We start from the raw sequence: 41,128 nt of genomic DNA on the forward strand, positions 1-41,128 counted from the left end.
TGGAGCTGCCGGTTACCTACGATGAGGCCACGTCTTTCATCAAGACGCTGGCCCTCACCCAACCGCGCATCCTCGCCATGTTCATCGCCCTGCCGCTGTTCAACGCCCAACTCATTCCCGGAATGCTGCGCTATGCCGTGGCGGGCGCGCTGGGCCTGGTGATGGTGCCCGCGCTCGCGCCCATGGTCTCGGCCGCGGCCGCCACGCTCGACCCGGCAATGCTGGTGCTGCTGATGCTCAAGGAGGCCTTCATCGGCTTCGTCATCGGCTACCTCGCGGCGATTCCCTTCTGGATCTTCGAGGCCGTCGGCTTTCTCGTCGACAACCAGCGCGGCGCCAGCATTTCCGCCACGCTCAACCCGCTGACCGGCAATGACTCCTCGCCCCTGGGGATCCTGTTCAACCAGGCCTTCATCGTCTTCTTCCTGATCAGCGGCGGTTTCACGCTGCTGCTCGGAACGCTCTACGACAGCTTCGCGCTGTGGGGTGCCTTGCAGTGGACGCCCGAGCTGCGCCCGGAGTCCGTGCCGGTGATGCTAGAGCAGCTCGGCCGGCTGGTACGCATGGCCTTGCTGCTCGCCGCACCCGCCATGGTGGCGATGTTTCTCGCGGAATTCGGCCTGGCCCTGGTCAGCCGCTTCGCGCCGCAACTGCAGGTGTTCTTCATGGCCATGCCCATCAAGAGCGCGCTGGCCATGCTGGTGCTGATGCTCTACGCATCGTCGCTGTTCGAGTACGCCACCGACCACGTGCTGGCCATCGGCCAGATACTGCCGTGGCTGCGCGGCCAATGGGGCCCGGGCGGCTGAGCGCCGGCAGCAGCGATGAGCGAAAAAACCGAGCAACCGACGTCCAAGCGCCTGCGCGATTCGCGCAAGAAAGGCGATGTCGCGTACAGCAAGGACTTCACCCAAACGCTGCTGATCCTGTCGATCTTCGGCTACCTGCTGAGCAACAGCGCGCACATCGTCGAAACGCTGGGCGAGATGATCCTGCTGCCCGGCACGCTGCTGCGCCTGAATTTCCAGGACGCGGCCAACACCCTGGTGATCGAACTGCTGACCAGCGCCGCCTGGGTGGTGCTGCCGTTCCTCGGCATCGTGCTGGGCGTGGGCATCTTCGCCGATGCCATGCAGGTGGGCATCATCTTCGCGTTCGAGAAGCTCAAGCCTTCGGGCAAGAAGCTCAACATCCTGAGCAACGCCAAGAACATCTTCTCCAAGAAGAACCTGGTCGAGTTCCTCAAGTCCGCGCTGAAGATCACCATTCTCTCGGGCCTGCTGGCCACGCTGATCCGCGATGCCATACCGATACTGAGCAGCATTCCGCAGGCCGGCCTGCCGGGCCTGGGCCAGGTCATGGCGACGCTGCTCAAGACCATGCTGGTGCACATCGGGCTGGCCTACAGCGTGATCGCGCTGGCCGATTTCGTCTGGCAGCGCATGCAATACCGCAAGGGTCTGATGATGTCCAAGGACGAGGTCAAGCAGGAGTACAAGCAAATGGAAGGCGACCCGCACATCAAGCACCAGCGCAAGCAGATGCACCAGGAAATGCAGCAAAAGAGCGCGGTGCAAAGCGCACGCGAAGCCACCGTGCTGGTGACCAACCCGACCCACCTGGCGGTCGCGCTGCGCTACGACGAGAACGAAACGCCGCTGCCGCTGATCCTGGCCAAGGGCGAGGGTGCGCTGGCCCAGGCAATGATGGATGCGGCGCGCGAGGCCGGCGTGCCCGTGATGCAGAACATCCCGCTGGCCCGGGCGCTGACCGCCCAGGGCGAAGCCGGTCAATACATTCCCTCCGAGCTGGTCGAGCCCGTCGCCGAAGTGCTTCGGCTGCTGCAGCAGCTCGGCCAGCAGCCCCCGCCCTGAAGGCCTGCGCTCCTCCGTCCATGTCCACTTCCTCCCCCCCTGATGCGGCCGCCGTCGCCCTGCTCCACAGCTATGCCGCGCACCATGGCATTGCCCTCGCGCCCGATGCGAGCACGCTGCAGCTGCTCATCGATGGCCGCTATGCGCTGCGACTTCAGGCCCTGCGCGGCGAAGGCCTGATGGTCAGCGCCCACCTCAGGCCCCTGCCGGAGCCGGGCCTGGCACGCGACGAACTGCTGCTGGCCTTTGCACGGCTGGCCTGCGGCACCATGAAGGAGCAGGCAACCACCTGCAGCGTGGACGCCCGCGAACGGGCCCTCTGGCTGCAGTTGCCGGCGCGCGCGCAGTCGCTGCAGCACATCGACGAGGCCATAGGCACTTTTGTCAATTCGCTCGCTTTCTGGTCCAAAGCCAGTTCTTCCCTCTGACGCGGCCCTTGCGGAGTTTCCTGTTCATGACGCTGTCCCCCTTTCCCTCGCACTCCATGCCCGCGCACTCCGCACTGCCGACACCCTCCATCTTCCCGGCCTGGCCCCGCCGCACGCTGCGCGCGCTGGCCTGCGCCGGTGTTTTCGCCGCCTCCTGGACCACAGCGCAGGCCGGCCCGCCGCCCTGGACCGAGGCCGCTTACAGCTACTATGCGAACAACGCCAGCATGGCCCAGGTCCTGGGCGATTTCGCGAGCAGCTTCAGCCTGTCGCTGGATCTGTCGCCCCAGGCCACGGGCAAGGTCCACGGCAAATTCAACAGCGCCAGCCCCACGGAATTCATCGACCGGCTGGCCAGCGTCTACGGCCTGACCTGGTTCACCCATGCGGGCACGCTGTACGTGGGCCGCACCACCGAAGTCGCGACGCGCAGCATCAGCGCGGGCGGCGGCAACATCGCCACCGTGCGCCAGGCGCTGCTGAGCCTGGGTGTGCTCGATGCGCGCTTCGGCTGGGGAGAATTGCCCGAGCAGGGCATTGCGCTGGTCTCGGGCCCGGCCGCCTATGTCGCGCTGATCGAGCGCACCATGGCCCAGTTGCCGGTGATGGCCGGCGGCCAGCAGGTCGCGGTGTTCCGCCTCAAGCATGCGTCGGTCGACGACCGCACCATTCTTTACCGCGACCGGCAGATCACCACGCCGGGCCTGGCCCAGGTGCTGCGCAACCTGATCGGCGGCCAGTCGGGCGGCTCGGGTGTCAACAATGCGCTGATTTCCTCGGTCGCCCCGGGCCAGGGCCTGCCCGGCCTGCCCGGCATGGCCAGCGCGGCCAACACGGTCGGCCTGGCGTTCGACCCCTACAGCTCCGGCCTGCCCAACGGCCCGTTCGCCTCGGCCAACGGCACGGCGAATGCCACCGGCGCCCAGACCGGCGCCGCCGCGGGCCAGATGATGGCCGGCGGCGCAGGCGCGGGCATGCGCCGGCCCGCGCCATCCATCCAGGCCGATTCACGGCTCAATGCAATCATCGTGCAGGACACGGCCGAGCGCATGCCGCTCTACAGGAGCCTGATCGAGCAGCTCGACATCCCTTCGCCGCTGATCGAGATCGAGGCGATGATCATCGACATCAACTCCTCGCGCCTGGACGAACTGGGCATTGCCTGGAACGCGCGCCGGGGCGGCACGGTCGCGGGCTTCGGCTCGATGGCGACCAAGGGCGACGGCAACGACCTGGTGCTGGGCTCCATCGCGCGCGGCGCCAGCGTCGACCCCACGAGCCTGGTCGTGAGTTCGGGCAACTTCCTGATCAACCGCATCCGCGCGCTCGAAGGCACGGGCGAGGCGCATATCCAGTCGCGTCCCTCGATTCTCACCATAGACAACATCGGCGCGCTGCTCGATCTGTCGGAGACCTTCTACATCCGCAGCATAGGCGAGCGCGTGGCCACCATCACGCCGATCACCGCCGGCACGACCTTGCGCGTCACGCCGCACTATGTGGAGCGCGCCGAAGGGCCGGTGATCCAGCTCGACGTGGACATAGAGGACGGCCAGATCCAGAACACCGAGATCGATTCCCTGCCCACCGTGCGCCGCAGCGTGGTCAGCACCCAGGCCATCGTCGGCGAGGGCCAGACGCTGCTGATCGGCGGCTACAAGAGCACGCAGTCGACGCGCGACGTCAACAAGGTGCCGGGACTGGGCTCGATACCGGTGTTCGGCCTGCTGTTCTCCAACAAGATCCAGAACGAGGCATCGCGCGAGCGGCTGTTCATGATCAAGCCCCGGCTGGTGACGCTGCCCACGGGCGTGGCGGCGGACGTCAACGCGCTGCGTGAGCCGGTCCCCATGCTGCCCATGCCGGCACCGGTGCAGGCCGAACCTCTGGCGCCCATGGCAATGGAACAGCCCTCGCCATGACGGGGTCCAGGCATGCAACCGGGGTGATCGAGTTCAGGGACAGCAAGCCAGGGCCGCAACGAGAGTGTCGTCCCGCGCTCGCCAAGCGAGAGGTGCCCGGCAGCGACAGCCGCTCAGAGGGGGCGTAAAGTCAAAAATCCAGCTCGACCCCGCGCGCCTGCAGCTTGGCGCGCAATGCAGCGCGCGCGCGCGAGAGCCGGCTGCGTACCGTGCCCACGGGCACCGTCAGCAGGGCCGCAGCCGCTTCATAGGACATCTCGTCGACCGCGACCATCAGCAGGATGGAGCGCATGCTCTCGGGCAAGTCCTCGAGCGCGAGTTGCAGGTGGCGCATGCGCTCGGTCTGCTCGGCTTCCTGATCCGGCGCCAGCGCGTCACAAGCCATGTCGGCCAGCACCGATTCATCGGTGAACTCGTAGCGTCGATGCGGAGCGCGTGACAGGTGATTGCGCACCAGATTCATGGCAATGCCGTACAGCCAGGTGGACAGCTCGGACTGCCCTTTGAAGGAGCTATACGAGCGGACGGCCTCCAGGAAAGCCTGCTGGGCCAGATCCTGGGCATCGCTGGGATTGCCGATATTCTTGATGATGAAGCGATAAAGACGCGTGCCGTGCGCCTGTACCAGGCCCTGAAACAGCTCATCGCGCTGCGCCATGGATTGCTCGTCCATTGGCGTCGATGGCTCATTTTCTGCAAGCGCACCGGAGCCCAAGGGACTGGCTTCCCACGTTTGCACCGTTGACTCGTCGATCATATTGGCTACCGCCCATGATGAATTAAGAATGCGGTTTTACCCGCGTAACTAATTCTTACATGCAACGGAGAATTTGTATACACAAGGGAAAACCCACTATTGCATACAACTATTCACGCCAACCTGTATGACCGCCTTTCACACGGGCAGTACATACTCGTAAAGATAATGCGCAGATGGCGCGTCATCCGTGTCCTGGATGTGTCCCGGACACAAAAACCTTGTCTTCCACATGGCTATGCATGCATGCGCATGCGCCACGGGGGCCTGCACCAAACAGGGGATGATTGCGCTGCGCCCGGCGCAAGAGCCGCGGCCTTGGTCTCAGCGCGTCTCGGGCGTTTGCATCTTCAAGGCCGTCAGCTCGGCATGCAGCCACTGCTGCGCCAGTGCGGGAGCGACCGGAAATTGCCCCTGGAGCGCAGCCTGGGCAAAGCGCTCCTGCATGCACGCGTCCACCGCCGCCCGCTGCTGCGGACTGACCGCCTCCGGCGGCAGGCCCAGCGCCCGGCAAGCGTCGAGAAACCCCGCGCTGCGGGCCGCGGCGCTGAACATCAGCTGCGTCATGAAATCGACGCCTTGCAGGGCCTGCTGGCTGGCCTCGGCCATGGTGATCGCCTGCAGCACAAGACGCGACTCCAGGGGCTGGCCGGGCCTGGGGCCAAGACCGAGCTCGCGCACCACGGCATCCTGAATGCCACGGGAAAACGCCCGCCCCAAGGCATCGGCAAAAATCGCCGTGGTATCCACATCGAACTCGGAGCGGGCACCGAAGCGCTCGCTCATGGTGGTTCCGGCCACCCAGACTTTCCACGCAGAGCCGTCGTGCACGACCTGCAACATCTCGCCCTTGCTTGCTGAATCACGGAATGAATTCAGCGAAAGCTGAGCAGTATTTACAGGCAGCAAAAGCGTTGTAATAGTCACAATAATGGAAACCTATTTGATTATTAGTAGATTCTTATTTTTAGTAACCGGAGTCTACAGGTGGTTCCTAATCAAAAACAGCCAAACTGCCAATCACGGGAAATAACTACTGAATATCCGTGATGGTTCCCGTATTATGAAAAAATAAAAGAGTCCTGGCAAGCCTGCGACTTTCTTGCAGGCGGGTTATCCACCACCTTGCGCTGCGGTGAGTTGTTGTGCCGAAGCCGTCGATGCCGCAACCTGTTCCTTGAGCCAGTCGCGAAACACTTCGACCTTGCGCGACTGGCGCTGCAGTTGCGGGCTCACGAGGTAGTAGGACGCACCGGTGCGCACCGGCAGGTGAAACGGCGCGACCAGCTTGCCGCTCGTCAGGTCATCGACCAGCAGCGCGGTCTGCCCGATCGCGATGCCCAGGCCATCGGCCGCGGCCTGCCAGGTCAGGACCGAACTGCTGAACTGCATGCTTTCGACCTCCTGGATTTCGCTCTCGTAGCGGCACAGCCGCGCCCATGTCTGCCAGTCCTTCTGGCGATAGTGCGACACCAGCAGACGCTTGCGCAGCAAGGCCTGCGGATAGGCGGCCTCGGGCGCATTGGCCCGCAGGAATGCCGGACTGCAGATCGGCTCGATCACATCCTCAAACAGGAAGTCCGTATCCATGCCCTGCCAGGCGCCGCGCCCCATCTGGATCGCGAGATCGACCGGGTCGCGGTCGAAATCGACGTCCTTCACGGAGTTGGTGATGACCACCGCGATCTCGCTGTAGCGCGCGTGGAAATCGCTGAGCCGGGGAATCAGCCATTTGGCCGCAAACGTGGTGTAGGTCTGGATGCGCAGCGTGCTGTCCGATCCGCTGCGCATGATCTCGCCCGTGGCCTTGGCGATGCTCTCGAACGCGGGCGCGATGGCTTCGCCGTAGCGCAGTCCGGCCTGGGTCAGGCTGATGCCATGGCGCTCGCGCCGGAACAATTCCGCACCCAGATAGGACTGCAGGACGTTGAGCTGCTTGCTCACCGCCGACTGGCTGATGTGCAGCTCCTTGGCCGCCTGCGTCAGATTGCGCGTTCGCACCACCGCATCAAAGACTTTGAGGGGATTGAGCGGGGGAATCTTCTTGACCATGGCGCGATTCTAGAAGCCCTTGGGCCGCGCCGCCCGGCAGGCCCGGCGCAGATTGTCCACACAGGGGATTGCCGCCGTCCACCCGCAGTTGTCCCGCCTGCAACATCCGGGCAACCCGGCGCCACGCAGAAATGGCATGCGCCACCCCGAGGTCGGCAATAATCGCCGGTGGAGGTGTTAGTGGTGACCATTTCTCTCGCAACCGGCCTGGACTTTGAAGACATGTTCGACCTGGCTCCTGTGTCCCTGTGGATGGAGGATTACAGTGGGCTCAAGCTATTGTTCGACCAATGGCGGGCCGAAGGCGTCACCGACCTGCTCGCCTTTTTGCACGAGGATCCGCAGCGCCTGCAGCGCTGCAGCCATTCGTACAAGGTGCTGCGCGTCAACCAATACACCCTCGACCTGTTCAAGGCGCCGGACCAGCAGACGCTGCAAGACCGCCTGCACGAGGTCTTCCGCGGCGACATGCTCGACAGCATCGTGCCCGAGTTGCTCGCGCTGTGGCAGGGAAAGCAGGACTTCGAAACCCGTTCGGTGAACTACGCGCTCGACGGGCGCCGGCTCGACGTCCAGATCCGCGCGCGGGTGCTGCCGGGCTACGAGGACAACTGGAGCCGGGTGCTGGTCTCGCTCGAGGACGTGACCGCCGAAGTGCAGGGCACGCAACAGTTGCGGCGCAGCGAGCAATATGCGCGTGACCTGTTCGAGCACTCCCCGGTATCGCTGTGGGTCGAAGACTTCAGCGCAGTCAAGCAACTGCTCGACGAAGTGCGTGCACGCGGCATCAGCGACTTCAGGACCTTCCTGAAAGTGCACCCGGAATTCGTCACGCGCTGCATGCGGGAAATCCGCGTGATCGACGTCAACCGGCAGACGCTGGAGATGTTCGGCGCGGCCAGCAAGCCCGAGCTGCTGCACAACCTGTCGCGCGTCTTTCGCGGGGAAATGTACGACTCCTTTGCCGAGCAGCTGCAGGACCTGTGGAACGGCAAGCTGGTTCAGCAGCGCGAAGTGGTGAACTACGCCCTCAACGGCGAGACCCTGCACATCCACCTTGAGCTGTCCATCATGGCCAGCCATGCGAAGAACTGGGAGCTGGTGCTGCTGTCCCTGGTCGACATCACCGCCCGCAAGAAGGCCGAAGCCTATCTCGAGTACCTGGGCAAGCACGATGTGCTGACCCAGCTGCGCAACCGCGCGTTCTACATGGAAGAGCTCAACCGTCTGTCGCGCAAGGGCCCGTGGCCGCTGTCTATGGTCGCCATCGACATGAACGGTCTCAAGGCCGTCAATGACGAGCATGGCCATGCCGCAGGGGACGCCATGCTGCGCCGCCTCGGCGAGGTGCTTGCCAAGGCCGTGGATGACCCGGCGTGCGTCGCGCGCATCGGCGGCGACGAGTTCATGGTGCTGTTGCCGGCCACCGACGAACGCGGCGCGCTGGCCATGCAGGAGCGCATTCTGTCGCTGCTGGACTTGAACAACCAGTTCTACCCCGGGCATACCATCCATCTGGCCATGGGGCACGCCTGCGGCCACGAAGGCGCGTCGATGGAGGCCGTGGGCCACCGCGCGGACCAGGCGATGTATGCCGACAAGGCGCGTTTCTACGCGTCGAAAGAGCTGGATCGGCGGTCCGGGGCAGCGTGAAGGCCTGGACGCGGATTCACACTGCGCTGTCGGTCTGACCTGACGTCTTCACGGCACGCCTGCCTGCCTGATGGCCCAGGCGCAGTGCCTAGAGTGGGGTGTTCGCGTCATCCGACCGGCACTTCACAGGAGAGAAACATGTCCACAGACAAACAGGAACCAGGCAGGGGCAAGGTCGAAAACGACCACAACCAGCAAGGCGGCAAGGCGCCCACCCAGAAGAACGAAGCCCAGCGCACGCCGCAAAGCCGCAGTGACCGCGAATCGCAGATCGGCAGCGGCAACCAGAACCAATCACGGCAGAACAAGGACGGCGGCGGCAGCCAGGGCGCGGGTTAGCGCATGCACGCTCCACCAAATCAAGGGCGCCTATGGGCGTCCTTTCGCATGGAGGCGCGCATCAGCGCTTATTTTCACGATCGCTCGGACCGTTGGTATCGGAAAGCACTTCGGCGGGAGGCTTGAGGTCGCCGCTATCGCCGCCCTCGGCCTGCCAGGTGCCGCCTTCGCGCGCCGTGTTGCCACGCGGATGGCCCATGTCGGTGCCGTCTTCGAAGTTCAGCGGTCCGTCCTGCGGCATGTCGTCGAAGCGGTGCGCGGACGCATCGTCGAGCGAGTCGGCGACGTCCACCTCGGCACTCAGGTGGTCGTTGATATCCTCGCCTTCCGGCAGTTCGGCGTTTGCATCTTCGCTGCGGTCTATTCCAGGCTGATCGGGGTCCTGCGGGGTAGTGTTCGGTATGCGCATGGCGGTCTCCGGTTCCGGCATGGCCTGCATTGGCCAGCTCAGCCACAAGCGTGACCGCGCAGGCGTGCGACAGAGGTCGGTGCAGCACCTTCCTGGAGGTAGGAGCAGGCCGACCGCATTGCACACCCTGCGGCTACTTCTCGCGGTACTTCTCGACGCGTCTGGCCTGGATGCTGTAGCCGCTCACGCCCAGCTCCGAGTTCGCGCGCACCAGCCCCATGGTACCGCTGACCCAGACCGCGCTCATCGACTGGAATCCTTTGACGGGCGCCGCGGATCTCACATGGATGATCTGGTTGGCAGGCGGCGGCGGCGTGTGGATGCAGGCGCCGAAGTACGGCACCAGCAGAAACTCCCGCAGCCCCTTGTCGGCGCTGTCCAGCGGCACGATGAAGCCCGGGATCTTGACTTGGCGCCCATCGAACGACGCCACGGTGGGCGCGTCGTCCCAGACCTTGCGCATGCGCTCGTACAACTCCTGCACGCGCGGATCGGAGTCGGGCAGCGCGCTGAGCTTTTGCAGGTCCTCGAAGGACTTCATCGGGTCCCAGTTGCGCGGCACCAGCGCGTCCCAGCTGATTTCCGTGAACGGCGCGGCCTGCAGCCAGGGCGTCGCGCCCAGGCACAGGCCAGCGGCCAGGCCTTGCAGCAGGCGGCGGCGGCGGGGAAAGGAAGGAGCGCAAAAAGGTGTGAACATCGCGTCAGATTTTCGGAGACAGACCATCGGCCAGCGACAGGCGGTAGGCGCGCCAGCCCGGCAGCAGGCTTGCCAGCCAGCCGGCGACCAGCAGCCCCGCGAGCAGCAGCCACTGCAGGGGCGTAGTTTGCCCCAGATGCAGCGTCAGGCCAAAGCTCGCCTGCAACCAGGGGTTGAGCGCGAGCACGCACACGACCAGCGCGGCGATGCCCGTGACGATGCCCGCCACGGTCAGCACAATGCCTTCGAGCGCGAGCAGCGCCAGCACATGGCGCAGGCCCGCGCCCACGGTGCGCAGCACCGCGAGTTCACGCCGGCGTTCATTGAGGCCCGCAAGAATCACCGACATCAGGCCCGCCATGCTGACCAGGGCCACCAGCCCCGACATCAGCAGCAGCGCCTGCTCGCCCGCGCCCACCACGTCCCACAGTTCATCGAGCGCCACGCCGGGAAGAATCGACATCAGCGGCTCGGCGCCAAAGCCGTTGACCTGGCGCTGCACCGAGAACACGGCCGCGCGGTTGTGCAGGCCCACCAGCGCTGCGGTCACGCTCCTGGGCGTCAAATCCATCGCGCGCGCCGCTTCGGCGCCTATGCGCCGCCCGGGCAGCGGTGCGCCCACGACCCAGTCGACATGGATTGCTTGCAGCGCTTCGAGGCTGATGTGCGCCGTGCGGTCGACGGGCGTTCCTGTGCGCGCCAGAATGCCGGTGATGGTGAAAGGCTTGTCCGCATGGTCGCCGCCGATCTGCACTTCGCCCATGCCATGCGCCAGCGTGATGCGCTGGCCCAGGCTATAGCCCAGGCGCTCGGCGAGTTCGGCGCCGATCACCACATCGTAGAGATCGTGAAAACGCTGGCCTTCGCGCAGTTGCAGCGGCTGCTGCTCACCGTAGCGGAAGTGTTCGAAATAGGCCGGTGTGGTGCCCAGCACGGGAAAGCCCCGGTGCGAGTCGCCCAGCGACAGCGGCACCACCCAGGCGACGCCGCGCAGCTTCTCGAGCGCTTCGACGCTGCTCCAGCGGATGTTGTTGGTCGCCGCGCCGACGTGGAACACCGCGTACAGCAGCAGTTGCGTAGAGCCCGTGCGCGCGCCGACGATCAGGTCGGTGCCCGACACCGCCGAACTGAAGCTGCTGCGCAGATCGGTGCGCACGCGCTCCACGCCCAGCAGCATGAAGGTCGACAGCGCGATCGAGCAGACCGTCAGCGCCAGCGTGAAGCGCCGGTTCCAGGCGCTGCGCCAGGCCAGGCCCAGAAGAAAGCCGCCCTTCATGCGTCCCCCTCGGCGGCACGCGCGGCGCGATTGATCTGCGCCAGCGCCACCTCGCGCCCGAAGCGCTGGGCGATGCGCCGGTCATGGCTCACCAGCACCAGCGCGCTGCCGGCCGCGGCGCAGGCCGACAGCAGCAGGTCCAGAAAAACGTCGCGCCGGTCTTCGTCGAGCGCAGAAGTCGGCTCGTCGGCAATCACCAGGCCCGGCTGGCCCACGAGCGCGCGTGCCGCGGCGACGCGCTGCTGCTGGCCCACCGACAGCGTATGCGCGGGTCTGTCCCAGACCGATGCGTCCAGCCCCATGCCCGCCAGCCAGTGCCGGCCCTCGGCGCGCAGCGAGCGCGCGCTGCGCGCCGCGGCGTCGCGCCGGCGCGTGGAAAAGCGGCAAGGCAGCAGCACGTTGTCCAATGCGGTGAGATAGGGCAGCAGATTGAACTGCTGGAAGATATAGCCCACATGGTCGACGCGGTGGCGGTCGCGCGCGGTCGCGCGCAGGTCCGCCCAGTCCACACCGTCCAGGGCCACGCGGCCCGACCGGGGCAGCAGCACGCCGGCGAGCAGCGACAGCAGCGTGCTCTTGCCGCAGCCGCTGGGGCCGTGGAGAAAAACGGTTTCACCGGCCGCGACCTGCAGCGCAGCAATGTCCAGACAGTCGTGCGCACTGCCCGGCCAGGCAAAGCGCAGGTCCTGCAATTCGAGCAAGCAGCCTGACATGGCGGTGGTCAGCGCGTCAGCCCCAGCCGCGCGGCGCCAGGCCGCAGGCTGCGCTTGAACTGGCCCTGGGGCGCGGCCACCTGGGCATCGATGCTGCGCAGGCGCGGGTAGGCGTCGAACAGCTTGACGTCGATGAAGCGCGCCTGTGCAGCCCTGGTGCAGGTGAACACGATGTCCACGGCGATATCGGCGTGCTCCGCTTTCCCGCCATGGCTGTGGCCCTGGGCGGCACCCAGGCCCAGGGCTTCGGACGCGAGATCGACTCTCGAAAGCCGGCAGGCAGCCGCTGCATCGGGCTCGAACAGCTGATCGGCAGCGTTCAGCCGCGCGACCATGTCCGCGACCCGCTTGCGCTCGGCATCGGTGCGCGGCGCACGCTCGAAGCCGAGGAAACTGTCAAGCGGCGAGGCGATCGCCAGCGTAATGGTCTGCGCGTCGACGGCAACGTCCAGCGTCATATGACCGTGCGTATGCGCGTGCTGGTGCGCGGCTGCGGGCAGGGACGCCGCCAGGGCACTGGCGGCCAGGGCCAGCGCCCGGGCAATGGCACGCATGGGAACCAGGGAAAGTTTGAACATCGGCAACTCCGGGATCACGAAAGAAGACGGGCGCGGCGGAAAAGCCCGCGCCCGGACCGGCAACCAATGTTATACCATCACATCCATTCAGCGCACCGACGTGTCGTTGCCGCCATCATCCACAACGCCAACCCACGGAGCCGGCCCAGGCGTGCTGTGACTTCAGCGCCAGCTTTCTGGCGTGATGGAAGCACCGACCACGGTGAGAATCACGGTTTTCAGGGATGGCGCCCCCATGCGCCATCGGGCTATATTGGGCAGCGCGTGCCCTCCTCGCGCGTCCTGCCCCCCCAATACCATGCCCAAGAACGCGCTGTCGGCCACGCCCATCCTTCCCTGCCCCGTGCTGCTGGTCGAAGACGAGTTGCCCACCCAGGAACGCCTGCTCAAGATCATGTGCGAGCTGGGCTATGCCCGCGACGCCATTCATGTGGCCGGCACGCTGGCGCAGGCCCGCCAGCACACGGCAGCCCAGCGGTTTGCGCTGGCCCTGGTGGATCTGGGCCTGCCCGATGGCAGCGGCATTGATTTCATCGCCGAGCTGCGCCGGCGCGACCCCTCCCTGAGCATCCTGGTGATCTCCGCCTGGAGCACCCAGGACACGATACTGCGCGCGCTGCACGCCGGCGCTACCGGCTACCTGCTCAAGGAACGCGATGACCTGGAAGTGCGGCTGTCGATACGCAGCGTGCTGCGCGGCGGCGCGCCCATCGATCCGTTCATCGCCAGACATATTCTTGCCGAGCTGGCGCAGGCAAAAGACAACGGTGCCCAGGCGGCAGACACCCGGCGGGTCCAGCCGCCTAGCGTCCTGACAACACGCGAAACGCAAATCCTTGCATTGGTCGCCGACGGGAAGTCAAATCGGGATATCGCGGAACATCTGCTTATCTCACGCTACACCGTTGAATGTCACATCACGCACATTTACCGAAAACTGGAAGTGTCCTCGCGCACCAAGGCCATCAACGAAGCGCGTCAGCGCGGCCTGCTCCAATAGCAGCCAGGCGTTGCCACCTCGGCACGCTGCTGCTCGGTATCCTGCTGCTGACCTGCAGCCTGCTCCAGTCGGCCTGGGCGCAGGCCTGCCCGCCCGCCATTGCGGAAGTACACATCGCCAAGGAGGCCCCTGGCGCGGCCGGCCGGCCCACACAGGGCTGGGAGCCGGTGACGCTGCCCGACAACTGGACCACGCGATGGCCTGATTACAGCGGCGCGGCCTGGTACCGCATCACGCTGCGCCAGGACTGCGCCGCCGCCCAGGGTGGCAGGGAGCCGGTTGCGCTGCTTGTGAGCTCGATCAATATGGCCGGGGAGGTCTATCTCAACGACACCCTGCTGTGGCGTGATGCAAGCCTGCAGGAGCCCTTGACGAGAAGCTGGAACACCCCCCGCTACTGGATCCTGCCCGACGCGGCGCTGCATGCGAGCGACAATGCCCTCTGGATCCGCGTCCAGGGCCAGGCGCTCGTCTATCCCGGCCTGGGCCTGGTCAGGATAGGCCCCCCGGCACAGATGCACGCGCTGTTTGAAGAACTCTGGTGGGCAACGCGCACGGCCTACGAGATCAATCTGGTGGGAACGCTGTTTATCGCGGCCTTGTTTGCCGGCATCTGGCTGCTCTACCGCAAGCAGTCCGTGTATGGCTGGTTCGCGCTGCTGAACCTGGCCTGGGCCGTGTTCATCTACAACGTGGTCGCGACCGATCCCTGGCCATTCGGCGATACGGTGGGCGTGGCGCGGGCCAACACCATCGCGTTCATGGTGTTCTGCACCTGCTATGCCATTTTCATTTTCCAGCTGCAGGGGCGCGCCCTCCCACGCTGGCAGGAACGGGGCCTGCAGGCCCTGACCGTGGTCCTGTCACTGCTGATCGCACTGATGCCGCAAAAGCATCTTGATTTCACGATGCATCTGAGCGTGAGAGCCCATATGCTGGTGTTCGTGATCGCCTGCATTGTGCCGCTGGTCCATGCCTGGCGCAGCCGCAGGATCACGGATGTTTTCTACGCGTCGCCGGGCCTCGGGTTCTTGATCATCGCGGCGTACGATGTGCACACCTACTACATCCAGACGCCTGAACCCGTTCTGCTGACGCCCTACACCAACCTGATCACCATGGCCGTGATCACCGCCTTGCTGGGCTCGCGCATCGCGGCCAGCATGCGCCGCACCGAACGCTTCAACGTGGAACTCACGGCCGCGGTCGAGCAGGCCTGCCGGGAACTTGAAACCACGATGGGCAAGGAACACCAGTTGGCGCTGTCCAATTCACGCCTGCAGGAGCGCCTGCAGTTCATCCACGACCTGCACGACGGCTTTGGCAGCGCGCTGGTGCGGGCCATCGTCCAGGCGGAGCGCAATGCCGCAGCCCATGCAGAGGCCGGCCGCCACGTCTCCACCCTCAAGTCCCTGCGCGATGATCTGCGCAACGTGATGGACGGCGGGCGTACCGTGCACGCCGACACGCCCGCGACGCCGGCCGAATGGATGGCGCCGACACGCCACCGTTTTTCCACGCTGTTCGATGAAATGGATGTGACCAGCCACTGGTCCTGCCTGGCGGCGTGGCCCCGGCCGCCAAGCGTGGCGCTGTGCCTGGAGCTCACCCGCCTGCTCGAAGAGGCCCTGTCCAATGTGCTCAAGCACAGCGAAGCGACCGAAGTCGAGATCACGCTGGCCGCAGACGCGCAGGGCGCGCTCCTGCTCGAAGTGCGCGACAACGGCGTGGGCTTCGACATCGCCGTCGTGAGCCACGAAGCCGGCGGCATAGGCCTGTCATCCATGCAGGCCCGGGTCGCCAGGCTGGGCGGCCAGCTTCACCTCGAATCCCGGCCAGGCCACAGCCTGGTGCGTGCCAGCCTGGGGCGTTGATCCGGCCAGGTCGTAAACAATGACCTGGCCGGCGGCTTCAGACATACGGTTTGGTGGGAGTGAAAGGGAAAGGCTTGTGCAGGGACGATCAGTCCTGCGGCGAGGAAGCTGACCGGCGGATGCCCCAGCTGGCGAGCGCCGCCTCTGTGCTCGAGCCGCGCATGGCGACGCCGCTCGCGATCTGGGAAGGGGTGCGGGAGAAGCGAGGTGCGGGTGCTGGATGCAACGCCCCGTCTACTTCGACGAAATTCTTGCGCTGGGCCAAGTGCTCATGAACGGCCAGATCAGACAAAGAAAGAATCGGCGACACACAAGCCTCAGTCCCGGCAAATACCGCAAGCCAGTGCTCGCATGGATGCCGCCGGAATATGGCGGAGAAACGCTCCCGCATCGCCGTCCAAGTAGAGCGGTCATGCTGCTTCGGCAGCGGCTCGCCTGGCAGGCCCAGGCCCTTGAGCAGGGCCGCGTAGAAGCGTGGCTCGATCGCACCGACTGCCAGGTACTTCCCGTCGGATGTCGCATAGGTCCCATAGAACGGGGCTCCACCATCCAGCCAGTTCGACTGCCGCTGGTCGGTCCATTCGCCGGCCTGCCATTGGCCAAAGATGGGGGCCAGCAGGGCAAGGCATCCATCCACCATCGCAGCGTCGACCACCTGGCCCTTCCTGCTGGTCCTGGCCTCGCAAAGGGCGGCCAGCACTCCCACCAGTAGCAGCATGCCGCCGCCGCCAAAATCGCCGATCAAATTCAAAGGCACGGCAGGCGGTCCATCCAACGGGCCGATGGCGTGCAGCGCACCGGTGGTCGCAATGTAATTGATGTCATGGCCAACCGCCTGCGCGAGCGGCCCGGTCTGGCCCCAGCCCGTCATGCGCCCATACACCAATGCGGGGTTGTGCGCGAGGCAGTCGTCTGGGCCCAGGCCAAGGCGCTCCATCACGCCAGGACGCAGGCCTTCCAGAAGCACGTCAGCCCGACCGACCAGGTCCAGTACGAGAGCACGGCCTTCGGGCGTCTTGACGTCAGCAAGCACCGAGCGTTTGCCCCGCCCGTTGAACTGGAAGCGCTCGTCGCGCTGCATCCCCATGTGCTGCGCCTCGGGCCGATCCAACCGGACCACATCGGCGCCCATGTCGGCCAGCATCATGCCGGCCCAAGGCACGGGGCCAATGGCTTCCATCTCCAACACGCGCAAACCGGCCAGAGGACCTTGTTTCATTGCGATCCCCCGAACTTAACTGGCGATGGCATACCCGTGAGGCTCTGAACGGACGCAATTGCCACGGCACACGCCAGCAGCGTGACGACCGCCACCGCCATTACGGCATGTGCCGATGGCGCCAGCGCAGCTTGGCCGCTCAGCAGCTGCCGCCGCCGCCAAGCGCCATAAAAAATGATAGCGCCCGACGCCAGCAGCAACACCAAGCCCAAGGCCGTGATCGGCGCCTCACGGCCCGTCCAGCCCGCGCGCAAGGCCAGCAATGCATTGACCAGCATGGCCAGGCCGGTACGACTCCAGGCCAGCGCCGTGCGCTCGGCCTGCAAGCCGGGGTCCCGGGGCCACGGCTTGCAGGCCGCCTCGTGCGGGCCCATCGTGTAACCGCCGTGCTGATGGCCCTCTTCCTTTGGCAGTGGCAGGGCGGGGCTCATGCCTGCACCACCAGCAGGAACACGATCACGGCCGAGATACCCAGCGTGGCAGCAGAGATCAGCGCAATGGCCAACGTTCCCGGCAGTCTGCCTGCGTGGCGCATGGCGATCTCATTCGCGCGCCAGCGCACATAGGCCAGCGCGCACAGCGCAGCCGCGAGCACGCCAAGTGCGATGGCCAGGGCCACGACCAGCAGACGCGGGCCGAGCGTGGTGGAGAACTGCTCCAGCAGCACACCCCCGGCCAACAACGCCAGGGCGGTGCGGATCCAGGCAAGGAAAGTGCGCTCATTGGCCAGCGAAAAGCGGTAATCGGGCTCCGCCCCTTCCTGGCGCCATTGCGGCTCGCGCGCCGTGCGCACTTTCTTGGCTTGGGACTGATCGGTGTACTTCACAGCGCCCTCACTTGCTCATGTCGATGACCGTGCGGCCACGGATCTGGCCGGCAAGCGTACGGACCAGGTAGAACGCCAGTTCCTCCATGCCGATCACATGGGCGATCTGCGCCAGGTGCTTTGGCCGGTATGCGTTGGCAATCTTGTGCCAGACGATCTCCCGCACCGGCATGGGCGAATTGGCATTGACGCCCAACAGGCGGATACCGCGCAAAATGAAGGGCAGTACCGTAGTTTCAAGCGCGGCGCCGCCGGGCAGCATGGTGCCTGGCAACGGGCGCAAAGCTTTGAAGGTGTTCATGGCTGGATAGGTTTGGAGTTGCATCACCCATGGCGCGGCATGGGCCTTGTGGCCGCTTACACGACGCCTTGCGCCTTCAGCGCCGCAAGCCCGGCGGCATCGACGCCAAACTCGGCAAAGACCTGGGCGTTGTGCTCGCCCACGTCAGGCCCGGTGCGCGGAATCGGCATGCTCCGCCCCAGCACACGCGGAACAATGCACGGGGCGGGCAAGCTGCCATACAAGGGGTCGGGCAGGCGAACGATGGCCTCGCGCGCCACAAACTGCGGGTCGGCCGCTATGTCCTCTATCGTGTAGACCTTGCTGAACGGCACGCCGGCGGCCTCCAGCGTGAGTGCAATGTGTTCGTAAGAGTGGGCGGAAAACCAGTCCGACAAGGCCGCGTCGAGTTCACCCAGGTTCTGCACGCGGTGCGGGTTGGTGTCAAAGCGCGGGTCGCTGGCCCAGTCCGCCTGCCCCAGGGCCTGTGCCAAGCGCGCGAAGATGGCGTCCGACGAAGCCACGACGGTGAAATACACCTTCTCCTGGCTCGCGTACATATTGCTGGGTGCGGTATAGCTCGCGCAATTGCCTTCCGGCCTGCGCACCAGGCCCAGTTGCTCGTGCTCCACCGGCAAGGGGTCGAGCAGGCGAAACAGCGCCTCTGTGGCAGACAGATCGATCTCCACGCCCTTGGCCTGCGGGTCTCCCCGCAACCGCGCGATTTCTGCCGCGATGGAGAACGCGGCAAACAGGCCCGCCACCGCATCGCCCACCGGGAAATTGGAGTGCAGCGGCGATCCGCCTTTCTCGCCCGTCAGGCTGGTAAAGCCGCTCTTGGCCTCGAAGATGCGGGCAAAACCGGGGCGCAGGCGGTCGGGTCCGGTCTGGCCAAACCCCGTCAAGCGCAGGATGATCAGGCGCGGATTGGCGGCAAACAGCGTGGCCGCGTCCAGGCCCCAGCGGTCCATGGTGCCGGTACGAAAGTTCTCAATCAGGACATCGAAGCTTGGCAGCATCTGCAAGAGCAAGTCGCGCCCCTGCGCCTTGCGCACATCCAGGGAGATGCCGCGCTTGCCGCGGTTGGCCACCTTCCACCACAGGGCAGTGCCGTCCTTCACGGGTTGCAGCGTGCGCAAGGGGTCGCTGCCATCGGGCAACTCCAGCTTCACCACGTCTGCGCCATGGTCGGCGCACAGGGTGGCACCAAAGGGGGCGGCCAGGACAGTGGCCATGTCAAGAATGCGCACGCCCGTCAGGGCGCCGCTGTAGTTCGATGTTGCACTCAACTGAATATCTCCGTGGCGTAGGGCTTGCATACACGGGGTTTTGCCAGAGTCCTTTTCGCTGCACAACAGATGTTTTGCACAGCGAAACAAGCTGCTCAACGCATTGACTCGGCAGCAACCCAAAACCATCATGGGCTCCAACATACGCAAGCCACACACCATGTCCCACATCCATTTGCCCGGTCTGGTCAACCCGCACGACCTGAGCGCCGATCGCCAGTTCTCCATGAACCTGGCGCGGGGCATGGAGGTACTGCGTGCGTTTACGCAGGCCGACCCCATGCTGGGCAACCGCGAGATCGCCGACCGCACCGGACTGCCCAAGCCCACCGTGTCGCGACTCACCTACACGCTCACCCTGCTGGGCTACCTGAGCCGCGTGGAGGGCTTGCAGAAATACCGTCTGGGCTCGGGCGTTCTGTCGCTGGGTTATCCCTTGCTGGTCAACATGCGCGTGCGCCAGATCGCACGTCCGATCATGGAGAAATTGGCGCGGGAGACGGGCTGTAGCGTCAACCTCGGGATGCGCGACCGCACCAACGTCGTCTATGTTGATACGTGCCGGGTGGATCAAGGCAATGTGTACCAGCCCGACATCGGCAGCACGCGCCCGCTGCTGTCCACAGCCATCGGGCGCGCCCTCATCCTGGCCTGCCCGCTGCCGGAACGCAAGGCGATCCTCAACCGACTCAAGGTGGAAGACCCCAAGCGCTTCGCCGCCGAAAAGGCGCAGTGGGAGGCCGAGCAAAGCGCATTTGCCGAACGCGGCTACTGCTATTCGAGCGGCGACTGGCACAAGGACATCCATGCCGTGGCGGTGCCCATCCGCCAGGCAGCACGCGAAGAACCCCTGGCGCTCAATTGCACCATGTCGACTTTTCGGCTGGGCAAGGACACGCTGGAACAACTGACGGCCCTCCACCTGCTCGACGCCGTCCAGCAGATTGAACGGGCCTGTGGCCTGCAATAACCCACGAGAGAGAAAACCATGATTCGCAACCCTGAAAGATTCAAGCAGCTGTTGACCGAAGTGCGCCATGTGGTGCGCACGGAATTCATGCCGCTCGAGGCGTCGATCGACCAGGACGACCAGATTCCAGAGCCCGTGGTGCAGCGCATGCGCGAACTCGGCTTGTTTGGCCACAGCATCCCCGAGGCCTACGGCGGCGCGGGCTTGACCTCCGAAGAACTGTCTCTGGTCAACATCGAGGTGTCACAAGCAGCCACCACCTTTCGGGCACGCTTTGGCGGCAACACCGGAATCGCATCCGAATCGCTGGTCGTCGATGGCACCGAGGAACAAAAGCAGCGCTATCTTCCCCGCCTGGCCAGCGGTGCGGTCACCGGATGCTTTGCGCTCACCGAGCCGGATGCCGGCTCTGACGCCACCGCCCTCAAAACCGAGGCCGTGCGCGATGGCGATGACTACGTCATCAGCGGCCGCAAATGCTTCATCACCAATGCGCCGATCGCCGACTTGTTCACCGTGTTTGCCCGCACCGACATGAACGCCAAGGGCGCAGCAGGCATCACGGCGTTTCTGATCGAGCGCGGCACGCCGGGTCTGAGCACGCCGCCGGCTTACCGAAAAATGGGCCAGCACGGATCGCCCGTGGGTGAAGTGCTGCTGGACCGCTGCCGTGTACCGGCCAGTGCCATCCTTGGCGGCCAGACCGGCACCGGGTTTCGCACGGCGATGAAGGCGCTGAACAAGCAGCGCATCAACCTGGCCGGCCTGTGCATCGGCCCCGCCATCCGTCTGGTGGACGAGATGGTGGAGCGGGCCAGCACACGCAAGCAGTTTGGCCAGCCTGTGGCAGAGTTCCAGATGGTCCAGCAGATGATTGCCGAGAGCAACGTCGATGTGCACGCCGCACGGGCCCTGCTGCTGGAGACAGCACGCAAGCGCGATGACGGACAGGATGTGACGCTGGAAGCATCCATGTGCAAGCTGTTCGCCTCTGAAATGTGCGGCCGCGTGGCCGACCGGGCAGTGCAGATTTTTGGCGGCGGTGGCTACATTGCCGACAACGTGGCCGAGCGCTTTTACCGCGACGTGCGCCTGTTCCGCCTGTACGAAGGCACCAGCCAGATCCATCTCGTCAACATCGCGCGCCGCACCATCGCCCTGGCGCAGGCGCACAAGGCACAGCCATGAACCTGCTGGTCAAGTTCGCCACGATCGCCTGCGTGCCATTTGAAACATGACCGTCACCCCGTGGACTTAGGCGCAATCAAGCCGCGCTCTTATCTGCATCTCGTTCGCGGCCAGAGGCGGGAGCCGAACGCCCTGCCTCCACTCTGAAGGGCTGCGTCGCATCCGTCCTGCGTCTGCGCAAAGCCCGAACCGATCTCATCAGCCTGACGGCCCTTGACACCAATGCATCGACGAAGCGCGGAACATACCGCGCACCGCCCTCACCTCAGACCCACAGCATCAGCTTTCACAGCAGGAGACAAACATGACCCGATTCGTCCGCCGCCAGGCTCTGGCACTCTCTCTGGGCGCGGCCACGCTCGCCACCATGCCAGCGTTCGCGCAGGAAGCAGCCTACCCCAGCCGCCCCATTCGCATCATCGTTCCGTTCTCGGCTGGCGGGGTGGTGGACTCGACTGCCCGCATCATTGCAGAGAAGTTGGGTGCCAAATATGGCCAGCCTGTCATCATCGAGAACAAGACCGGCGCTGGCGGAGCGATCGGCACCGAATTCGTAGCCAAGTCCGCGCCCGACGGCTACACCCTGCTGGCCGTGAGCCCCAGCCACGCCGTACTGCCCAGCATCACCAAGAACCTCAACTGGAATCCCGTGCGCGACTTCCGGGCCATACAAGGCATAGGCACGGTTCCCAACCTGTTTGTAGTGCACCCCAGCGTGCCCGCCAAAACAATGTCCGAGTTGCTGGTACTGGCGAAAAAAAGCACCGAGCCCCTGTCGTATGCCACCGCTGGCACCGGTACCTCCAACCATTTGTCGGGGGAGCTGCTCGCCCAGATGGCCGGTGTGCAGCTCACCCATGTGCCGTACCGTGGCCAGTCCGATGCCATGAACGATCTGCTCGGGGGGCGCGTGACGATGATGCCGCTGACCGCCGCCATCGCCGGGCCCCACGTCAAGACCGGCAAGCTGCGCGCGCTGGCCGTCACCACCGCTCAGCGTGCAACGGGTTTTCCGGATCTGCCCACAGTCGCAGAGGCCGCCAAGCTGCCCGGCTACGAGGTGGGAACCTGGTTAGGTTTGGTGGCACCCGCCAAGGTATCCGATGCTGTGGTGCGCAAACTCTCCGCCGATGTCGCCGACATCCTGGCAATGACGGACGTGAAAGCCAAGTTTGCCACCCTGGGCATGGAGATGGCGCCAGCAAATCCCGCAGAATTCGACGCCTTGGTGGCCGCTGAAGCCAGCCGCTGGAACAAGGTCCTCAAACAGGCCGGCGTAGAGCCCCAGTGAGCCGGCAAGGGGCGAGCACCATGACGAACCCGTTGCGCACACCACTTTGCGAGACCCTGGGCATCGCCCATCCCATCTTCGGCTTCTCGCACTCTGTCGATGTGGTGGTGGAGATAGCGAAGTCAGGCGGCTTTCCCGTGCTGGGACTGGCACGTGAAATGCCCCACGAAATTCCACAGATACTGCAAGAGGTAGACGCACGCATGCAAGGGCGCCCCTACGGGGTGGACTTGATGCTTCCGTCGCAGGTGCCTCGGCAAGGCAATATCCAGGAAGTTCGCGCCGCGCTGCCCGGTGCGCATGTGGACTTTGTCCAGCGCCTGCGCGAGCGCTTCGCCGTGCCCGCGCCCACCAAGCCCAGCTTCTTCACTACGCAGGTGCGCTCTGAAGAGCTGTTTGAATCCCAGATAGAACAGGTCCTGGCCTCCAATGCCATTGGCATTGCCACGGCCATCGGACTGCGAGCGGACCTGATTGCCCGTGCCAAGGCGCGTGGCAAGCTCACCTTTTCGCTCATCGGCTCAACGCGCCATGCGCAAAAGGCGCTGGCCCTGGGGGTCGATGTACTCGTAGCCCAAGGCTACGACGCGGGTGGCCACACCGGCAGCATCGGAACCTTCTCGCTGGTGCCGCAAATCGTAGCCGTGGCCGGCAATACACCGGTCCTCGCCGCAGGCGGCATCGGCACCGGCGGCCAGATCGTGGCGTCGATGGCCATGGGAGCGCAAGGCGGATGGCTCGGCACCTTGTGGATGGCAGCCGCAGAAAACCACACACCACCGGCGCTGCTACAGCGCCTGATGGACAGCGGCAGCGAGGACACGGTCATCACCCGAGCCCACAGCGGCAAGCCTTGCCGCGTGGTGCGCAGCGACTGGATTGACGCCTGGACCGCTGCTGGCGCCCCGGAACCGCTGCCCATGCCCATGCAGCAGGCACTCACCGGCGACGTCTTTGCCTCCATGCACGAAAATGATGACCCATACCTCATTTACGAAGCAGCCGGGCAAAGCGTGTTCGCCATCAGAAAACCGACCACGGTAGCCGCACAAATGGCGGAACTCACCGCGCAAATGCACGCATCGCTTGGACAGATAAATGCATGGGGCGAGTTGCGTTCGCGGTGACCCCACTCCAGGGATCCTCTGCGCAAATCCCTGCGGTCGTTGTCAGTTCGGCTCGGGCGGTCCACTGCGTTGCTTTTCTTGCCAATAGCACCCTGCTATTACGAGAATCTGCAACGACGCAAACCGCCCCCCCCCCAAGGCACTGTCCCTAAAGGTTGGGACGCGCTGTTCTAGGTAATTAAAGTCGTAAACACAAGGCTAGCATTCATGCGCCTTTCAAGGCTATCACGCCCTAGAACTACTTTTCTAAAGTCGTAAACTACTTTCCGCACGTCTTGACCTGCCGCTCTGGGCTCACCTCCTACGAACTACTGCTCCCTGGATCCACCTCCACAGAACCCGGTGCGATTCAAGGCCGCCTTCTCGGCGGCCGACCAGCGCCGCCTGCGCTGGTTTCGAGTGATGATCTCTATCGTAGTCATACGAGCAGTCCTATGCCTATCTGGAAGATATGCGATAGACCGTGTCAGGAGATTCAGGGGGCTATCTCGTGGAAGCGATTCACATAACGACCCCATAGCGAGCCGAACTGCGCTGAACTGGCGAACTCGAGCATGACGCGGTAGGCCGCGTCCTCCTCTGGAGCAGGGAACAGCGCTTTGAACGTCAGGCCGGTTTCATAAACCGCCGGGGCCAGCCGAAAGATGCACACCACTGTCTCAGCCAAGCGGTTGACATGGTCACTGTGCCCTCCCTGAAAGAACAGTGCCGACTGGGCGGCTGGCCGCATGGAGCCAAATCCGAACTGATCGAGATCTTCGCAGTCGTGCAGCGAGCCCTGTGTCGAATGCGTCACTGCCTGACAAGCAACTACCACGGGCCAGTCCTCCTCCGAACTTGGCCAGGTGTCAGGCGCCATTACTTCGTAGCGAGCCATAACGTTCGATTTCGAGTACCGATTCGTCGCAAACCAGGCTGCGACGTCGGGGTTTCGGGTGATGTCCAAGCCGTGCGTGGGAAGGCCATAGTGTTGCGCAAGGGCCATGATTGCGCGATCTAGACGGCACTGTGGTGAACGCACCATCTCCTGCCAATCATTGAGGCGGCTCTTGCCCATGATTCGATCTTGCAACGCGACCTTCTGCTCTAGAAACAAGCGTAGCGCGAAGTGAACGTCGTCATAGGCGTAGTCGGTATCACGCGATGCAGCAGTCACCAAAGAGGGTTCCCGCGCGCAAGAGTCACCGAACAGCATGCGCTGGACGTCTGCTCCCCGGGCTAGGAGGTGTAGTTTTCCTTGCCCGCGAAAGAAGACCCCACCTTCACTCCTGATCGGGATATTGGCAGACAGGGAGCGTAGTTCATCCATGCCATGCACACGCACGACAGGGGCGCAATAGTGCTTGCAGCGCACGAGCGACTCAATGGGCAGGCTGTTGTAGAAGTCCGTGTAGTGATCCCTCAGCACGTTGCGTGCGCCGAAGAGCGCCTGCTTACCTAGCTTTCGTGCCCAAAACGCGGCTCGATAGTGCTTATCAAGCATGAGACCAGGAAACTTCGAAATGGGGTCGGTAATCGGAAGCTCGCGCATGACATCTTCGCTTGGAAGATTCGCCCCATTGAGTTCGTCGATAGGGATGGACCCGAAGACAGTCGGGTCTCCTTGGGCCAACGCGACGTCGGCATACAGGTTCATGGGTACGAGGGCGAGGCCGCCGCCGTGCAAAACATCGGCGTCCTGTTGCGAGTAGTTCATCCTCTTCGCGTAGGTCACATTCAGGCTCTTGTGGGTGATCTGCCGGATCGTGGCGTAGTAGGAGAGGTATTGGATATTGGCCGCACCTCCCAGCCAAGCTCCCAACGAGGCCATCGCGTATTGGATCTCGGTCGGCATCTGTCGCGGATACTCTGAAACAATCCTCATGAAACTCGCATCAAAGCCTGCACGGTTCACAGCCTCTTCTCTGCCCGGCACCAGTTGGGAGATGGAGTTGCCATGCACTCCCACGATGGCCACCAGTTGCGAGACAAGGCTTGAGTACGCCGCTGGCCAAGGAGTATCTTCGCCCCAGTAAAGCAAGTCGCCTTGCTCGGCGATTGCGAACTTCCCTTTCGTCCCAACGAGAGAGAGGATCTGCTTTCGGGCCCGGTTGGACGACAGCATGCTCCCCACCATGGCAATTTCGGCGGACGTGACGTCGACTTGCCGGAGCAGCCCGCGCCAAGCTGCAAGCAGCGCGCTTCGCTTTGCGGAGGGAGCCGAAAGTGGGAAACTAAGATGGCTTCCGGTGCGCGACCCCTTGTCTGCCGCTTGCTCCAAGCGCTCTAAATCGACCGCCAACTTGGGAAACTTAACATGGCTGAATACCTCCAAAAAAACGTTGTCGCGGTTCATCTCACCTACTTCCTCAGTTCGTGCGGCGACGAAGCCTAGCACCCCAGTCAAACTGACTGTCAGCCGTCTTCTAGTTAAAAAGTGTCTCGATTAAACCGAGCAGGTCACTACCCCGAACGGATGACAGCTGCCCTGGAGTACAAGATTGCGATGAAGGTGCTGCGGCTAGTCACATTCACCTAGCATCGTGGCCGGACAGGTTGGGCTGGCACCGAGATCGACCAGATCGGCATCGACGATGCCAAGCGGTGCGGCGGCAAATCGCAGCCAGGCGTCCAAAGTGTCAATCTGCACAAAGCGCGTGGGTACTTCATATGGAGGAAACCGCAGCCAAAAATGCATGTCCTTGGACACGTAGAGTTCCGTCACCGAGAACGGTTTGTCTGCAGGTGCGGGCCAGCCGAGCAGGGTCCGCAGCGTGTCCGCGTTCTCGGCGAGGAAGTCGCGCCGCCGCTCGATCTTCCGCAGTTGGCCAAGCTCGTTGCCGCCCCCGAAAATCCGATCCCGCAGCCGACGTGTGTCCTTCAGGCAGAACGCCGGTTGGTTGTACTTACACTCAGCCGTCAGCCACTGGTTCTCCTCCGGCCGGTACGCCAGTACGTCGAAATCCCCGACGTCAGGAAACTGCAGCTTCGGAAATCGATACTTGAAGTCGATGCCCTTGATGGCGTGAGGCATGACGCGGGCACAGACTTCGTGCGCACGATCCTCCAAGCCATCTTCCAGCTCTTTCTTGAGTTTACCTACCGCCGCTCGCATCGCCGGCCAGGGGTAATCGGCCGGCAGATAGCCTGCCGCGATAGACCCCGTCCAAATGCGCTTTGCCCGCCCCACCGCAGCTGCTCCCCACAGCACGCGGCCATCCGGCAGCGCGATTAGTGGTCGAATGGTGTGGCTTGGAATGCTCCCAGACGGGGACATCGTCTTCCACGACATCCTTGCCGATCAGTTGCCAGGCCTGGCCGGGAGCGAGTAGGAGGAACTCGATCACCGCCAATGCGGCGTCCAGCGGCATGTCGGGGTGGGCGTCCACTGCCCGCTCCGCGATGATTTTCCGGTCGCTAACGTAGCCGCATGCCAGTGCCTGAGCGCCCCCAGCCGATACCCACAATATGAGCGTGGAGAGTACTTGCAGCATGTGCGAATAGGTGAATCGCAGGTCTTTCGCGAAGGCTGCGTCCAGCACCGCTATGTATTCCTGCATCGACAGCGCCGTGGTGATCTTGTCTTTCTCCGCAACGTTGACACCCAACCGCAGGGCTGCCATCTCCCTCCCAAATATCTCTTCCTGCGCATCACGCTTCTCTGAGTAGAAGACTTCCGGGACGTACTGGTGATCCACCCGCAGACCACCCACGTCAATGCCGTTGTGTAGCACGTCACTGGCGCCATACAGAACAAAAAGCCAGTCAACCATGGCCTGAACGGAGAGAACCGTCTCGGCACGCACTGGCGAAGCCTGTGGCGAAGTCAGAACCAGCCCGCTTTCCAACAGGTACCGGTAGTTCCTGCTCTCGCGAACAAACTTTTCGTGGGCTTCAGCCAGGGATTGCTCTCGGTCGAAATCCACCTCGTGGCGAAGGCTCTGCTTGATCCGCAACTCATCCCGATCATAGGTAGCGATCAACGCATCGTATTGCTCGATGCAATACCGCAGCAGGCTTTCACGATCCAGCGCGCGAATGCGCTCATGCACCGCGTCCCGGTAAGCCATACGGGCCGGGTCGATCAACGCCTTGGCTGCCGCAAGCGTGTACGTTCCCGGGATCACTCCTTGCGCCTTCAGTAGGATGGCCAAGTCACGCCGGGCCACCTTGTAGTCTTCCGGCCTTGGCACTTGCGGCTGAGTGAAGTCGGGCACATCCACCATACGCTGCATGCGGCCTAGGTTAAAGCGCGGCGGTCGGCCAGCCGTTCCCGCAAGAGCTTCCCCCAACTCGGGCGGCATCGGGGCACCCAGCGCCGTGAACAAGCGCTCTACGACAGCTACTGCACACGCGACCTCGAAACGCGCATCTTTGGCACCGTCTAGGTCTTCTAACAGCTTCGCCAGATTGACCGTGAGTCGCGCCTGATAGCTGTGCGAGTCACCACGCGGCCTCTCGTCCCATGCCGTGATCAGGGGCATAGCCACCGCCTGCTCAATCTGCTCGTCCGCAGCGGATGCCAACAGATGGGGAGCGCTGAAGCAATGCAGATTTACCCGCCGAAAGGGAAGCCGCAAGAACGGCGAGATGATCTCCCCCCGTTCGGCGATGCTGTCGGCGGCGCAATGCACAAAGTGTTCAAGCAACGAACCATCCCGCGGCTCTAAACCGACCGCGTCGACATCAAGGATGAAATGCAGGGTGCATGTCCCGATCACTGACGACCATGCCAATTTGGGCGCTGTCTTAGCGGTGACCCGAGTCAACGAACTCACGCCGTTGCGCTCATGTGTCTCCCAAGCACTTTCTTCGTCCGGGAAGATGAGCGGTGCTCGCTGCCAGAACGCCTTGAGCTGCCCGTAGCGCCAAGACGCCCCCCAATGGGGATCCAGACCCAGAAAACTCGGGATCACAGCGCCTTCAACAATCTGGGCATGGGCATCACGGAACGACCCGAAAAGGTCACCCAGATCGCTGAACAGACTGCCACCGAATTCGCGCAAACCATCCACGTAGTTCCAAAACCGCGCCAGTTCATCCACCGATTCGATCGAATCAAAAATCGTGCACGCATCCACCAAACTCATCAGGCGCGCATCGGTACTTGGCGGCTTGATCATCGAGAGCCCAGTGGACACCGGCGTGTTCACCAGGATGATTTTTACGGCCGACGGCCCTGGAACCGCCCCGAGTGCATCACGAAGCTGGAAGCCGTCGAAGGTTCCGACGACCTGCAAGCCCCAGTCCGAGTTCCGCATGACACGGCGCATCGCAGTCACGGCCTTGCCAGCCTGGGCCAGTTGGCCGGGCGGCACGGGCACTACCAGAAAGTAGTGCGGCCCGTCGACAAGCACTGCCGCGACTGCCAGCGGCACGCGCTCAAGGCGCGACCGAAGCTGCAGCGGTCCGGTCAGACATGAGCGGCCCCCGATCCGTTTCGCGACATAGGCACCCAAACGCGCCGCAACCAGGGCCGGAGCACCCAGCGCAGCCCTAGCCCAGACGTCGATCACGACCGTCGTCGCGTTACGAAGGGACATGGCACGCAGTGTCCCGTCTATTTGGACCGCCAGCCAGGGCAGCGCCACTCCGTTCATCACCGCGTCGCCGAAACCGCTCGCACCCTTCCAGGAGGTGGGTTTCCCCAACTCCACGACGTAGTCGGCCCGAAGCTGCTCGGTCGCAGGCAGCTGCAGCAATGCCGCCCTGGCGGCTTCCCAAAAAGATGCGGGCGGCACCTCAATGTGCCCTGGACTCCATTGATCCTCTCGATCGTCGCTATTCCGTGGCACCTGACGTAAGAGTTGCCCCTGCAAACGGATCGCGCACTCTAGATCGGCTACGGCCTGGGTGCCATTCCCGTGGCAGATGCGGAACGCATCCATGTGATCGACAACGCGTTGGACGAGGCCACCGTACAGGATGGCGATCTGCTCCTGCCCAAGGAAGACCTTCACCTCGCCCCAATCCGCCTCAGGCACATAGTCCTCCAGCATGGGGAAGTCTGGCAAGGCTTCGATCAATGCGCTACAGAATCCCGCGAAGTCTTCGTAGGTGACCATGCTGTCGGGTGTGAAGGTGTCCACCGGAATGGACACCAGCAGGCTGAAGGCCAACTGGTGCTTGATCTGGCTCGCGCGATTCGGCTGCCACAGGTCCGAGATGTTGACCGCTGTGAGTACGTCTCCAGGATGGAATCGCGTAAGGACCGCGCGCACCCGCCCGCAAGATGCCTCGAAGGCCTGCTCAAACATCTTCCGCTGCTCGTCAATCGACCGCTGAATTTCGGGCGCCAGCTGCAGCTTCCCTGCTGACACTCGAGACGGCTGCTTGCGCTTCTTCTTACTCATTCGTCTTCTTCCTTTGTCCCAACCAGACCGGACGAGGTCGCAACACAGGCCGTGAATTTAGGAGATTCGCCCAAATTCTGCTGTGGTGCTTTAAAGCATGGTGAACCGCCCCGGGCTTCGTGGAGGCCGATTGGACGGCCACGGCGATGGCTTGACTTAAACCAATCAGACTCCGCTAATCCCAGCGCGGATCAAAAAAATGTAAGCCCTCATTTGCAGAGCAAAATTAACCGAATCCAAGTACTCCGTTTTAATGGAGCAAAGCTCTAGTTTCCCTTATTTTTTGACATCAATGCTGCATAAAATTCGCTCATTCCAAGGAGGCCTGAAATATGAGCGATGAAAAATTTGACCCCAAAGAAATTCCAAATTCCAAATTGGAAGGCGAGGTTGAGGTCCCCGGCCAGCCGGGCCGCCCCAGCGCTGCGGAGTCCAGCATTACCCCAAACGTCGCACTTGGCATGGAGGCGACGCAACTGGGCAAGTTCTCTACGAAAGGCGGTACAGGGTTCGCCGCTGAAGACGCCAACGCACTCTTTGACGAACGCATGGGCCGTACTGTGGAGCGCACGGGCCTAGACAATGCAAAGAACGGCGCTGACCGCATTGTCGATGGAGTGTCCATTCAAACCAAGTACTTCGACTCCGCTAGTCGCTCCGTGAACTCCGCCTTTGACAGTGAAACGGGCCTCTATCGCTACGACACGATGCAGCTTGAGGTCCCCAAAGACCAGTACGAGGCGGCTGTGAAGCTGATGGAGAAACGGATTTCCGAAGGCAAAGTTCCCGGGGTCACTAACCCAGCAGACGCGCCGAAGATGGTTCGTCAAGGCAATGTCACGTATCAACAGGCTCGAAATATTGCGCGGGCTGGAAATATCGATAGCCTGACATATGACGCCAGAAACAGTGCAGTAATTTGCTCTGCTGCATTCGGTTTTAGCTTCGTCGTGGAATTTAGCTCTGGCATTTGGCGCGGTGAAAACCCTGTTGGCGCCATGAAAAACGCGGCTCTTAAAGGAATACAGACCGCCGGCATTGCCTTCTTCACTAGCGTCGGTAGCGCGCAGCTGCTCCGTACGCAAGCAGCCCGAATGGGGACCATTTTTATCCGAAGCGGTCTTAAAAACGTCAGCAAAACCAATCTGGGCAAGTCCGCCATCCACAGAATCGCAGAAGTCTCGCTGGGTAAGTCCGTTACCGGCGCGGCAGCCGTCAACCATGTGTCAAAGCTGCTGCGCAGCAACGCAATCACGGGTGCCGTCACCGTCACCGTGCTGACCTTGCCCGACCTCTACAAAGCAAGTATTTCAGGCAGCGCCTCATGGGCACAACTGGGCAAGAACCTTGTGGTGAACACCACGAGTGTCGCGGCTGGCACCGGAGGCTGGATAGGCGGCACCGCAGCTGGGGCTGCTCTCGGCAGCGCATTTCCCGTCGTCGGAACCGTGATCGGCGGAACTGTCGGCGGTGTTCTCGGCATGCTGGGCGGAGGCGTAGCTGGGGGCTTCGGCGCCAAAAAAGCAATGGACTACCTCATAGAGGACGACGCGGTTGAAATGCAGGCCATCCTTAACAAGGAACTGCAGCTCATCGCCAATGACTATCTGTTCACGCAGCAGGAATTCGACAAGTACCTGGAATTGGTGGGTGACATCATCCCCAATAGCTTCTTGGGGGACCTTTATGCCGCGAAGGACCGCCCTGCCTACATCCGCCAACACTTTGAGGAGTACGCGTACGAGCTCACCAAGAACCGCCAGCCCATCGTGATGGTGACTGACGAAAAGGTGCTTGCCTTTATCGGACAGATGCTCGAGAGGGCAGAAGCGGGTGAACCTCTTGATGATGCCGCTCCTTACGATCCCGCGGCGTATGCTCCCAACTTCGTTCTCTCCTCGGGACCACTTTCCCCAATTGACACATCGTCGGCAATCGAATTAGCGGCTGTGTTCGCCAAACAGAACACCGGGCTAGCGGGCACGATTCTGGGCAAGTTCTTGTAAGGAGCAGCTGGTATGAACAATACGTCTCCTCTAGAGCAATTGGCAGCTTTTTCCATTTGCTTTACTGCTGGCGCGCTTAGTGTCCTGGCTCTGGCTGCTTACACCAAAGTCGTTAGAAACAGACCTCAATCGCTCAAGGACTAGAGGTCCTACCACGACATTCCCGAAATACAGCTGCTTAGTGGCCGTCTCCTCTCAGAACCCAATTTTTTATGAGCGAACAACCAGGCGTCCCCCTCAAAAGCGAGCTGTTCCTCAAAAGCTCAGACCAATTTCGCAGAGCTTTACGCCGAGTCATCAACCAGTCTGGCGTGGCCGCTGACGGAGAAGCTCGCCCCGTTACACGCCAAGCTTTGAGCGCAAGCGCCGACATCGCGGCCTCGACAATCAACAAGTTGTTGGTGAGCGATGATAAGGCGCGGGCAGAACCGCCCAACCCCACACTGGAAGTCATTTGTAAGCTGGGAGAAGCCCTGAACGTGTCTCCTGCCTTGCTCCTGATGACCGAGGACGACTGGAAAAAGCTGGCCTCTGCCATGGTCACCTATATGACGGTGTTGGCGCCGTCGGAAAAGTTCAGGGACTTCGTGACTCAGACCAGACTCAACAATGACTACACCGGCATTGCCTCAAATGTCGCAAAGGATGCCCAAGAAATCGCAAAGATGTGCGGCTTCGGCCTTCGTGCGACAGAGGCAGCAAAAACAACCATTGCCGCGACCAGCCAGACTTTACCCATTCGAGACCTTAACCCCGAACATCGACCGCTACTGATGGTGATATGCGCAATCTTTGCGTTGTCTGCCCAGCAGCACCAGCCCCTCGCTGAACTCACCTAATACTTCTCATGTCCAAATACACTCCCCTGCTTGCCAAGCCCTCCGACCTTACAACTGTTCTGAATGTCGCCGACGCAGAAGACCTCTGCGTACTAGCCGACTACATAACAGACAACGGCGAAGGGCGGCTTTCCCTTGACAGCGATGCCAATAAGAAACTCGCCGGCTGCAGCAAGCATAAGGTCTTCGCCCAAGCCGACAGAAATCTGATTGCCAAGGAAATTCTTCTGTTCGGCGGCAACACTATCGCAAACATCTATCGAAGCCTTTTTAGCAGCAGCGACACCATCAGCTATTCCGAGCTGGTTCAGGATGTAGCCAAAAAGGCAAGTGCCCAGTTCTCAGAAAGCGACCCCTTACAAGATATTGAGCAAGCCATACTGATTCGCATCTTCAAGCAGGCTTTTGAGAAGATGTCAGAAGCCGAGCGCAAACGAGTACTGGATGATCTGGGCATCACCAGTATTGCTACATTGCGCAGCATCGGCAGGGGCTCAGTTGCTGGTGCTACCGTCAGCACCGCGTTGTCCATGGCCAGCTTAAACATCGCCACAATGGTCGCTTCCGCAGTTTCGTCACAGATGCTAGGCCGTGCCTTTGTGGGGGGGGCCGCTTTTGCCGGCTCGCGAAGCGCTGCCGCCCTAGCGGGCCCCATTGGCATCGCCGTGGCCACACTGTGGACCTTGGCGGACCTCTCTAGCCCTGCATACCGAGTCACGCTCCCTTGCGTGGTGCAAGTGGCATACATGCGCCAAAAGTATCTAGCCGCTCTGCACTCGAACAAGTGCCCCAGTTGCTCGACTGAAAACATTCCCAATGCGAAGTTCTGCAGCGAATGCGGAACACCTATGGCTAAGGTCTAGATCTAGCAGTGACCCGTCCTGCGATAAGTTTGAGGCCGGTAGATCAAAAAAAATGGGGGGTTATTGACCTCCTCTTGGTGCTGGGCAGTGGCTACGAACGTTTCAAAAACCCACCCGACTTCTACCGTGACGCGTGCTCGCCTCTGAAGTCGACACTGACGGCGCAAGACTTCACTGATCCTGCTAGCGGGTTGACTGTGGTTCTGCGGCGAGATTGACGAAGTGGCTGATCGGCCTGAGAGAGGGCTGATCGAGCCTTTTTTCGGTCTCAACTCTATTCATCTCTGGATCTGCGACAAGTAATAGGTCGATCAAGGCCGGCCCGTTACCCTGTCGAGTGAGGGTAAGCAAGCGTCGCCACCGGCTACAGTCGGCCAGGAGCGGTCGTCTGGAATGTTCGACGCATGTGTAGCATCGACCGGTTGAATCCACACTGCGAAGCCGACGCCGAGCTGACATGAGCGAGAGGTCGCAAAAGGCTGGATGCCGACGTCGAGTGGAAAATCTCAGAGGGCGGCAATGCGCCCAAAACCGGATACTCTCAGCATGCTAGGCACTAACGTCCCGGTCAGTGCGCATCAGCGACTCACCATACATGTCTAGGCTGGTACAGCTATCATGTTCGCCTTAAAGATGGCGCAGCCAATCATCTATAAGGTCGCCGCTAGATATCGAGCAACCAGGGAGAGCAATGAAAACGAAAACTTTTGGAATGCGCCCGTTGGACTGCCTGGCGAACATTCCAGCGGCCGTCCGCCCTGACCACGAGTTCTGCTTCTTTCTTCATGACCGAATGGTCGCGCTGCTGCAGGAGTACGAGGACTCAGGTGTTCATCGTTGGGTCGGAGACGGACTTGCCAAAGCAGCTCAGCTCGAGGGCCACGAGGGGCCGCTAGATGTTCTGGACATGCTCAAGAAGGCCGGACTGACAGAGGCTGGCAAGCACTTGCTTATCAGTCACCTCATCCTGGCGCTTACATCTGACTTGCTGCATTTCGTGTACGAAGGACTTCGCGGCCTTGAGAAAAGGAAGTTCGCCATTGCGTTCTCGCTGCTGCGCAAGCCGTTCAAGGAAAATATGCTGTTCCTGGCTTGGCTATTGGGAGACCCCGAAGACTTCCTCGCGAGGTTCGAGAAGGACAACTACACGTCGTTGAACGGCGTGAAGCCTGAACGTCGTCGCGAGCTTCTGAACCTTGCAGCACAGAAGCTGGCCACCAAGGATGCGTTCGACGCGGAACTCATCGACCAGATGGTGTTTTCCAAGGAGGCCGGCAATGGCTTCGAACCGCTATGGCAGAAGGCAACCCACCTTATTACGAGCCAGGGGGCGAACCTCAAAACGGAAGACCTGAACATCAACTTCATCTTCAACAACGCCGGCTCGGACCACCTGTACTACGCGGTCTACGACAAGCTGCCGTACTTGATGCTCTTTCTCGTGCAGCTGGCTTTACGTACCTTCTCGGAAATTGCTTACGGCAACATTGCGACCACCAACCATCTTGTGCTGATTTCTCTGGGTACGTATGAATGCCTCACGGGGGCAAAGCAGGGGCCACTGTCGAAGCAGGTCTTGAAGGCGATGCGCCCGATGCTGACCTGCCTTCACTGCGACAAGCCGTTTCGATTCGACCGTGAGAACGTGATGTCGATGTATTTGATAGAACAAGCGTACTGCCGGCCATGTGGCCTGGCCAGCGAAATTCCACTGTACTGGCTGCTCGCCAAGTCGAACATAAAGGTCATTCCAGATGGCTATCCAACTGCGTTTGACAAGCTCATGCAGGAAATGAAGGCTGGGACTGACGACAGCGGAACTACAAAGCTTGCTAGTTAGCGCTGCAAGCACATTGGGTACGCTGTCGCTCGACCACTGCGGATGGCTAACCATGGACACTAGTCGTTGAATGCCCCCGGTCGTGACCGGCTGCCGACCGCTAAGATGCCCGCCGCACATAACGGACAAACACCACGAGATAGGCTTGCATGATGAAGACACCGTACGTTCCCCATCTCTACGGCGAAGCAGCTCAAGCGAAGCTCACGTCGAGGCAGGGCTGGTTGACAGTCGGCGTGGCGTCTTCGATTCCCTGGCCTCAGGAAGATGTCTGGGTGCTGTACGACGACAACGAGTACGTGCTGCGAGGTAAGAAGGCTGGCGAGGAAAGGCAAGCACCGTGCATCTCAACGCCTTGCCCCCGGGGTGACATCGACGCGGCGCAAACGCGCTGCTACCTGTTCGCCTCAGTGCTTGGATGGTTTAAGGGCGGATATGTCGACGTGATTGGAGCCGTCTGGGGCTCAGGACCGGTGCTCTATGGCTCTCGCGATGCCTTCACGACCACGTTTGATGGAACGAAGTTCTTTAACTGCAACTACATGCCTGTCATCGTGGACGAGCAGACCCGTAAGGCGTTGGCATTTATGCGAGAAGGCAAACGCCTGCGACACGTCCACGAGCCTTATTCGTTCCTGAGTTTCTTCAAGGTCGTGGAGTCGCAGTTCACCTCCAAGGACCGTGTGGCCTGGATTGGCACCAACCTCGACCTGCTGGACGGTGACCCCGCAAAGCGGGTGGCGGAGCTGAAGAAGCAGGGGTTCGACGTCGGCAAGCACCTGTTCGAGTCCGGCCGCTGCGCTGTCGCGCATGCAAGTCTGGGTGGCGCCATTGTCGACCCGGATATTCCGGCCGACCGTCGGCGCATCGCCGAGGACCTGGGTGTCATCGCCGGATTGGCCGCCCGGTACATCAAGGTAGAGGCGGGTGTTCCGGACGATTCCGAACTCTATGAATCACGGGACCGCACGGCGCCGTGGCATGGGCTGTTGCCAGCGGAAACTCTTCTCAAGCTTCAGGCTGGCGAAGAGATCAAGGACCTGTCGACGTTGGGGCAGCTCCGGGATAACAAGGTGTCCGTGCGCCTGTGGGGGCGTGAAGCACCGGAGTGCATGTACGACATGCAGCTGGCTGCGGAGGGTTACGGTCCTGGGGTGGTGTCGTTCTTGGCCGTTAGCCGCCGGACGACTGTGTTCTTACGCTTCGCTGTGGATTTCGCGAACGGGCGTATTCACACCCTGCTCGAAGAAGGGGGGGTGACCGACCAGTTCAGCGAGGTTACCGAGGCCGAGGTCGAACACTCCACACGCTACTTCCACAGCGTAGTGGCAAACAGCCAGGTAGAGCTGTGCATTAAAGGCGTTGACCCGGTACCGTGCGAGATCGTCATCCCTGTGAACATCATTCCGCAGGTGCCGGAGAAGATGGTCGCCGCGGCGCTGGAGCAGTTCAGGAGGCGTAAGGCGCAGGCGGCCTCGGCGACGGCAGGCACCACAATGGACACGCACGCTCAGGTATCCCCTCTGGGACAGAGTCTGAAGGCGCCGAAGAGCCGATGACGGCTTTGCTGGACTGACCGTGCACCCGACTGTCTGCCTCCGATTGCCGCACCCGCTGCACTGCCGTCATTCCGTCAGCCTAGACGAAGGACTGGAGTGGGGCGGCAGCGGTCTCTCACGACAGGCTGCACCCAACCTTTTGCGACCTCTCGAACATGTCAGCTGGGCGTCGGCCTCGCAGCGGGTGCTGTCTTCCGCAGCAAGTAGCCTGGTGCACGGTCGGGGACCCGAAGCCGTCATCTTGTACCTTGCGACGCGGCTGCAGCGATGACCGCAGCCGAGGGCGAAACAGTCATCTAGGCGGCCTAACTGCAACTCGTCTCTCAACCAGCGCTCAGTGTCTGCTGCTCGAGGTGTCGAACTGAAGGTATCGAACCGTTCCGGACCTTCGTCAAGCCGAATTGGATACCGAAACCCTGTCTCTCGATCGGAAGAGTAGTGGAAGGCAGTCTCGACCCAAATCGGAAACTGTGGGTGCCCCACTGGTCATCGCCGCACCAGAACAACACTATTAGTACGGCGGCGTTGCGTTTTCATCTGGTGAATGGCTAGCCCTTGAGGAACGCTCCGACGCTTGTCACAAAGAGTGCGATCACGCCCGTGACGCCGACCACCATCGTCCACAAGCGAACCGACTCTTCACGTTTGGTCTTCGCGGCCTCCGACTTGCGATCCAGCCACTGCTTCACATGCTTGACCTTCCATCCAGCGTAGCCGTTCGTGGTGAACTTCTGACGGACGAAATCTTCGCGGGTGGCATCCAACTCGCGGTAGAACTCTTCGACTTGGTTGCGTTGCATGTCAGTCCTCCAGCTCGTCCCGAGAACCGATGTCGTTCACCCGCTCGATGACGGCGGCGTACTCTTGATTCGACACCAACTGCATGCCGTGCTTGTCCTTCTCGGCATGAAGCTTCTTCAAGACCTTGTACGGGCTTCGCATCAGCACGTATTGCATCGGCCCCTTCGGACCTTTGCGGAAGTCGATGAAGCCGACTTCCTGCAGGATCTTCATGTGGGCGCGGAACGTGGTGATGTTCCGCTGGCCGTCGTAACCCGCTTCGTACGCGGCATCTGCTTCGCTGTGGATCTTCACGAGACCTTCGCTGAAGTGATGCATCCACAACACGAGGTACGTCTTGCCCGCAGGCACCGACTTGCCGTACATGCGCTTCGCGATGTTGTTGATGATGTTGATCATCAAGCCCAGCGTGCGCGGCACCTGGGAGAAGCCGCCACGCTTCTTGGTCGCAGCGTCTAGCAGCCAGAGGTCTTCGTCTTTGACCTCGGGCCAGTGAAGCTTGCGAATGTCGATGGACGCCTGCTTCGCCTTCGAGTTGACCTTGGCGGCCTGCTTCTTATTTTTCTGTTCAAGCGCGGCCGCGGCTAGTGCCACCGGGTCGAACGGGAACTGCAGCATGGTCGTCGACACGACAGGCGTGGAGGCAGCAGCCAGTGGCGAGCCAACTGACGCAGGAACAGGCGGTGCCACAGGCGTCGGTGCGGGCGGCACCGACATGCCAGTAGGGAGCGGGATAGTTGTTGTCATGGCTGATCGAAAGTAGTTTGAAACAGGAGTCAATTTTCCAAGCTCCACCCTTACGAATCAACCACTTAGAATCTCCCAGTCACTCAGCAGTCGTGAAAACCAGCAAACTCACAGGAGTCAGATGTCGCAAAAAAAGTATAACTCAGATGTGAGTCAATCACTTTGCCAGCATGAAATCGCTATTTCACTAGTAAAATCAATGACTTGCGATTTTCCACCCATATCGCGCGTATCGCTACTATCTTGCGTATCGTTACGTATCTGAGCTATCGGGAATTAGAAAGGCTGCCACCCCTTCGTAGAAACAAATCTTTACACGGCGTAGGACGCCTATTTCGCGGCTGGCGCGACCTTGATTTCCTCGGTGTCGACCTTGTAGTCCTCGCCAGCGATAACCCTCTTCAAGAGATCCACGAAGGCGTCGGAGTACTTGTGCGACTTGCTGGTCTCGGCAATGCCGAACTTCACCTTCACGTAGTACTTGTTGTCGAAGCCCTTGATGTTCACGCCCTTCTAGTCCTCAATCCGCTTGATGAGGTCGTTGACGCTCTTCCAACTCTTCAGGCCGAGCAACTTGTAGACCTCCGTGTGAGATAGCCCCCTGAATCTCCGGACACGGTCTATCGCTTATCTTCCAGATAGGCATAGGACTGTGCGTATGACTAGACATACAGAGACGATAGAGATCATTACTCGAGACAAGCGCAGGCGGCGCTGGTCGCCCGCCGAGAAGGCGGCCTTGGTTCGCAGGACGTATGAACCAGGCATGAGCGTGTCGCTCGTGGCCCGCCAGAAGGACCTCGCGGCCAGCCTGCTGTTCACTTGGCGTCGGCTCGAGCGCGAAGGCGCGCTGGTGGCTGACCGAAGCGGCAATCGAGGCGCCGGGCTGCTTGCAGGCTGTCAGCAGTTCGCTCTTGAACTGCGGGGTATAGGTGCGGCGCGTGCGTGGCACCGAGTAGCGAGGAGGTTGAGAGTCTTTGGTAAGGCGCCAGCAAACACACGTTGATATCGACCCGACGCTGTAGGAGGCTCGTGTCCACCAACTTAGGCGGACACATGAACACTTACGGGATAGATTTGATGGGCCGGCGACGCCGGCGGCGGCATAGCTCGGAATTCAAGGCAGCGGTAATCCAGGAGTGCATGCACCCTGGTGTGTCCATCGCAGCGGTAGCACTGGCGCACAGCCTGAACGCCAATATGCTGCGCAAATGGGTGATTGACGCCGAGAGCGCATTGCCTCCCAAGCCCAAGGTCATGCCGGCGCAGTCGGTACAAGACATCCCCATGCCGGGGCCGACGTTCGTGCCGTTGGCACTGCCGGCACCGGCTGTTGAGGGTGACATCCGTATTGAACTGCAGCGTGGTGATACGACGCTCACTCTGGTCTGGCCGGTGAGTGCGGCTCGGGATTGCGCGGCCTGGCTGCGGGACTGGCTGCGATGATCCGCGTAGAGGCGGTATGGCTGTGCACCGAGCCAATGGACATGCGTGCCGGCACCGACACCACCCTGGCTCGGGTCGTGAAGGTCTTCGGCGCCGCACGACCTCACCATGCGTATATCTTTGCCAACCGGCGCTCGACCCGTCTGAAGGTCCTCATCCATGACGGCATTGGCATCTGGCTGGCGGCACGGCGGTTGCATGAAGGCCGCTTCATCTGGCCTGGCGGTGGCTGCGGGGCGCCGCAGTCGCTCACGCGTGAGCAGCTCGATGCGCTGGTGCTCGGCCTGCCGTGGCAGCGCATGGGGGAGGCCGGGGTCATCAGCGTCGTGTGAAACCGGAGCAACCCTACAGAGGTGCGGCAATCAGTGAATCCGCCGATGGCGCAGGCGAGCACGGCGCGCGACACTGCCCCCCATGCTCGACGCTGCGCAGATCGCTCCTGAACAACTCGCCACCCTGGGTGAGAGCGAGCTGCGCGAGCTGGCCACCAGGCTGCTCGCTCGCATCGAGCGTCACAACCATGAGATCGATTGGCGCGATGCCAAGCTCGAGAAGCTGGCCTATGAGATCGCGCACCTGCGGCGCATGAAGTTCAGAAAGCGCCGCCGTCTGCCGGCGACAAGAAAAAAGCCCAACCCAAGCGCGCGGCGCTGCCGCAGGAGCTGGCGCACATCGAGATCCGCCACGAGCCCGACTCTACGACCTGTGCCTGCGGCTGCGCGCTGCAACGCGTGGGCGAGGACATCAGCCAGAAGCTGGACTACACGCCTGGCGTGTTCACTGTGCAAAACCATGTGCGCGGCAAGTGGGCGTGCCGCGACTGCCGTACGCTGACACAGGCTGCGGTTCCCGCCGAGATCATCGACAAGGGAATTCCTACGGCGGGCCTGCTGGCCCATGTGCTGGTGGCCAAGCACTCGGACCACCTGCCGT

General features: G+C 62.2%; 39 protein-coding genes and 2 pseudogenes (1 of these 41 cut by a window edge). 21 read left to right on the forward strand and 20 right to left on the reverse strand.

Annotated elements, in window-relative coordinates; all coding sequences use genetic code 11:
• The 4 genes in view from sctT to sctC are tightly spaced (at most 26 nt apart) and all read left to right on the forward strand, a layout consistent with a single transcriptional unit that may run on beyond the window.
• Positions 1 to 809, forward strand: partial view of a type III secretion system export apparatus subunit SctT gene (gene sctT, locus GVL12_RS01915; protein ID WP_159910938.1) — the 3' portion only. It extends 1 nt beyond the left edge of the window; the window shows 809 of its 810 coding nt (coding positions 2–810); the start codon is cut by the window's left edge — 2 of its three bases fall inside, at positions 1 to 2; the stop codon is at positions 807 to 809.
• 15 nt (positions 810 to 824) lie between these two features.
• Positions 825 to 1,874: a type III secretion system export apparatus subunit SctU gene (gene sctU / locus GVL12_RS01920; protein ID WP_159910939.1), complete on the forward strand. Its 1,050-nt coding sequence runs from the start codon at positions 825 to 827 to the stop codon at positions 1,872 to 1,874.
• A gap of 20 nt (positions 1,875 to 1,894) precedes the next feature.
• Positions 1,895 to 2,302, forward strand: coding sequence for a CesT family type III secretion system chaperone (locus GVL12_RS01925; protein WP_159910940.1), 408 nt, complete (start codon positions 1,895 to 1,897; stop codon positions 2,300 to 2,302).
• A gap of 26 nt (positions 2,303 to 2,328) precedes the next feature.
• The gene (gene sctC, locus GVL12_RS01930) at positions 2,329 to 4,224 is read left to right on the forward strand and encodes a type III secretion system outer membrane ring subunit SctC (RefSeq protein ID WP_159910941.1); all 1,896 of its coding nucleotides are present in this window, start codon (positions 2,329 to 2,331) and stop codon (positions 4,222 to 4,224) included.
• 130 nt (positions 4,225 to 4,354) lie between these two features.
• On the opposite strand, the gene GVL12_RS01935 is transcribed toward sctC, so the two are convergent.
• The 3 genes from GVL12_RS01935 to gcvA all read right to left on the reverse strand — a co-directional run bounded on the left by GVL12_RS01935 (position 4,355) and on the right by gcvA (position 7,033).
• The gene (locus GVL12_RS01935) at positions 4,355 to 4,897 is read right to left on the reverse strand and encodes an RNA polymerase sigma factor (RefSeq protein WP_159910942.1); all 543 of its coding nucleotides are present in this window, start codon (positions 4,895 to 4,897) and stop codon (positions 4,355 to 4,357) included.
• Between the two features lie 408 nt (positions 4,898 to 5,305).
• Positions 5,306 to 5,824 carry a hypothetical protein gene (locus GVL12_RS01940; RefSeq protein ID WP_159910943.1) on the reverse strand — a complete coding sequence of 173 codons (519 nt, stop codon included), beginning with the start codon at positions 5,822 to 5,824 and terminating at the stop codon, positions 5,306 to 5,308.
• A 270-nt stretch (positions 5,825 to 6,094) separates the two neighbouring features.
• Positions 6,095 to 7,033, reverse strand: coding sequence for a transcriptional regulator GcvA (gene gcvA / locus GVL12_RS01945; RefSeq protein ID WP_159910944.1), 939 nt, complete (start codon positions 7,031 to 7,033; stop codon positions 6,095 to 6,097).
• Between the two features lie 183 nt (positions 7,034 to 7,216).
• On the opposite strand from gcvA, the gene GVL12_RS01950 reads away from it, so the two are divergent.
• Entirely contained in the window at positions 7,217 to 8,686 is a 1,470-nt protein-coding gene (locus GVL12_RS01950; RefSeq protein ID WP_159910945.1) for a diguanylate cyclase, read from the forward strand.
• A 138-nt stretch (positions 8,687 to 8,824) separates the two neighbouring features.
• Positions 8,825 to 9,025 (forward strand): hypothetical protein, encoded by a 201-nt coding sequence (locus GVL12_RS01955; RefSeq protein ID WP_159910946.1) that lies wholly within the window; start codon positions 8,825 to 8,827, stop codon positions 9,023 to 9,025.
• Positions 9,026 to 9,086: 61 nt separating this feature from the next.
• Here GVL12_RS01955 and GVL12_RS01960 read toward each other — a convergent pair whose 3' ends face one another.
• From GVL12_RS01960 to GVL12_RS01980, 5 genes are all read right to left on the reverse strand, one after another.
• Positions 9,087 to 9,434, reverse strand: a complete 348-nt coding sequence (locus GVL12_RS01960) for a serine/threonine protein kinase (protein WP_159910947.1) — start codon at positions 9,432 to 9,434, stop codon at positions 9,087 to 9,089.
• Positions 9,435 to 9,567: 133 nt separating this feature from the next.
• Positions 9,568 to 10,131 (reverse strand): DUF3299 domain-containing protein, encoded by a 564-nt coding sequence (locus GVL12_RS01965; protein ID WP_159910948.1) that lies wholly within the window; start codon positions 10,129 to 10,131, stop codon positions 9,568 to 9,570.
• Between the two features lie 4 nt (positions 10,132 to 10,135).
• A complete protein-coding gene (locus tag GVL12_RS01970) occupies positions 10,136 to 11,407 on the reverse strand; it encodes an FtsX-like permease family protein (RefSeq protein ID WP_159910949.1) in 1,272 nt (423 codons plus the stop codon).
• The gene (locus GVL12_RS01975; RefSeq protein ID WP_159910950.1) at positions 11,404 to 12,120 is read right to left on the reverse strand and encodes an ATP-binding cassette domain-containing protein; all 717 of its coding nucleotides are present in this window, start codon (positions 12,118 to 12,120) and stop codon (positions 11,404 to 11,406) included. The genes GVL12_RS01970 and GVL12_RS01975 overlap by 4 nt, the downstream gene beginning before the upstream one ends.
• 8 nt (positions 12,121 to 12,128) lie before the next feature.
• A complete protein-coding gene (locus GVL12_RS01980) occupies positions 12,129 to 12,698 on the reverse strand; it encodes a DUF2796 domain-containing protein (RefSeq protein WP_200843423.1) in 570 nt (189 codons plus the stop codon).
• Positions 12,699 to 12,996: 298 nt separating this feature from the next.
• Here GVL12_RS01980 and GVL12_RS01985 point away from each other — a divergent pair, with 298 nt between their 5' ends.
• Together GVL12_RS01985 and GVL12_RS01990 are read left to right on the forward strand one after the other, a co-directional pair.
• On the forward strand, positions 12,997 to 13,698 hold the full coding sequence (locus tag GVL12_RS01985; protein ID WP_159910951.1) for a response regulator transcription factor: 702 nt from the start codon (positions 12,997 to 12,999) through the stop codon (positions 13,696 to 13,698).
• A gap of 167 nt (positions 13,699 to 13,865) precedes the next feature.
• Positions 13,866 to 15,572, forward strand: a complete 1,707-nt coding sequence (locus GVL12_RS01990; RefSeq protein WP_159910952.1) for an ATP-binding protein — start codon at positions 13,866 to 13,868, stop codon at positions 15,570 to 15,572.
• 88 nt (positions 15,573 to 15,660) lie between these two features.
• Here the strand turns inward: GVL12_RS01990 and GVL12_RS01995 are convergent, their stop codons facing one another.
• The 5 genes from GVL12_RS01995 to GVL12_RS02015 are packed head-to-tail and all read right to left on the reverse strand — an operon-like array spanning position 15,661 to position 19,186.
• Complete coding sequence (locus GVL12_RS01995; RefSeq protein WP_159910953.1) at positions 15,661 to 16,791, reverse strand: CaiB/BaiF CoA-transferase family protein; 1,131 nt, start codon at positions 16,789 to 16,791, stop codon at positions 15,661 to 15,663.
• Positions 16,788 to 17,222 (reverse strand): DUF202 domain-containing protein, encoded by a 435-nt coding sequence (locus GVL12_RS02000; protein WP_159910954.1) that lies wholly within the window; start codon positions 17,220 to 17,222, stop codon positions 16,788 to 16,790. The genes GVL12_RS01995 and GVL12_RS02000 overlap by 4 nt, the downstream gene beginning before the upstream one ends.
• Positions 17,219 to 17,617, reverse strand: a complete 399-nt coding sequence (locus GVL12_RS02005; protein ID WP_235033783.1) for a YidH family protein — start codon at positions 17,615 to 17,617, stop codon at positions 17,219 to 17,221. The genes GVL12_RS02000 and GVL12_RS02005 overlap by 4 nt, the downstream gene beginning before the upstream one ends.
• 7 nt (positions 17,618 to 17,624) lie before the next feature.
• A complete protein-coding gene (locus GVL12_RS02010; RefSeq protein ID WP_159910955.1) occupies positions 17,625 to 17,918 on the reverse strand; it encodes a hypothetical protein in 294 nt (97 codons plus the stop codon).
• A 56-nt stretch (positions 17,919 to 17,974) separates the two neighbouring features.
• On the reverse strand, positions 17,975 to 19,186 hold the full coding sequence (locus GVL12_RS02015; protein WP_200843424.1) for a CaiB/BaiF CoA-transferase family protein: 1,212 nt from the start codon (positions 19,184 to 19,186) through the stop codon (positions 17,975 to 17,977).
• 160 nt (positions 19,187 to 19,346) lie between these two features.
• On the opposite strand from GVL12_RS02015, the gene GVL12_RS02020 reads away from it, so the two are divergent.
• The 4 genes from GVL12_RS02020 to GVL12_RS02035 all read left to right on the forward strand — a co-directional run bounded on the left by GVL12_RS02020 (position 19,347) and on the right by GVL12_RS02035 (position 23,762).
• The gene (locus GVL12_RS02020; protein WP_159910956.1) at positions 19,347 to 20,156 is read left to right on the forward strand and encodes an IclR family transcriptional regulator; all 810 of its coding nucleotides are present in this window, start codon (positions 19,347 to 19,349) and stop codon (positions 20,154 to 20,156) included.
• An 18-nt stretch (positions 20,157 to 20,174) separates the two neighbouring features.
• Entirely contained in the window at positions 20,175 to 21,344 is a 1,170-nt protein-coding gene (locus GVL12_RS02025) for an acyl-CoA dehydrogenase family protein (RefSeq protein WP_159910957.1), read from the forward strand.
• A 304-nt stretch (positions 21,345 to 21,648) separates the two neighbouring features.
• Complete coding sequence (locus GVL12_RS02030) at positions 21,649 to 22,635, forward strand: tripartite tricarboxylate transporter substrate binding protein (protein ID WP_159910958.1); 987 nt, start codon at positions 21,649 to 21,651, stop codon at positions 22,633 to 22,635.
• Positions 22,636 to 22,655: 20 nt separating this feature from the next.
• The gene (locus GVL12_RS02035) at positions 22,656 to 23,762 is read left to right on the forward strand and encodes a nitronate monooxygenase family protein (protein WP_159910959.1); all 1,107 of its coding nucleotides are present in this window, start codon (positions 22,656 to 22,658) and stop codon (positions 23,760 to 23,762) included.
• Positions 23,763 to 24,237: 475 nt separating this feature from the next.
• On the opposite strand, the gene GVL12_RS02040 is transcribed toward GVL12_RS02035, so the two are convergent.
• The 3 genes from GVL12_RS02040 to GVL12_RS02050 all read right to left on the reverse strand — a co-directional run bounded on the left by GVL12_RS02040 (position 24,238) and on the right by GVL12_RS02050 (position 30,094).
• The gene (locus GVL12_RS02040; protein WP_159910960.1) at positions 24,238 to 26,097 is read right to left on the reverse strand and encodes an FRG domain-containing protein; all 1,860 of its coding nucleotides are present in this window, start codon (positions 26,095 to 26,097) and stop codon (positions 24,238 to 24,240) included.
• A gap of 165 nt (positions 26,098 to 26,262) precedes the next feature.
• The gene (locus tag GVL12_RS02045) at positions 26,263 to 26,775 is read right to left on the reverse strand and encodes a hypothetical protein (RefSeq protein ID WP_159910961.1); all 513 of its coding nucleotides are present in this window, start codon (positions 26,773 to 26,775) and stop codon (positions 26,263 to 26,265) included.
• Positions 26,776 to 26,836: 61 nt separating this feature from the next.
• Positions 26,837 to 30,094 (reverse strand): hypothetical protein, encoded by a 3,258-nt coding sequence (locus GVL12_RS02050; RefSeq protein WP_159910962.1) that lies wholly within the window; start codon positions 30,092 to 30,094, stop codon positions 26,837 to 26,839.
• A 332-nt stretch (positions 30,095 to 30,426) separates the two neighbouring features.
• On the opposite strand from GVL12_RS02050, the gene GVL12_RS02055 reads away from it, so the two are divergent.
• The 5 genes from GVL12_RS02055 to mauJ all read left to right on the forward strand — a co-directional run bounded on the left by GVL12_RS02055 (position 30,427) and on the right by mauJ (position 37,201).
• A complete protein-coding gene (locus GVL12_RS02055; protein ID WP_159910963.1) occupies positions 30,427 to 32,100 on the forward strand; it encodes a hypothetical protein in 1,674 nt (557 codons plus the stop codon).
• Positions 32,101 to 32,312: 212 nt separating this feature from the next.
• Complete coding sequence (locus GVL12_RS02060) at positions 32,313 to 32,939, forward strand: hypothetical protein (protein WP_159910964.1); 627 nt, start codon at positions 32,313 to 32,315, stop codon at positions 32,937 to 32,939.
• 8 nt (positions 32,940 to 32,947) lie between these two features.
• Positions 32,948 to 33,802: a zinc-ribbon domain-containing protein gene (locus tag GVL12_RS02065; protein ID WP_159911002.1), complete on the forward strand. Its 855-nt coding sequence runs from the start codon at positions 32,948 to 32,950 to the stop codon at positions 33,800 to 33,802.
• A 691-nt stretch (positions 33,803 to 34,493) separates the two neighbouring features.
• Positions 34,494 to 35,642, forward strand: a complete 1,149-nt coding sequence (locus GVL12_RS02070) for a hypothetical protein (RefSeq protein ID WP_159910965.1) — start codon at positions 34,494 to 34,496, stop codon at positions 35,640 to 35,642.
• A gap of 152 nt (positions 35,643 to 35,794) precedes the next feature.
• Positions 35,795 to 37,201, forward strand: coding sequence for a methylamine utilization protein MauJ (gene mauJ, locus GVL12_RS02075; protein ID WP_159910966.1), 1,407 nt, complete (start codon positions 35,795 to 35,797; stop codon positions 37,199 to 37,201).
• A 548-nt stretch (positions 37,202 to 37,749) separates the two neighbouring features.
• Here the strand turns inward: mauJ and GVL12_RS02080 are convergent.
• The 3 genes from GVL12_RS02080 to GVL12_RS02090 all read right to left on the reverse strand — a co-directional run bounded on the left by GVL12_RS02080 (position 37,750) and on the right by GVL12_RS02090 (position 39,256).
• Positions 37,750 to 38,001 carry a hypothetical protein gene (locus tag GVL12_RS02080; protein ID WP_159910967.1) on the reverse strand — a complete coding sequence of 84 codons (252 nt, stop codon included), beginning with the start codon at positions 37,999 to 38,001 and terminating at the stop codon, positions 37,750 to 37,752.
• A gap of 1 nt (position 38,002) precedes the next feature.
• On the reverse strand, positions 38,003 to 38,749 hold the full coding sequence (locus tag GVL12_RS02085; RefSeq protein ID WP_159910968.1) for a hypothetical protein: 747 nt from the start codon (positions 38,747 to 38,749) through the stop codon (positions 38,003 to 38,005).
• A 330-nt stretch (positions 38,750 to 39,079) separates the two neighbouring features.
• Positions 39,080 to 39,256, reverse strand: a complete 177-nt coding sequence (locus GVL12_RS02090; RefSeq protein WP_159910969.1) for a hypothetical protein — start codon at positions 39,254 to 39,256, stop codon at positions 39,080 to 39,082.
• Positions 39,257 to 39,407: 151 nt separating this feature from the next.
• Here GVL12_RS02090 and GVL12_RS26995 point away from each other — a divergent pair.
• The 3 genes and pseudogenes from GVL12_RS26995 to tnpB form a co-directional block, all read left to right on the forward strand.
• A pseudogene (locus GVL12_RS26995) lies at positions 39,408 to 39,602 on the forward strand (transposase); the annotation flags it as partial.
• A 203-nt stretch (positions 39,603 to 39,805) separates the two neighbouring features.
• Positions 39,806 to 40,195, forward strand: coding sequence for a transposase (locus GVL12_RS02100; RefSeq protein WP_159910970.1), 390 nt, complete (start codon positions 39,806 to 39,808; stop codon positions 40,193 to 40,195).
• Positions 40,192 to 40,527 carry an IS66 family insertion sequence element accessory protein TnpB gene (gene tnpB / locus GVL12_RS02105; RefSeq protein WP_159910971.1) on the forward strand — a complete coding sequence of 112 codons (336 nt, stop codon included), beginning with the start codon at positions 40,192 to 40,194 and terminating at the stop codon, positions 40,525 to 40,527. The genes GVL12_RS02100 and tnpB overlap by 4 nt, the downstream gene beginning before the upstream one ends.
• A gap of 13 nt (positions 40,528 to 40,540) precedes the next feature.
• Here tnpB and GVL12_RS02110 read toward each other — a convergent pair whose 3' ends face one another.
• Entirely contained in the window at positions 40,541 to 40,771 is a 231-nt protein-coding gene (locus GVL12_RS02110) for a hypothetical protein (protein WP_159910972.1), read from the reverse strand.
• 29 nt (positions 40,772 to 40,800) lie between these two features.
• Between GVL12_RS02110 and GVL12_RS02115 the strand changes: the two are divergent.
• Positions 40,801 to 41,128: pseudogene (locus GVL12_RS02115) on the forward strand (IS66 family transposase zinc-finger binding domain-containing protein); the annotation flags it as partial.

Origin of the sequence: Pantoea sp. 18069 (genome assembly GCF_902706035.1) — a bacterium.
Classification (GTDB): Bacteria; Pseudomonadota; Gammaproteobacteria; order Burkholderiales; family Burkholderiaceae_C; genus Comamonas.

Bases quoted from the DNA above. Each gene is read 5' to 3' on its own strand.
- GVL12_RS02080 (WP_159910967.1), bottom strand. From the start codon at position 38,001: ATGCAACGCAACCAAGTCGAAGAGTTCTACCGCGAGTTGGATGCCACC.
- GVL12_RS02020 (WP_159910956.1), top strand. From the start codon at position 19,347: ATGTCCCACATCCATTTGCCCGGTCTGGTCAACCCGCACGACCTGAGC.
- GVL12_RS01940 (WP_159910943.1), bottom strand. From the start codon at position 5,824: ATGTTGCAGGTCGTGCACGACGGCTCTGCGTGGAAAGTCTGGGTGGCC.
- sctU (WP_159910939.1), top strand. From the start codon at position 825: ATGAGCGAAAAAACCGAGCAACCGACGTCCAAGCGCCTGCGCGATTCG.
- GVL12_RS01960 (WP_159910947.1), bottom strand. From the start codon at position 9,434: ATGCGCATACCGAACACTACCCCGCAGGACCCCGATCAGCCTGGAATA.
- GVL12_RS01965 (WP_159910948.1), bottom strand. From the start codon at position 10,131: ATGTTCACACCTTTTTGCGCTCCTTCCTTTCCCCGCCGCCGCCGCCTG.
- tnpB (WP_159910971.1), top strand. From the start codon at position 40,192: ATGATCCGCGTAGAGGCGGTATGGCTGTGCACCGAGCCAATGGACATG.
- GVL12_RS02085 (WP_159910968.1), bottom strand. From the start codon at position 38,749: ATGACAACAACTATCCCGCTCCCTACTGGCATGTCGGTGCCGCCCGCA.
- GVL12_RS01995 (WP_159910953.1), bottom strand. From the start codon at position 16,791: ATGAAACAAGGTCCTCTGGCCGGTTTGCGCGTGTTGGAGATGGAAGCC.
- GVL12_RS02070 (WP_159910965.1), top strand. From the start codon at position 34,494: ATGAAAACGAAAACTTTTGGAATGCGCCCGTTGGACTGCCTGGCGAAC.
- GVL12_RS02040 (WP_159910960.1), bottom strand. From the start codon at position 26,097: ATGAACCGCGACAACGTTTTTTTGGAGGTATTCAGCCATGTTAAGTTT.
- GVL12_RS02065 (WP_159911002.1), top strand. From the start codon at position 32,948: ATGTCCAAATACACTCCCCTGCTTGCCAAGCCCTCCGACCTTACAACT.
- GVL12_RS02030 (WP_159910958.1), top strand. From the start codon at position 21,649: ATGACCCGATTCGTCCGCCGCCAGGCTCTGGCACTCTCTCTGGGCGCG.
- GVL12_RS02025 (WP_159910957.1), top strand. From the start codon at position 20,175: ATGATTCGCAACCCTGAAAGATTCAAGCAGCTGTTGACCGAAGTGCGC.
- GVL12_RS02010 (WP_159910955.1), bottom strand. From the start codon at position 17,918: ATGAACACCTTCAAAGCTTTGCGCCCGTTGCCAGGCACCATGCTGCCC.
- GVL12_RS02100 (WP_159910970.1), top strand. From the start codon at position 39,806: ATGAACACTTACGGGATAGATTTGATGGGCCGGCGACGCCGGCGGCGG.
- GVL12_RS01980 (WP_200843423.1), bottom strand. From the start codon at position 12,698: ATGTTCAAACTTTCCCTGGTTCCCATGCGTGCCATTGCCCGGGCGCTG.
- GVL12_RS02000 (WP_159910954.1), bottom strand. From the start codon at position 17,222: ATGAGCCCCGCCCTGCCACTGCCAAAGGAAGAGGGCCATCAGCACGGC.
- GVL12_RS01970 (WP_159910949.1), bottom strand. From the start codon at position 11,407: ATGAAGGGCGGCTTTCTTCTGGGCCTGGCCTGGCGCAGCGCCTGGAAC.
- gcvA (WP_159910944.1), bottom strand. From the start codon at position 7,033: ATGGTCAAGAAGATTCCCCCGCTCAATCCCCTCAAAGTCTTTGATGCG.
- GVL12_RS02050 (WP_159910962.1), bottom strand. From the start codon at position 30,094: ATGAGTAAGAAGAAGCGCAAGCAGCCGTCTCGAGTGTCAGCAGGGAAG.
- GVL12_RS01985 (WP_159910951.1), top strand. From the start codon at position 12,997: ATGCCCAAGAACGCGCTGTCGGCCACGCCCATCCTTCCCTGCCCCGTG.
- GVL12_RS02055 (WP_159910963.1), top strand. From the start codon at position 30,427: ATGAGCGATGAAAAATTTGACCCCAAAGAAATTCCAAATTCCAAATTG.
- GVL12_RS02060 (WP_159910964.1), top strand. From the start codon at position 32,313: ATGAGCGAACAACCAGGCGTCCCCCTCAAAAGCGAGCTGTTCCTCAAA.
- mauJ (WP_159910966.1), top strand. From the start codon at position 35,795: ATGAAGACACCGTACGTTCCCCATCTCTACGGCGAAGCAGCTCAAGCG.
- GVL12_RS01935 (WP_159910942.1), bottom strand. From the start codon at position 4,897: ATGGACGAGCAATCCATGGCGCAGCGCGATGAGCTGTTTCAGGGCCTG.
- GVL12_RS02045 (WP_159910961.1), bottom strand. From the start codon at position 26,775: ATGCCTCACGCCATCAAGGGCATCGACTTCAAGTATCGATTTCCGAAG.
- GVL12_RS02035 (WP_159910959.1), top strand. From the start codon at position 22,656: ATGACGAACCCGTTGCGCACACCACTTTGCGAGACCCTGGGCATCGCC.
- sctC (WP_159910941.1), top strand. From the start codon at position 2,329: ATGACGCTGTCCCCCTTTCCCTCGCACTCCATGCCCGCGCACTCCGCA.
- GVL12_RS01955 (WP_159910946.1), top strand. From the start codon at position 8,825: ATGTCCACAGACAAACAGGAACCAGGCAGGGGCAAGGTCGAAAACGAC.
- GVL12_RS01925 (WP_159910940.1), top strand. From the start codon at position 1,895: ATGTCCACTTCCTCCCCCCCTGATGCGGCCGCCGTCGCCCTGCTCCAC.
- GVL12_RS01975 (WP_159910950.1), bottom strand. From the start codon at position 12,120: ATGTCAGGCTGCTTGCTCGAATTGCAGGACCTGCGCTTTGCCTGGCCG.